General features: G+C 61.0%; 58 protein-coding genes and 1 tRNA gene (1 of these 59 cut by a window edge). 35 read left to right on the forward strand and 24 right to left on the reverse strand.

The features are described from left to right. The coding region (locus EGN72_RS19485; RefSeq protein ID WP_233587115.1) for a hypothetical protein at positions 1-345 on the forward strand (345 nt) is incomplete at its 5' end. Between the two features lie 42 nt (positions 346-387). Next, the gene (locus tag EGN72_RS10845) at positions 388-1269 is read left to right on the forward strand and encodes a lytic transglycosylase domain-containing protein (RefSeq protein WP_127047453.1); all 882 of its coding nucleotides are present in this window, start codon (positions 388-390) and stop codon (positions 1267-1269) included. 210 nt (positions 1270-1479) lie between these two features. Here the strand turns inward: EGN72_RS10845 and EGN72_RS10850 are convergent, their stop codons facing one another. Together EGN72_RS10850 and EGN72_RS10855 are read right to left on the reverse strand one after the other, a co-directional pair. After that, on the reverse strand, positions 1480-2109 hold the full coding sequence (locus tag EGN72_RS10850) for a 3-oxoacid CoA-transferase subunit B (protein ID WP_127047455.1): 630 nt from the start codon (positions 2107-2109) through the stop codon (positions 1480-1482). Positions 2110-2111: 2 nt separating this feature from the next. Then, positions 2112-2810 (reverse strand): CoA transferase subunit A, encoded by a 699-nt coding sequence (locus tag EGN72_RS10855; RefSeq protein ID WP_127047457.1) that lies wholly within the window; start codon positions 2808-2810, stop codon positions 2112-2114. A 162-nt stretch (positions 2811-2972) separates the two neighbouring features. On the opposite strand from EGN72_RS10855, the gene EGN72_RS10860 reads away from it, so the two are divergent. Beyond that, positions 2973-3049: transfer RNA gene (locus EGN72_RS10860), tRNA-Leu, on the forward strand. Between the two features lie 15 nt (positions 3050-3064). Here EGN72_RS10860 and uxuA read toward each other — a convergent pair. Further along, positions 3065-4264 (reverse strand): mannonate dehydratase, encoded by a 1200-nt coding sequence (uxuA, locus tag EGN72_RS10865; protein ID WP_127047459.1) that lies wholly within the window; start codon positions 4262-4264, stop codon positions 3065-3067. A 270-nt stretch (positions 4265-4534) separates the two neighbouring features. Here uxuA and EGN72_RS10870 point away from each other — a divergent pair, with 270 nt between their 5' ends. The 7 genes from EGN72_RS10870 to EGN72_RS10900 all read left to right on the forward strand — a co-directional run bounded on the left by EGN72_RS10870 (position 4535) and on the right by EGN72_RS10900 (position 12203). Continuing rightward, a complete protein-coding gene (locus EGN72_RS10870; protein WP_127047461.1) occupies positions 4535-5452 on the forward strand; it encodes a lipid A-modifier LpxR family protein in 918 nt (305 codons plus the stop codon). 104 nt (positions 5453-5556) lie between these two features. Next, the gene (locus tag EGN72_RS10875; protein WP_127047463.1) at positions 5557-6630 is read left to right on the forward strand and encodes a Hint domain-containing protein; all 1074 of its coding nucleotides are present in this window, start codon (positions 5557-5559) and stop codon (positions 6628-6630) included. 180 nt (positions 6631-6810) lie between these two features. Then, positions 6811-7431: a 30S ribosomal protein S4 gene (rpsD, locus tag EGN72_RS10880; protein ID WP_127047465.1), complete on the forward strand. Its 621-nt coding sequence runs from the start codon at positions 6811-6813 to the stop codon at positions 7429-7431. Positions 7432-7548: 117 nt separating this feature from the next. Next, positions 7549-9201, forward strand: coding sequence for a peptidoglycan-binding protein (locus tag EGN72_RS10885; protein ID WP_127047467.1), 1653 nt, complete (start codon positions 7549-7551; stop codon positions 9199-9201). A gap of 121 nt (positions 9202-9322) precedes the next feature. After that, a complete protein-coding gene (gene hisC, locus EGN72_RS10890) occupies positions 9323-10408 on the forward strand; it encodes a histidinol-phosphate transaminase (protein WP_127047469.1) in 1086 nt (361 codons plus the stop codon). Continuing rightward, positions 10408-11355: a prephenate/arogenate dehydrogenase family protein gene (locus tag EGN72_RS10895; protein WP_127047471.1), complete on the forward strand. Its 948-nt coding sequence runs from the start codon at positions 10408-10410 to the stop codon at positions 11353-11355. Before hisC ends, EGN72_RS10895 begins: the two co-directional genes overlap by 1 nt. After that, positions 11352-12203: an extensin family protein gene (locus EGN72_RS10900; protein ID WP_127047473.1), complete on the forward strand. Its 852-nt coding sequence runs from the start codon at positions 11352-11354 to the stop codon at positions 12201-12203. The genes EGN72_RS10895 and EGN72_RS10900 overlap by 4 nt, the downstream gene beginning before the upstream one ends. Before the next feature lie 128 nt (positions 12204-12331). Here EGN72_RS10900 and EGN72_RS10905 read toward each other — a convergent pair whose 3' ends face one another. Continuing rightward, complete coding sequence (locus tag EGN72_RS10905) at positions 12332-13318, reverse strand: DUF2125 domain-containing protein (RefSeq protein WP_127047475.1); 987 nt, start codon at positions 13316-13318, stop codon at positions 12332-12334. 66 nt (positions 13319-13384) lie between these two features. On the opposite strand from EGN72_RS10905, the gene EGN72_RS10910 reads away from it, so the two are divergent. The 5 genes from EGN72_RS10910 (at position 13385) to EGN72_RS10930 (ending at position 18760) form a co-directional block, all read left to right on the forward strand. Next, entirely contained in the window at positions 13385-13930 is a 546-nt protein-coding gene (locus tag EGN72_RS10910) for a gamma-glutamylcyclotransferase (RefSeq protein ID WP_127047477.1), read from the forward strand. 67 nt (positions 13931-13997) lie between these two features. Beyond that, positions 13998-15194, forward strand: coding sequence for a biopolymer transporter ExbB (locus EGN72_RS10915; RefSeq protein ID WP_127047479.1), 1197 nt, complete (start codon positions 13998-14000; stop codon positions 15192-15194). 3 nt (positions 15195-15197) lie between these two features. Further along, a complete protein-coding gene (locus tag EGN72_RS10920; protein WP_127047481.1) occupies positions 15198-17207 on the forward strand; it encodes a peptidoglycan -binding protein in 2010 nt (669 codons plus the stop codon). A gap of 39 nt (positions 17208-17246) precedes the next feature. Further along, positions 17247-18314: an agmatine/peptidylarginine deiminase gene (locus EGN72_RS10925; protein WP_127047483.1), complete on the forward strand. Its 1068-nt coding sequence runs from the start codon at positions 17247-17249 to the stop codon at positions 18312-18314. Beyond that, positions 18311-18760, forward strand: a complete 450-nt coding sequence (locus EGN72_RS10930) for a hypothetical protein (RefSeq protein ID WP_127047484.1) — start codon at positions 18311-18313, stop codon at positions 18758-18760. Before EGN72_RS10925 ends, EGN72_RS10930 begins: the two co-directional genes overlap by 4 nt. 122 nt (positions 18761-18882) lie before the next feature. Here the strand turns inward: EGN72_RS10930 and EGN72_RS10935 are convergent, their stop codons facing one another. From EGN72_RS10935 to gloB, 3 genes are all read right to left on the reverse strand, one after another. Further along, positions 18883-19839, reverse strand: coding sequence for a M23 family metallopeptidase (locus EGN72_RS10935; RefSeq protein WP_127047486.1), 957 nt, complete (start codon positions 19837-19839; stop codon positions 18883-18885). Beyond that, a complete protein-coding gene (gene clpA, locus EGN72_RS10940) occupies positions 19836-22157 on the reverse strand; it encodes an ATP-dependent Clp protease ATP-binding subunit ClpA (RefSeq protein ID WP_127047488.1) in 2322 nt (773 codons plus the stop codon). Before clpA ends, EGN72_RS10935 begins: the two co-directional genes overlap by 4 nt. 179 nt (positions 22158-22336) lie before the next feature. Further along, positions 22337-23110 (reverse strand): hydroxyacylglutathione hydrolase, encoded by a 774-nt coding sequence (gloB, locus tag EGN72_RS10945; protein ID WP_127047490.1) that lies wholly within the window; start codon positions 23108-23110, stop codon positions 22337-22339. A 62-nt stretch (positions 23111-23172) separates the two neighbouring features. Here gloB and EGN72_RS10950 point away from each other — a divergent pair, with 62 nt between their 5' ends. From EGN72_RS10950 to EGN72_RS10980, 7 genes are all read left to right on the forward strand, one after another. Further along, on the forward strand, positions 23173-23946 hold the full coding sequence (locus tag EGN72_RS10950) for a class I SAM-dependent methyltransferase (RefSeq protein WP_127047492.1): 774 nt from the start codon (positions 23173-23175) through the stop codon (positions 23944-23946). A 427-nt stretch (positions 23947-24373) separates the two neighbouring features. After that, the gene (locus tag EGN72_RS10955) at positions 24374-24934 is read left to right on the forward strand and encodes a F0F1 ATP synthase subunit delta (protein ID WP_127047963.1); all 561 of its coding nucleotides are present in this window, start codon (positions 24374-24376) and stop codon (positions 24932-24934) included. Continuing rightward, positions 24935-26473, forward strand: coding sequence for a F0F1 ATP synthase subunit alpha (gene atpA, locus EGN72_RS10960; RefSeq protein WP_127047494.1), 1539 nt, complete (start codon positions 24935-24937; stop codon positions 26471-26473). A gap of 12 nt (positions 26474-26485) precedes the next feature. Continuing rightward, complete coding sequence (locus tag EGN72_RS10965; protein ID WP_127047496.1) at positions 26486-27361, forward strand: F0F1 ATP synthase subunit gamma; 876 nt, start codon at positions 26486-26488, stop codon at positions 27359-27361. 21 nt (positions 27362-27382) lie between these two features. Beyond that, the gene (atpD, locus tag EGN72_RS10970) at positions 27383-28819 is read left to right on the forward strand and encodes a F0F1 ATP synthase subunit beta (protein WP_127047498.1); all 1437 of its coding nucleotides are present in this window, start codon (positions 27383-27385) and stop codon (positions 28817-28819) included. 9 nt (positions 28820-28828) lie between these two features. Further along, positions 28829-29227 (forward strand): F0F1 ATP synthase subunit epsilon, encoded by a 399-nt coding sequence (locus EGN72_RS10975; protein WP_127047500.1) that lies wholly within the window; start codon positions 28829-28831, stop codon positions 29225-29227. Between the two features lie 205 nt (positions 29228-29432). Beyond that, positions 29433-29783: an H-type lectin domain-containing protein gene (locus EGN72_RS10980; RefSeq protein WP_127047502.1), complete on the forward strand. Its 351-nt coding sequence runs from the start codon at positions 29433-29435 to the stop codon at positions 29781-29783. A gap of 33 nt (positions 29784-29816) precedes the next feature. Here EGN72_RS10980 and EGN72_RS10985 read toward each other — a convergent pair whose 3' ends face one another. Beyond that, positions 29817-30833 carry a ribose-phosphate pyrophosphokinase gene (locus EGN72_RS10985; RefSeq protein WP_127047504.1) on the reverse strand — a complete coding sequence of 339 codons (1017 nt, stop codon included), beginning with the start codon at positions 30831-30833 and terminating at the stop codon, positions 29817-29819. Positions 30834-30924: 91 nt separating this feature from the next. Here EGN72_RS10985 and EGN72_RS10990 point away from each other — a divergent pair, with 91 nt between their 5' ends. Both EGN72_RS10990 and EGN72_RS10995 read left to right on the forward strand, forming a co-directional pair. Next, a complete protein-coding gene (locus EGN72_RS10990; RefSeq protein ID WP_127047506.1) occupies positions 30925-31521 on the forward strand; it encodes a 2-hydroxychromene-2-carboxylate isomerase in 597 nt (198 codons plus the stop codon). Next, the gene (locus tag EGN72_RS10995; RefSeq protein WP_127047508.1) at positions 31521-32345 is read left to right on the forward strand and encodes an alpha/beta fold hydrolase; all 825 of its coding nucleotides are present in this window, start codon (positions 31521-31523) and stop codon (positions 32343-32345) included. Before EGN72_RS10990 ends, EGN72_RS10995 begins: the two co-directional genes overlap by 1 nt. Here EGN72_RS10995 and EGN72_RS11000 read toward each other — a convergent pair. From EGN72_RS11000 to EGN72_RS11030, 7 genes are all read right to left on the reverse strand, one after another. After that, positions 32342-33358 carry a low specificity L-threonine aldolase gene (locus EGN72_RS11000; protein WP_127047510.1) on the reverse strand — a complete coding sequence of 339 codons (1017 nt, stop codon included), beginning with the start codon at positions 33356-33358 and terminating at the stop codon, positions 32342-32344. The two genes, EGN72_RS10995 and EGN72_RS11000, sit on opposite strands and share 4 nt — an antisense overlap. Further along, on the reverse strand, positions 33358-33840 hold the full coding sequence (locus EGN72_RS11005; RefSeq protein ID WP_127047512.1) for a YcgN family cysteine cluster protein: 483 nt from the start codon (positions 33838-33840) through the stop codon (positions 33358-33360). The genes EGN72_RS11000 and EGN72_RS11005 overlap by 1 nt, the downstream gene beginning before the upstream one ends. Beyond that, a complete protein-coding gene (locus tag EGN72_RS11010; protein WP_127047514.1) occupies positions 33837-34763 on the reverse strand; it encodes a bifunctional riboflavin kinase/FAD synthetase in 927 nt (308 codons plus the stop codon). Before EGN72_RS11010 ends, EGN72_RS11005 begins: the two co-directional genes overlap by 4 nt. A gap of 27 nt (positions 34764-34790) precedes the next feature. Further along, entirely contained in the window at positions 34791-35234 is a 444-nt protein-coding gene (locus EGN72_RS11015) for a MaoC family dehydratase (protein WP_127047516.1), read from the reverse strand. Positions 35235-35356: 122 nt separating this feature from the next. After that, positions 35357-36250: a TIGR01459 family HAD-type hydrolase gene (locus EGN72_RS11020; protein WP_127047518.1), complete on the reverse strand. Its 894-nt coding sequence runs from the start codon at positions 36248-36250 to the stop codon at positions 35357-35359. Positions 36251-36335: 85 nt separating this feature from the next. Further along, complete coding sequence (locus EGN72_RS11025) at positions 36336-37256, reverse strand: manganese-dependent inorganic pyrophosphatase (RefSeq protein WP_127047520.1); 921 nt, start codon at positions 37254-37256, stop codon at positions 36336-36338. Positions 37257-37358: 102 nt separating this feature from the next. After that, entirely contained in the window at positions 37359-38351 is a 993-nt protein-coding gene (locus EGN72_RS11030; protein WP_127047522.1) for a TraB/GumN family protein, read from the reverse strand. A 143-nt stretch (positions 38352-38494) separates the two neighbouring features. Here EGN72_RS11030 and EGN72_RS11035 point away from each other — a divergent pair, with 143 nt between their 5' ends. The 4 genes from EGN72_RS11035 (at position 38495) to EGN72_RS11050 (ending at position 43386) form a co-directional block, all read left to right on the forward strand. Further along, on the forward strand, positions 38495-40072 hold the full coding sequence (locus tag EGN72_RS11035) for a hypothetical protein (protein ID WP_127047524.1): 1578 nt from the start codon (positions 38495-38497) through the stop codon (positions 40070-40072). 212 nt (positions 40073-40284) lie between these two features. Then, on the forward strand, positions 40285-40572 hold the full coding sequence (locus EGN72_RS11040; protein ID WP_127047526.1) for a co-chaperone GroES: 288 nt from the start codon (positions 40285-40287) through the stop codon (positions 40570-40572). Positions 40573-40658: 86 nt separating this feature from the next. Beyond that, on the forward strand, positions 40659-42308 hold the full coding sequence (gene groL / locus EGN72_RS11045; protein ID WP_127047528.1) for a chaperonin GroEL: 1650 nt from the start codon (positions 40659-40661) through the stop codon (positions 42306-42308). 238 nt (positions 42309-42546) lie between these two features. Then, the gene (locus EGN72_RS11050; protein ID WP_127047530.1) at positions 42547-43386 is read left to right on the forward strand and encodes a DMT family transporter; all 840 of its coding nucleotides are present in this window, start codon (positions 42547-42549) and stop codon (positions 43384-43386) included. 3 nt (positions 43387-43389) lie between these two features. Here EGN72_RS11050 and EGN72_RS11055 read toward each other — a convergent pair whose 3' ends face one another. Beyond that, a complete protein-coding gene (locus EGN72_RS11055) occupies positions 43390-44139 on the reverse strand; it encodes an alpha/beta fold hydrolase (protein ID WP_127047532.1) in 750 nt (249 codons plus the stop codon). Between the two features lie 80 nt (positions 44140-44219). Between EGN72_RS11055 and EGN72_RS11060 the strand changes: the two genes are divergently transcribed. The 4 genes from EGN72_RS11060 to EGN72_RS11075 all read left to right on the forward strand — a co-directional run bounded on the left by EGN72_RS11060 (position 44220) and on the right by EGN72_RS11075 (position 46642). Beyond that, positions 44220-44666, forward strand: coding sequence for an NUDIX domain-containing protein (locus EGN72_RS11060; RefSeq protein WP_127047534.1), 447 nt, complete (start codon positions 44220-44222; stop codon positions 44664-44666). Continuing rightward, positions 44663-45154, forward strand: a complete 492-nt coding sequence (locus EGN72_RS11065) for a GreA/GreB family elongation factor (RefSeq protein ID WP_127047536.1) — start codon at positions 44663-44665, stop codon at positions 45152-45154. Before EGN72_RS11060 ends, EGN72_RS11065 begins: the two co-directional genes overlap by 4 nt. Next, complete coding sequence (locus tag EGN72_RS11070) at positions 45151-45663, forward strand: GNAT family N-acetyltransferase (protein WP_127047538.1); 513 nt, start codon at positions 45151-45153, stop codon at positions 45661-45663. Before EGN72_RS11065 ends, EGN72_RS11070 begins: the two co-directional genes overlap by 4 nt. A 100-nt stretch (positions 45664-45763) precedes the next feature. Then, complete coding sequence (locus tag EGN72_RS11075) at positions 45764-46642, forward strand: caspase family protein (RefSeq protein ID WP_233587116.1); 879 nt, start codon at positions 45764-45766, stop codon at positions 46640-46642. 12 nt (positions 46643-46654) lie between these two features. Here the strand turns inward: EGN72_RS11075 and EGN72_RS11080 are convergent, their stop codons facing one another. The 3 genes from EGN72_RS11080 to EGN72_RS11090 form a co-directional block, all read right to left on the reverse strand. Next, positions 46655-47734: a 5-(carboxyamino)imidazole ribonucleotide synthase gene (locus EGN72_RS11080; protein WP_127047542.1), complete on the reverse strand. Its 1080-nt coding sequence runs from the start codon at positions 47732-47734 to the stop codon at positions 46655-46657. Continuing rightward, positions 47727-48212 carry a 5-(carboxyamino)imidazole ribonucleotide mutase gene (purE, locus tag EGN72_RS11085; protein ID WP_127047544.1) on the reverse strand — a complete coding sequence of 162 codons (486 nt, stop codon included), beginning with the start codon at positions 48210-48212 and terminating at the stop codon, positions 47727-47729. Before purE ends, EGN72_RS11080 begins: the two co-directional genes overlap by 8 nt. Positions 48213-48387: 175 nt before the next feature. Beyond that, positions 48388-48606, reverse strand: a complete 219-nt coding sequence (locus EGN72_RS11090; protein ID WP_127047546.1) for a YdcH family protein — start codon at positions 48604-48606, stop codon at positions 48388-48390. A gap of 201 nt (positions 48607-48807) precedes the next feature. Here EGN72_RS11090 and EGN72_RS11095 point away from each other — a divergent pair, with 201 nt between their 5' ends. Both EGN72_RS11095 and EGN72_RS11100 read left to right on the forward strand, forming a co-directional pair. After that, a complete protein-coding gene (locus EGN72_RS11095; RefSeq protein WP_127047548.1) occupies positions 48808-49221 on the forward strand; it encodes an Hsp20 family protein in 414 nt (137 codons plus the stop codon). 12 nt (positions 49222-49233) lie between these two features. Continuing rightward, entirely contained in the window at positions 49234-49461 is a 228-nt protein-coding gene (locus EGN72_RS11100) for a DUF1150 family protein (protein ID WP_127047550.1), read from the forward strand. A gap of 118 nt (positions 49462-49579) precedes the next feature. On the opposite strand, the gene trxB is transcribed toward EGN72_RS11100, so the two are convergent. Next, positions 49580-50521 carry a thioredoxin-disulfide reductase gene (gene trxB / locus EGN72_RS11105; protein ID WP_127047552.1) on the reverse strand — a complete coding sequence of 314 codons (942 nt, stop codon included), beginning with the start codon at positions 50519-50521 and terminating at the stop codon, positions 49580-49582. Positions 50522-50713: 192 nt separating this feature from the next. Between trxB and EGN72_RS11110 the strand changes: the two genes are divergently transcribed. After that, positions 50714-51214 (forward strand): Lrp/AsnC family transcriptional regulator, encoded by a 501-nt coding sequence (locus EGN72_RS11110; RefSeq protein WP_127047554.1) that lies wholly within the window; start codon positions 50714-50716, stop codon positions 51212-51214. 381 nt (positions 51215-51595) lie between these two features. On the opposite strand, the gene EGN72_RS19180 is transcribed toward EGN72_RS11110, so the two are convergent. The 4 genes from EGN72_RS19180 to lgt form a co-directional block, all read right to left on the reverse strand. Beyond that, on the reverse strand, positions 51596-51748 hold the full coding sequence (locus EGN72_RS19180; protein ID WP_158623179.1) for a hypothetical protein: 153 nt from the start codon (positions 51746-51748) through the stop codon (positions 51596-51598). Between the two features lie 286 nt (positions 51749-52034). Continuing rightward, on the reverse strand, positions 52035-52787 hold the full coding sequence (pgeF, locus tag EGN72_RS11115) for a peptidoglycan editing factor PgeF (RefSeq protein ID WP_127047556.1): 753 nt from the start codon (positions 52785-52787) through the stop codon (positions 52035-52037). Further along, complete coding sequence (locus EGN72_RS11120; protein WP_127047558.1) at positions 52784-53854, reverse strand: class I SAM-dependent methyltransferase; 1071 nt, start codon at positions 53852-53854, stop codon at positions 52784-52786. Before EGN72_RS11120 ends, pgeF begins: the two co-directional genes overlap by 4 nt. Then, positions 53841-54337, reverse strand: the 3' portion of a protein-coding gene (lgt, locus tag EGN72_RS11125; RefSeq protein ID WP_127047560.1) for a prolipoprotein diacylglyceryl transferase. The gene runs 388 nt beyond the window's last position; the window shows 497 of its 885 coding nt (coding positions 389-885); the start codon falls outside the window, past its right edge — the gene reads right to left on this strand; it ends in the stop codon at positions 53841-53843. Before lgt ends, EGN72_RS11120 begins: the two co-directional genes overlap by 14 nt.

The following is a 54337-nucleotide window of genomic DNA, read 5'->3' on the forward strand; positions in this document are numbered from 1 at the left end:
CTTCAGTTTCATAGCATGTTCCCTTTCGAGGAAGTTGAGCATCAGGTTTCAAAACCGTTTCGGATCGTCTCGGTCAGGCCTCTGTTCCGTCCCGATACCCGCTGCGGTATGACTTTGTTAAACACCCTGAATGTGGCAGGCGTTCGCAAGGAAACAGGCATTTTCAAGTGCGTCGCATTTTCTTCAATTCCGGGCAGACTGTGTCGCAAAGCCCCGCCTTTGCTGGGGTTTTGGACAGTGGATGTGCCAAGCAAGGGCCGCCTTCGCTGTGGCATTCCGGCCAATCTGGGCGTTCCGGCCACAATTTGGCAGGGAAAAACAGTGGTCAGATGGGGCGATTCCTGACATGCTGGGCGCAATAAACAAGAAAAGAGCAGTCAGCATATCATGCCGCATAAGGCGCATTTGAAAGCCATTGCCGCTTTGGCAATCGGAGGCTTGGCTTTTGTGGGCCTCGCTGTGGCGCAGACTGCGCCCTATCAAGAAGATTTTTCGGCCCGTCGCGTTGTGGTGCCGAAAAAGCAAAGCGGGCCGCGGATCACCGTGCAGATCGACCCGGCAGAGCAGGCAAAGCGGCTTGCGGTCGCCCCCAAACCCGCCGCGGCCCCCGCGCAAGACGAGGCAGACAGCGAAATCGCTTCGGCGGCGGGGCTGGCCCCTGTCACCCCGACTGCCGCCTATGGCTGGTATTGGGACAAGGTGCCGACAGCGCAAGGCGCCAAGGATGGTCGCTTCACGCTGGCCATGGCCAATCTGTCGCAAGGCCCGGCCGGGGCATCGGTGCGGGCGCCGCGCATGCAGCACCTTCAGGAAGTCGCCACCCGCTATGGCACCGAAATATTGAAAGCGACGATCGGCACCAGCGTCTCTCCGGCTTTGGTGCTGGCCGTGATCGGTGTGGAAAGCGCGGGCCAGCCCGAGGCGGTCAGCTCTGCCGGGGCGCAGGGGTTGATGCAGTTGATCCCGGCCACGGCGGAACGCTTTGGCGTCACGGATGCCACTGACCCGGCCCAGAATATCAAGGGCGGCGTTGCCTATCTGAACTGGCTGATGGGGGAGTTTGACAGCGACCCGCTGATGGTTCTGGCCGCGTATAATGCGGGCGAAGGGGCGGTGCGGGCCAATAATGGCGTGCCCCCCTATGCCGAAACGCGCGACTATGTGCCAAAGGTGCTGGCCGCCTGGCAGGTCGCCCAAGGCCTGTGCCTGACCCCGCCGGAACTGGTGACGGACCCTTGTGTTTTCAAGGTGATTTCTGCGGGCGGGTGATGGGCGCGCGCGCTGGACCCTAAAAAAAGCCGGGGGGGCAGCCCCCCCGGACCGAGCCAAAAGCCGGGGGGCAAGCCCCCCGGACCGAGCCAAAAGCCGGGGGGCCAGCCCCCCGGACCCCCCGGGATATTTTTGCCGAAAAGAAAGCGGGCGCGGTCAGGGTTGCTCTGTCCGCGCCCGCGAGGTTTTTGATGTCAGGTCGTGGTTGTGTCAGGCAACAATCGTGGCTTCGGTTGCGGCGCGCAACTCGGCTTCGGTGACGCCATCGGCGCATTCGACGATTTTCAGCCCGCCTTCGACCACGTCCAGCACGCCCAGATTGGTAATGATGCGGTCCACCACGGCCTTGCCGGTCAGGGGCAGGGTGCATTGTTTCAGCAGTTTGCTCTCGCCGTGCTTGCTGGTGTGGTCCATCACCACCACCACACGGCCCACGCCTGCGACCAGATCCATCGCGCCGCCCATGCCTTTGACCAGCTTGCCGGGGATCATCCAGTTCGCCAGATCGCCGTTTTCGGCCACTTCCATCGCGCCCAGAATCGCCATGGCGATCTTGCCGCCGCGGATCATCGCGAAGGATTGCGCGGAATCGAAGAAGGCCGTTTGTGGCAGTTCGGTGATGGTTTGCTTACCTGCGTTGATCAGATCGGCGTCTTCCTCCCCTTCAATCGGGAAGGGGCCCATGCCCAGCATGCCGTTTTCCGATTGCAGCGTCACCTCGATCCCTTCGGGGATATAGTTGCTGACCAGCGTCGGGATGCCGATGCCAAGGTTGACATACCAGCCGTCTTGCAGCTCCTGTGCCGCGCGTGCGGCCATTTGGTTGCGGTCCCATGCCATGATCAAGACGCCTTTCTGACGGTGCGCTGTTCGATACGTTTCTCATGCGCGCCTTGGATCAGGCGGTGCACATAGATGCCGGGCAGGTGGATCGTATCGGGGTCGAGGCTGCCCAGCGGCACGATTTCCTCCACCTCGGCGACGCAGATCTTGCCGCAGGTCGCCGCAGGCGGGTTGAAGTTGCGCGCGGTTTTGCGGAACACGAGGTTGCCCGAGGGGTCCGCCTTCCAGGCCTTGACGATGGACAGATCGGCCACGATGCCGCGTTCCATGATGTATTCCTGCCCGTCGAAAGTCATCACCGGCTTGCCTTCGGCAATCACCGTGCCCACGCCGGTTTTGGTGTAAAAGCCGGGGATGCCCGCGCCACCGGCCCGCATCCGTTCGGCCAAAGTGCCTTGCGGGTTGAATTCCAGCTCCAGCTCGCCCGACAGATATTGCCGCATGAATTCGGCATTTTCGCCGACATAGGATGAGATCATCTTTTTCACCTGCCGGGTTTCCAGCAGCATCCCAAGGCCGAACCCATCCACGCCCGCGTTATTGGATGCAACCGTCAGGTTCTTGGTGCCCGCATCGCGGATCGCCGCGATCAGCAGTTCCGGAATACCGCACAGCCCAAACCCGCCCGCCGCAATCAGCATCCCATCGAACAAAACGCCGTCCAAGGCCGATGACGCATCCTTGTAAATCTTCTTCACGCAAGTTCCCCCCGCATTGTGATGCCACAGTTTTGGCGAAGCCCGCAGCCCAAGTCAATTGCTGCGGCGCGGCGGAGCCGCTTTTCTGCCCGCCGCGCGCCGGGCTTGTGCATCTTGCCGGATTGATCGTCGCCGCCGGTGCTGTTAGAGCGGTTCGCGGTCGGGCCCATACTCCAATAGGTAGAGAGAGTGGACTTAAACTCCATCCAGTCTGGGTTCGAGTCCCAGTGGGCCCACCACCTTTTCGCAAAGCCCTAGCCGTGGGACAGTGCGGCAATCACCCCGCGCAGTTCCGCCAGCCCTTTCAGCCGCCCGATAGAGGGGTAGCCCGGTTGCGCCTGCCGCTTCAGGTCGTCCAGAATGTCTTGGCCATGATCGGGGCGGAAGGGGATAGAGGCATCCACGCGCCCTGCAGCTTTGCGGCGGGTTTCTTCGCGCAGGGCGGCCGCAATCACGGCGACCATATCGGTATCGCCGCCCAGATGCTCTGCCTCGTGGAAGGAACCGAAAACCCGGTCGGATTCACGTTTCACATTGCGGAGATGCAGGAATTGCACGCGGTCGCCCAAGCGGTCCATCATGCCGGGCAAGTCATTGTCGGGCCGCGCCCCAAGCGAGCCGGTGCATAGGGTGATGCCATTGGCAGGCAGGTCGACGGCTTGCATCAGCGCGGTGTAATCGGCCTCGGTCGACATCACGCGCGGCAGGCCCAGCAGCGGCACCGGCGGATCATCGGGGTGGCAGCACAGGCGCAGCCCCAATTCCTGCGCCACCGGGGCAACCTCGGTGATGAAATCCACCAGATGCGCGCGCAACTGATCTGCGCTGATCTGGTCATATTCCGCCAGATGGCGGCGCACATCCGCCAACGAGAAATTCTCGGCAGCACCGGGCAGGCCAAAGACGATATTGCGGGCCAGCGCATCGCGGGCGGCATCATCCATCTTGGCAAACCGCTCTGCGGCGGCGGCGCGCAAGGCGTCGTCATAATCCGCCTCTACCCCCGGCCGTTTCAGGATATGCAGATCGAAGGCGGCAAAATCCGTCAGGTCAAAGCGCATGCAGGTCGCGCCGGAAGGCAGGCGATAGGCAAGATCGGTGCGGGTCCAATCCAGCACCGGCATGAAATTGTAGCAAATCACCTCTACCCCGGCGGCGGCAAGGTTGCGCATGCTGGCCTTATAGGCGGTGATATGGTCGCGCCATGCGCCCTTTTGCTTCTTGATATCCTCTGACACGGGCAGGCTTTCCACCACATCCCAAGTCAGAGTGGAGGGGCCGCCATCGCGCATCGTGGCGATCTCGGCTTTGCGCTTTTTGATCTGTTCCAGTGACCAGACCTGACCGGTGGGCACATGATGCAGCGCAGTCACGATACCTGTCGCCCCGGCCTGACGCACATCATCAATCGAAACCATGTCCTTTGGCCCGAACCAACGCCATGTTTGCCGCATGCTGCTTATCCTTTTTACCGAGGGCTTTTCTGCGGGCTTTTCTGGCCGCTTCGCCCCTTTGCGCGCTTTGCCTTGATGTAGCAAACCTGCCGCTTGGTGACTAGTATGGAAGCGTGGACCGCGTGGATGATACGCCGGGAAACTGCGGCCTTCGGGGCACAGGCGCGGGGCAAGTTGCGCCGGGCTGCGGGCTTTGACTGGCCAAACGCGCCGCGCGCCGCTTAGATTGGCGATGCGAGTGGGGGCTCGACTGTTGGTTTGGAATATCTGATGCGTAAAGCCCTGACTGCGATTGCCGCTGCCCTTTTGTCCCTGCCGCTGCTGGCACAGCCCCTTGCGGCACAAGATCACAAGACCTTGGGCTTTGGCCGATTCTTCAACAATGATGCCTTGGGCGATGGCAAGGACCGTTGGCGCACAGGCTCTTACGCTTTGTCGATTGTTCGCGGGCAGGGCTGGGACGGGGTCTTGCCGAACCAGATCGGCGCGCTGCTGGAATACCGCCTGCGGACCGAGATCATCGCACCGGAAAACCTTGCCAAACCCGCCGCGATGGATCGCCGCTATGTCGGGGCCTTCTCGGCAGGGCTGCATTCGCATTTCGCGCGCGGCGCTGTGGATATGCGCGTCGGGCTGGATGTGGTCGCAACCGGGCCGCAAACCGGGGTGGGCAAGTTGCAGCGCCAGTTGCACAAGATATTCGGCATGGCGACGCCGGGCGATCTGTCGATGCAGATCCCCAATCACGTCTATCCGACCCTCTCGGCCGAACTGTCCCGCAGCTATGATCTGGGCCCCGCCCACCTGCGCCCCTTTGCCGAGGCACAGGCCGGTGTGGAAACCTATCTGCGGGTCGGGGGCGATATCAGCTTTGGCAGCTTTGGTCAGGGCAGTCTGATGCTGCGCGATCAGGTGACAGGCCACCGCTTTACCGGGGTGCAAGGCGATGCGGGCCAAGGGTTCAGCTTTACACTGGGCGGTGATGTGGCCCGCGTGTTCGACACCGCCTATCTGCCCGACGGGGGTTCCGTTACGTCAAGCGATGCGCGCGGGCGACTGCGCGCCGGTGTGAACTGGCGCGGCGAAAAATCCCAGATATTTTATGGCGTTACCCATCTTGGCTCCGAATTCAAAGAGCAGAAATCCGGCCAGACACTCGGCTCGCTCCGGCTCCATATTCGATTCTAGCAATACGATTCCCGCAAACTGTGGCTTTCCTGCTATAGCCAAGCGGAATCTCGCCTGTTAACCTTCGTTTATAAACTATAAAAAAACGAGCAGGCACACAGGCAATGGGAACGGGCTTCAAGGGCACGTTCGTCATCTCTTGGTCACAGACAGAAACAGACGGCCTGAAGGCCGCACCGTTGGACGTTCTTGCCGTTGGCGCCTCGTGGCGCTGGACGGGTGAGACAGTGCGCGTCGACGGGGCGCAGGACGTTTTGCTTCTGGAAGGGGCTTTGGGGGCAGCGGACATACGGAAAAAAGCGGCGCGCACCGTGCGCCGTCTGATCGGCGCGGCGCTTCCGGTGGGTGGGGACCCTGCGGCAGGCGTGGCCGATCATGATCTTGATGCGCCCGAACAGGGCTTCATCGTCACCAATGGCACCCACAGCTATACCGTCACCTTGATCGAGGTGCCCGACACCGGCGCGCGGCTGTTGATGTTCGTGGATGAAATCCCGCCCCGCGATGTCGATCTGTGGGTGGTGCGACTGGCGATTGACCGCACCGCACAGGCGGCAGGCGCGCGCGCGGCGGGCGGGGTGATCTGCTTTACCCCCGGCACCGCCATCCGCACCGCCGATGGGGCCAAGCGGATCGAAGATCTGCGCCCCGGCGACTGGATTTCCACCAAGGATAACGGCCAGCAGGAAATTCTGTGGACGGGCCACCGCCGCATGACAGGCGCGCGGCTGCACGCCATGCCGCATCTGCGCCCCATCCGCTTCCGTGCCGGCGCTTTGGGTCTTGGCCGCCCGGATGACGATTTGCTCGTCTCGCCCCAGCACCGGATGCTGGTCAACGGCCCCGCAGCACAGGCCTTGTTCAACACCAGCGAAGTTCTGGTCGCCGCCGAAGACCTGATCAATGATGTGTCGATCACCGTCGATCATACCCAGCGCGAAGTCACCTATATCCATATTCTGCTGGAACGGCATCAGGTGATCTGGGCGAACGGGCTGGAAACCGAAAGCTTCCACCCCTCCAACACCGCGCTGGATACGGTGGCCCCCGAACAACGGGCCAGCCTGCTGCACCTGCTGCCGGGGCTGGAGGTGAACCCGCATGTCTATGGCGATTATGCGCGGCGCAACCTGTCCGGCTCGGAAGCGGCGATCCTGATGCACAGTCTGGCCGCCTGATCGGTCAGCCCCTGTTGACACGGCCAATCGGGCCTGTATAAGCCCGCCAGTCCCCGGATGTATGTCCGGGGATTTTCATTGGTGTTGGTGGCCCCCGCAAGGGGAACCCTGTCACCCAAAGCCAGAAATGGCCGCGGGGAAGGACAACGCCCTTCAAAAACGTAAAGAAGGAGATCAGAGATGACCAAACGCACCTCTGCCAAGCACAAAATTGACCGCCGCATGGGCGAAAACATCTGGGGCCGTCCGAAATCCCCGGTGAACAAGCGTGAATACGGCCCCGGCCAGCACGGCCAGCGCCGCAAGAACAAACTGTCTGACTTCGGCACCCAGCTGCGCGCCAAGCAAAAGCTGAAGGGTTACTACGGCGACCTGACCGAAAAGCAGTTCCGCAAGATCTATACCGAAGCAGAACGCGTAAAGGGCGATACCGGCGAGATGCTGGTGGGCCTGCTGGAGCGTCGTCTGGACGCCATCGTTTACCGCGCGAAATTCGTGCCGACCGTGTTCGCGGCCCGTCAGTTCGTGAACCACGGCCATGTCACCGTGAACGGCCAGCGCGTGAACATCGCGTCCTACCGTTGCAAAGAAGGCGACGTGATCGCGGTTCGTGACCGTTCCAAGCAACTGGCCATCGTGCTGGAAGCTGTGGCCCTGGCCGAGCGTGACGTGCCCGACTACATTGAAGTCGATCACTCCAAGATGACCGCGACCTTCGTGCGCACCCCGACCTTGGGCGATGTGCCCTATCCGGTTCAGATGGAACCGAACCTCGTGGTCGAATATTACGCCAAGAACTGATCTGCCCCAAACGGGACAATCGAGAACGCCGCCCCCAACCGGGCGGCGTTTTTTCTTGCGTGCAGGGGAAATTGCATTACTTTTTTCGCCAGTTTTTTTTGAACTGAGAGATTAGCTATGCCCATTTCCATTTCAGCCCCTGTGGGGGACAAGAATCGTATCACCAAACCGGACCCGAAGAAGAAGGCCGAGAAATTCAAACCCGTTGCGAACAAGGCCGCAGATGTCGAATTGGTGCAGCTTATGCTGGTGGCCAATGGCTATGCGGTCAAGGTTGATGGCAAATGCGGCAGCGGTCTGATCTCGGCGATCAGATCTTTTCAGAAATCCGCGCTGGGCTTCAACAAACCGGACGGGATCGTTGATCCGGGCGGCAAGACATGGGCCAAAGGGCAGGGCGCGCTGGAGGCGAAGATAAAAGCCGATGCCGATGCCTTGGCCAAGCGCGTCGAAGTGGTCGCCGATGGCAAGCGGATAGCGGTAGAACAAGCGGAATTTGACAAGAAAGAAGAAGAATACCGCAAGAAATGTCTGGCCGAATTTACCGTGATGTATAATCGCGCCGATGTTTGGCGGAACATTCTCTATGACGCCGAGAAGATTGCCTCGGGCGCCGAAGGGCTAAGCATGGCTTTTGCCGAATTCACGGTGCGGTCGTTCAACGCGGTGGCGAAACCGCCCCTGAAAGAGGTGAACGCCGCCTGCGATGCCGCCCATGACCTGATGTGCCTTGTGCAACGCCGCAAGCCGGATTGGGCCAAGGTCAAAGCCCGCCTTCCCCGCGCGATCAAGCTGATCAATGCCGGCTCGAAAGCCTATGAAAAATGGTGCACCGCGCGTGACGGCACCGCTGGCATGATCGTGGGCAAGTTGGAAATGGTGCGCGAGGGGGCCTTTCTGGCCGTCGAACTTTACATGACGGCCCGCCTCTTGCCCAAATTCAAGAACCCGGCCGCCGCCCATGCCGCCGCGGCCGCCTCTACCGAGGCCCTGAAAGGCTCTGCGACCGAATTGGGCGAATATCTGGCAGGTTCCAATGTTACGCTCTCTGGCTCTGCGTGGAAAGTCATGTCCGCCTCCATCGTCACGGGGATCGCGGGGGCTGTTGGTGGCAAGATCAGCAGCGGTTTCGCCAAATCCGCGCATAAAACCTTCGCGGCACAATTGGCCCCGATGATGAAAACCCCGGCAGGCAAGAAGGTCGTCGATACGTTCCTGAACAAGTTTCTGGATAGCAAAGCGGCCCAAGCCCTTGTGGAAAACGCCGCCAAAGAAACGGTCGGCCTGTTCAAACCCGTTCTGGAAAAGGGGGCGGCCCCTTCCAAGCAAGAGGTGGAACAAGCCGTTCTGAAGGCGCTGATGGCCCCGGTTTTTGCTGCGGCCCCTTTGAAAGGCCTTGTGAAATTCGAATCCGCGGCCAACAGCCGAGTGGGGGCGCTGGTTTCCGAAAAGCTGACCCCCGCGATCAGCAAGAAGGTCGTAAAAGACCTCAGCAAGATCTATGATCCCAAAACCGTCGAATTCGTCGTGAAACAGATGCGCGATATCGACAAGGTTTTCATGACAGAACTGTCCCAAGCCGCGCGTGACAAAGCGGTCGAAACCTATGTGGTCTCGGCGGTCACAGCCAGTGACGGCACGGTCAACGAAAAGCAGCTTGACCGTCTGGGTGAGGCGGCGCTGCGCCGGGACCGCGAGCTGTCGGCGGGCATCGAGACGATCCTGCGCGAAAAGATCGAACGCGAGGTGAAGGCCAAAGCCAAGAAATAACCTGGCGCAATGTGACCGGCGCGGCGGATTTTACGACGCTGGTCCAAATCGCGGCATTCCGGCACTGGTCAGACCGCTCGCAAGCCGTTAACAAGGCGCAGCATCTCGGGGGAGCGCTGGTATGACGTCTGAAATTCGGCCACAGCCGGGCATCATGGATATCGCCTTGTATGAAGGCGGTGCAGCCACGGTGGCGGGCAAATCCAACACGATCAAGCTTTCGTCCAATGAAAACCCCTTTGGCCCCTCCGACAAGGCCAAAGAGGCGTTTTCGCGCTCGGTCCATCAGTTGCATCGCTACCCCTCCACCGATCACGCCGCCCTGCGCGCCGCGATTGCCGAGGTGCAGGGCCTTGATGCCGACCGGGTGATCTGCGGTGTCGGCAGCGATGAGATCATCCATTTCCTGTGTCAGGCCTATGCCGGGCCGGGGGATGAGGTGCTGTTCACCGAACACGGCTTTCTGATGTATCGCATTTCGGCCATGGCCGCAGGGGCCACCCCGGTCGAGGTCGCCGAACGCGACCGCACCACCGATATCGGCAACCTGCTGGCGGCCTGCACCGAACGCACCAAACTTGTGTTCATCGCCAACCCCAACAACCCGACCGGCACGATGATTTCCGCCGCCGAAGTGGCGCAACTGGCCGAAGGCCTGCCGCCACAGGCGATCCTTGTGCTGGATGGGGCCTATGCCGAATATGTCGATGGCTATGATGGCGGGCTGTCGCTGATCAACGCCCGCGACAATGTGGTGATGACGCGCACCTTCTCCAAAATCTATGGCCTGGGGGGGCTGCGCATTGGCTGGGGCTATGGCCCCAAGGCGATCATTGATGTGCTCAACCGGATTCGCGGCCCGTTCAACCTGTCCAATACGCAGCTAGAGGCCGCCGAGGCCGCGATGCGCGATCAGGATTATATCAGCCGTTGCCGCGCCGATAACGCCCGCATGCGCACATGGCTGGCCGAGGCGCTGGCCGAACTCGGCGTGCCCTCTGATACCTCGCTGGCCAATTTCGTGCTGGCCCGTTTCGCCGATGCCGCCGAGGCGGAAGCTTGCGATGCCTATCTGCGCGATCAAGGGCTGATCGTGCGCCGCGTGGTGGGCTATAAACTGCCGCATTGCCTGCGCATCACGGTGGGCGATGAAAGCGCGTGCCGCCGGGTGGCCCATGCTGTGGCGCAGTTCAAAGGCAAGCGCTGATGGCAGTGATCTATGAAAAAGTCGCCCTGATCGGGTTGGGCCTTATCGCATCCTCCATGGCCCATGCCATGCGGCAGCGCGGGTTGGCTGTCACCATCACCGGCCATGCCAAATCTGCCGCCAGCCGGGATGCCGCGATGGAACTGGGCTTTTGCGATGCGGTGTTCGAGACGGCAGCGCAGGCGGTGGAAGGTGCCGATCTGGTGGTGCTGGCCGTGCCCGTGGGCGCGATGGAGGCGATTGCCGCCGAAATCGGTCCGCATCTGAAACCCGGTGCCACTGTCACCGATGTCGGCTCGGTCAAACAGGCGGTGATTGCGGCCGTGGCCCCGCATATGCCCGATCATGTGCATTTCATCCCCAGCCACCCGCTGGCAGGCACCGAACATTCCGGCCCGCGCTCAGGCTTTGCCACGCTGTTTGAAAACCGCTGGTGGTTGCTGACCCCGCTGGACGGTGCCGAGGCCAGCGCCGTCACCCGCCTGCGCAACCTGTTCGAGGCGATGGGCGCCAATGTCGAAGAAATGGACGCCCCGCATCACGATCTTGTGCTGGCCGTCACCAGCCACACCCCGCACCTGATCGCCTATACGATGGTGGGCGTGGCCGATGATCTGCGCCGTGTCACCGATAGCGAAGTCATCAAATATTCCGCCGCAGGCTTTCGCGATTTCACCCGTATCGCGGCCTCTGATCCGACCATGTGGCGCGATGTGTTCCTGACCAACAAGGACGCCACGCTGGAAATTCTTGGCCGCTTCACCGAGGAACTCTTTGCCCTGCAACGCGCCATTCGCAAAGGCGATGGCGACCATCTGCACGCCTATTTCACCCGCACCCGCGCCATTCGCCGGGGTATCATTCAGGCCGGGCAAGATACGGCAGCACCCGATTTTGGCCGGGGCGGCCCCGCCGCAAAGCAGGTGCAAAACGAAGGTGCCGCATGAAACGCGCGCTTGCCCTTGCCTTGGCCCTTGGGGTTCCGGCCTTTGATGCCGTGATGGCCGAAACCTCTATCCGCCCCATGCCGCGCCCGGCGCTGGCGGCAACAGAGGCGCCCACCACCGCAGGCACGCCGACCACCGTGGTGCAGGATGCGGTGGCCGAGCTTGTGCAAAACGCCTCTTTCGCGGTGCCAGACAGCCCGGCACGCTCTATCCGTCCGATGCCGCGGCCTGAAATCCGGCAAGCCTCTGCCGCCGCGCCGCAAAAGAAAGGCGTGCTGGGCAAGCTGTTCGGCCCCAAGTCAAAGAAAGACACCGCCCCGCAACAAAGCCTCACGGGGTCTGTCTGCAACAGTCCGGGCATCCGTGGCACTGCCATTCCCACCATTCGCGGTGCGGCCAAGGGCTGCGGCGTCGAAAACCCGGTGCGGGTGACGGCGGTGGATGGTGTGAAACTCAGCACCCCCGCAACGCTGGATTGTGACACCGCGCGCGCCTTGCAGGACTGGGTCAGCGAGGCGCTGCAACCTTCCTTTGGGCGGGCCGAGGTGACGGGCCTGCGCGTTGCCGCCCATTACGCCTGCCGCACCCGCAACAACCGCCCCGGCGCGCGGATCAGCGAACATGGGCGCGGCAAGGCGATTGATATTGCGGGCATCCAATTCGCCGATGGCTCCGAACTCACGATTCTGGAGCATTACAAAGGCAGCAAGGGCAAACCCATCCGCGCCGCCCATAAAAGAGCCTGCGGCATCTTTGGCACCACCCTTGGCCCCGGTTCAGATGGCTATCATCAGGATCATTTGCATCTGGATACCGCGCAGCATCGCAACGGGCCTTATTGCAAATAAGCCGGGCGCGGGCTTGTGGCCAAAGCTTAATATTTTGTGAATTTTTCGGCATGTCTTGTTGAAAATCAACAGGTTAAGCGGCATTCCGCGCGCGATTCCCAGTGCGGAATCGCACCCCTACCGCAGCCCTATCGCAGCCTAGGGGCAGGGCCCACCACCAGCGGCCCGATCCGGGTCTGGCCCTCGCGAAACTGAAGCGGCAATTCAATCGCCGCATCCCCTGCCGCCCCCAAGGACAGCAACCGCGCCGCCTGATCCCACATCCCGCGATCCTTCACCGCGATCACCCCCATCGCCTCGGCCACATCCAGCGCGACTTCCCAGTTTTCCAGCCGCAGCGTGGCCTCGCCTTCGGCAAAGCCTGCGCTATCGGCCACCACGCTGCCTTTCGCGATCACGCTCATATCGCCCCAATCGACGCGCATATCCTTCAGGATCAGCTCTGTGATCTGCGGGCGGCTTTGCAGGGCCATCCGGTCCAGCGGGGCCGTGAACCCCGCCACCGCATCGACCCGCAGCAAACGCACCTGATCGGGCAAGGCCCCGGCCAGCACCGCCGTCAACCCGGCATCGGGTTGAATTCCCGCCACCTCCAGCCCGATTTCGTGCCTATCCGCGCGGCTCGCATCCTGCCGGGTCGCGAAATGGATCGAGGCGGCCCGCACATCCCAGCCTTTGTCGCCCAAGGCCACCACATCCTCACCCACCAGCACCAAGCGGTCCAGCGGCAGCGCGGGCAGGGGCTGCACCACCACGCTGGCCTGCAATTTCCCGGCTTGCAGGGTAATCGCCTCGCCCGGCAGGCTGATCCGCTGTTCGGGGGGGAAGGCCGCAATGACATGCCAAGGCTTGTAGCTCAGGCTTAGCACCTGAAAGAACGGGGCCTGCCATTGGATGCCGCTGTCCGGGTCGCCGATTTCGGGGGTGGTCACTGTCAGATCAAAACGATTGGGAAAGCCTTGCACCGCCAAGGCCTCATAGCGGGCGGTTTTGCCCGCCGCGTCCATATTGGCAAACCAGCCTGCGGCCCCGGCCTCAAACCCGCGCGCGCCGATGAACCAATAGCCGCACCACAGGCAGCCCAGCACCACAACCAAACCTGTCAACCAGCGCATCCTGCGGCCCTCTTTCCATTCCGTTCGATTTGCTGTCTACAAGGCCGAAAGGCAGAGGACCAGAGGATGCAAAAACCACTTTGGGTGTTTGGCTACGGATCGCTGATCTGGAACCCCGGTTTCCCCGTGGCCGAACAGCGGGTCGCCTGCTTGCACGGTTGGCATCGCAGCTTTTGTATGCGCTCCATCCATCATCGCGGCACCGAAGCCAACCCAGGCCTTGTGCTGGCGCTGGACCGGGCGGCGGGGGCCCTGTGCCACGGGGTTGCCTTTCGCGTGCAGGACGGGGCCGAAGCGGAAACGCTGGCCGCGCTGCGGGAACGCGAACTGATTTCTTCCGCCTATCTGGAGGATTGGCTGCCGCTGGAGATTGACGGGGCCGAGGTGACGACGCTTTGCTATGTCATCGACCCGGACCATGACCAGTATTGCGGGGGGCTGCCGCTTGCCGAACAGGCCCGTATCATCGAACAGGCCGTGGGCGGGCGGGGGCCGAACTGCGAATATCTGTTCAACACCGCCGACCATCTGGCGCAACTGGGCATCGCCGACCCCGATCTGGTCTGGCTTGCCGATCAGGTTCGCGCCTTGCGAGCCGATCACGCGAAATGATGGTTGGCAGGCGTGCCGCCGCGCCGTAAGTTAAGCCGATACAGTGCAGAAGGGTCATAAGCGCCGCATGGACAAGACCACAGCCGAGGCCGAGTTGTCATTCACCCATCCGATCCGTCAGATCGTTCTGATGCTGATCGTGATTGCCCTTGTCATCCTTGGCGCCACCGTGGCCTGGGGGCAGCTTTCAGGGGTGTTTCTTGCAAATATCTGGCTGAACGGCTTTATCGGGCTGGTTTTCATTTTCGGCGTGCTGGCCTGTTTCTGGCAGGTCTTTCAATTGATGCAATCGGTGCGCTGGATTCTGGATTTCGCGGGGCGCGATGGCCCGGTGGATACTGCCTTGGCCCCGCGCCTGCTGGCCCCTTTGGCGGCCTTGCTGCGCAGCCGGGGCGCGCGGATGCAAATCTCTGCCTCCTCCTCTCGCTCTATTCAGGACAGTGTGGCCACCCGCATCGACGAGGCCCGCGACATCACGCGCTATCTGGTCAATCTGTTGATCTTTCTTGGCCTTTTGGGCACGTTTTACGGGCTGGCCACCACGGTGCCTGCCGTAGTCGAAACCATCCGCAACCTTGCCCCGCAGGAGGGCGAAACCGGTATGCAGGTGTTTGACAAGCTGATGGGCGGGCTTGAGGCGCAGCTTGGCGGCATGGGCACGGCATTCTCATCCTCGCTTCTGGGCTTGGCCGGGTCGCTGGTGGTGGGGCTGCTGGAACTGTTTGCCAGCCACGGCCAGAACCGCTTTTACCGCGAGTTGGAGGAATGGCTGTCCACGATCACGCGGCTTGGCTTTTCCTCGGGCGATGGCGAGGGGGGCGACCTGTCGGGCTTGGGCGGGGTCATGGACCAGCTTGCCCGCCAGTTGGAAACGCTGCAAAACCTGTTCGTGCAGGCCGATGTGTCGCGCAGCCTTGCCGATGAACGGCTTGGCAATCTGGCCGAGGCGGTGAAGGACCTGTCGGCCAAGGTGCAATCGGGCGGGCATGTTCAGGAACAACTTGCCGGGATTGCGACCGCGCAAACCGCCTTGCTGACCCGCATCGCCGAGGCGCAAGAGGCGGCAACAGGCGCGCAAAAGGCCGAAGACAGTATCGACGCCGAAAGCCGAATGCGCCTGCGGTCGATCGACGTGCAATTGCTGCGTATTCTGGAAGAGATTTCCGCCGGACGGCAGGAAAGCGTGTCTGACCTGCGCGCCGATATTGCCGGGCTGACGAATGCGGTGCGGCAATTGTCACGCAACCCGACAAGCCGGGGTTGAGCCATGGCTCTCAGCCGCCGCTCCAGCCAAAAGATGAACGGCTCTATCTGGCCGGGCTTTGTGGATGCGATGACGGCGCTGTTGCTGGTGCTGATGTTCGTGCTGTCGATCTTCATGATCGTGCAATCGGTGCTGCGCGAAACCATCGACAGCCAAGACCATGAACTGGATGCCTTGACCGAACAGGTGGCCAGCCTTGCCGATGCCTTGGGGCTGGAGCGTAACCGCGCCGATGGCTTGGCGGTGGAGGTGGGGCGGCTGGGGGCTGATTTGACCGCAGCGCAGGCCGAAGGGGCGGCGCAAGCGGCGCTTGTGGCCACGCTGGGCGGGCAGTTGCAGGCGCGGCAGGCCGAGTTGGAGGCCGCGAGCGCGCGGATCGCCAGTTTTGAAGCGCAGGTGGCAAGCCTTTTGGCCGACCGCGATGCGGCGCGGGGGCAGGCCGCCACCTTGACCGCCGCTGTGACCGAATTGGAAGCCGCGCAGACCCGGTTGATCTCGGAGCAAGAGGCGCTGAACCTTGCGCTTGCCCGCGCCCGGTCCGAGGTGGATGCCCAGGCCGAAGCCGCCCGCCTTGCTGCTGCCCGGCGCGAGGCGCTGGATGCGCTGGTGGCGGATTTGCAGGCGCAGGTGGCCGCCGGAAAGGCGAGCCTTGCCGACACGCTGGCCCGGTTGACCGAGGCCGAGGGCAAGCTGGACAGCCGCGGCGCGGAACTGGTGGCCTTGGCCGCCAAGCTGGGGCAGGCGACTGCCGCACAGGCCGAAACGGCAACAGAGGCGGCGCAATTGCAGGCGGAGGTGGTGCGGCTGCAACAAGAATTGCTGTTGGCGCAGGCGGCAGGCCAGAACATCGAATCCCTGCAAGCCCGGATGGCCGAGCTTGAAGCGCAATTGACCGAGGCCGAAAAGAGCCGGCTGGCCGAACTTGCCGCCGCCGAAGCCTTGCGCCAGCGCCTGCAAGGGGTGGAAACCTCATTGACCGAGGAAGAAGCCGCGCGACTGGCCGAAGCCGCCGCAGCGCAGGCGCTGCGCGAGCGGCTGGCCGGGGTAGAGGCGGCGCTGAGCGAAGAGGAAAAAGCCCGCCTTGCCGATCAAGCTGCCGCCGAAGCGCTGCGGGCCAAACTCGCGGCATCCGAGACAGAATTGACGGCGATGACGCTGGCGCTGGAAGAACAGCGCAAACGGGCGGAGGAAACGCTGACCTTGCTGGCGGCGGCACAGGCGGCTGCCAACCAGAACGATGCCGATCTGACCGGCAAGGACGCCTTGCTTGCCACCGCCCGCGCGGCCTTGGCCGAAGAAGAGGCGCGAGGGGCGGAAAATGCCCGGCGGGTCGCGCTGTTGAATGAACAGATCGCCGCCTTGCGGGGACAGTTGGGCGCGCTGCAAGGGTTGCTCGATGCCTCACAGGAACGGGACGCCGCCTCGAATGTGCGGCTGGAGGCTTTGGGCACCCAGTTGAACACGGCGCTGGCGCAGGTGGCTGCCGAACAGAAAAAACGCGCCGAGTTGGAAGAGGCCGAACGTAAGCGGCTGGAAGCGGAAACCAAGAAACTGGAAAACTTCCGGTCGGAATTCTTTGGCCAGTTGCGCGAGGTTTTGGCGGGGCGCGACGGGGTGCGGATTGTGGGCGACCGCTTCGTGTTTTCCTCTGAGGTGCTGTTTCAACCCGGCTCTGCCGATCTGGCCCCCGAAGGGCGGCGCCAGATTGCGGGTGTGGTGGCCACGCTGCGCGAGGTCTCTGGCCAAATTCCCGCAGGGATTGATTGGATCATCCGGGTTGACGGGCATACCGACAATGTGCCGCTGTCGGGCGCGGGCGAATTCGCCGATAACTGGGAGTTGAGCCAGGCGCGCGCCCTGTCGGTGGTGCGCTTCATGCAGGATGATCTGGGCTTTCCGCCGGGTCGGATGGCGGCGACCGGCTTTGGGGAATGGCAACCTGTCGCGGCAGGCAATTCCGAAGCCGCCCGCGCGCAGAACCGCCGGATTGAGTTGAAGCTGACAGAGAGATAGGCTTTGCGCGTGTCGCAAGTTGGCTTGGGGAAGGGGAACATGCAAAGGCGGAATGTTCTGAAAGGCGCGGCAGCCGGGATGGTGATGGGAATGACGGGCGCACCTGTGCTGGCTGGGCAAACGGCCTTTGTGGTGCCACCCGAGGAGGCGAAGCATCAGCGCAGTTTCCTGCAATGGCCGGTCAGCACAAAGGTGCATCCTGACCCGGTGTTTCGCGACATGATCCAGCAAACCATTGCCGATATCGCCAATAGGATCAGTGCATTTGAACCCGTGACCCTGCTGATGGCCGCCGAACACCAAGCGGCGGCGCGCAAGAAACTGTCAGGCGCGGTGGAGATTTGGGATATTGCAACCGATGATCTGTGGTGCCGCGATGCGGGGCCGCTTTTTGCCAAATGCGCCGATGGCAGTCTGGTTATCAGCCATATTCAGTTCAACGGCTGGGGTGGCAAGCAGGTGCATGGCAATGATGGCAAGATCGCCGCCGCCATCGCCGCGCGCCTAGGGGTAGAGGTGATCGCCTCGGGCCTTGTGGGCGAGGCAGGCGGGGTAGAGCATGATGGGCATGGTTTGCTGGTGGCGCATGAAAGCTCTTGGGTGAATGGCAATCGCAATCCGGGTCTAAGCCGGGATGAGATTGGCGCGCGGCTTTTGGCAGCTTTCGGGGCAGAGCGGATTATCTGGACGCCGGGGGTGAAGGGGCTGGATATTACCGATTATCACATCGACAGCCTTGCGCGGTTTACCGGACCGGGGCGGATGCTGATCAACCTGCCAGACGACCCGGACCCGGATGACCCGTTTCACGCCGCAGCGCTGGAAACCCGTGACAGGCTGGAGGCAGCCGGGGTGGGGCTGGAGGTGATCCCCGAACCCGCAGTGCGGCGGGTAGAGGCGGAGGATTTCGTGGCATCCTATGCGAATTATTACGTTTGCAATGATGCGGTGATTGCGGCCGAATTTGGGGATGCGGCGGCGGATGCACTGGCGCGGGAGGCATTGCTTCGGGCCTATCCGGGGCGTGAGGTGGTGATGTTGAACGTGGACCCATTGGGTGAGACTGGCGGCGGCATCCATTGCGCAACCCAGCAGATGCCCGCATGAGCTGGTTTGCCCGCCATAGCGCAGCCCTTGAGGCGGGGGCCACGCTGGTGACGGCCCTTGTGGCGGTGGTGGCCCTGCTCGGGGTGAAATGGCAGTTGGATGAGGCCGACCGGCTGAGTGCCTTGCAATCGGCGCGCGAAGCGTATCGCGGGCATTTGGTGTTGGCTGTCGGCGCGCCTGACTTTGCCGCGCCCGCCGATGGCTGTGCCGTGCTTGCCTCAGCGAAAGGGGGGGCGTATCGCGCATTTGTCGATCATCTGCTCTATGCGGCGGAGCAGATGCTGTCAGTCGAGGCGGGGTGGGAGCCTACGTTTTTGGCGGAAATTGCCGGGCATCAGGATTATTTTTGCTCGGTTGAGGGCCCTGTGGGCGACAGTGATGCGGTGGCGGCCGTGATTTCGCAGTTTCGCAGCAGCGGGTGCCCGGCCAAGCCGACCTGCCAGTAAGGGCTTGTTACATTGAAAAACCCGCTGTGGCGGGTTTTGCTGTATATTTGGCGCCCGGATTTTCGCGCGGCGGGTTTGGGGTAAATGGTGAATTGGATATTTGAGCCGGACAGAAAGCAGGGTCAGGGCAAGACCTTCAGGGTGAGGGATCCGTGGCCAAGTTCGGTTGTGCCGCGCCGATAGGTCAGTTGGCCTTGGTATATCCCGGAGGGCCAGTTGAGGCCGCGCAGGCGTTTGCCGATTGCGGGCATGGCGCGGGCTTGGGTTTTGTCGAATCTGATCGTTTCTGACAGGATTTCACCTTTTGGTCCGGTGAGGGTGAGTCTGAGCCTGTCGCCGGGGCGGGTGCCAAAGACATGGGCCCAAAGCACGAGGGCTGGGGAGTGTGCGCCGAGCGTGGGATTTTGGGCGGTGCCGGCTTTCACCGCCTCAAAGTCGGGGATTGCAGTGGCAAAGCCTGCGTCGACAAGACCGCCGGGCTGCATCGGGACGGGGGGCGACCACAGGCTGGGGGAGGTGGTGCCGCAGCTTGCGGTATCGCCGGGGGAAAACGGGTCAACCACCGCGCCGTTGTGGCGCAATGACAGGTGCAGATGTGGAAATTCGGTGTTGCCCGACAGGCCGATCTGGCCAAGCGCTGTGCCCGCAGTAACTGTGTCGCCGGGCTTGACGCGGAGGGAGCCTTGTTTGAGGTGGCAATATTGGGTTTCCCAGCCGTCCGCATGGGTGATCACCACCGCATTGCCGCAATCGCGATCGGTGATGTCGGGCGCGTTCGGGGCATTGGCCGCGATATCGGCCATGCCGTCGCGGGTGGTGCGAACCGTGCCGGGGGCTGCGGCCAGAACGGTGACACCGCGCGCCATATCCGCAAGCGTTGGCAGGGCAAAATCGGTGCCTTTATGGTCGTCATAACTGAGCGGGCCGCAGGTGAAATCTCGGGCGGCGGGGGTTGGATCACGGTCGGTGAATTGCTGGATGAAGCAGGTATCGCCAAGCCTGCAATCCAGCGGGAAGGCCAAAGAAAAGGCCCCCGCTTGCGCAGGGGCCAGAAGCAATGTGAGGGCGAGTGCCTTCATTCCGCCGTGAGCAGCGGGGTTTTGCGCCCGGTGATGCGGGGTTTGCCCGGCTCCTCGAAGGTGAGTTCGATGTCACCGTCCTTGGTGCCGACCTTGACGACGCCACCTTTCATCAGCTTGCCAAAGAGGAGTTCTTCTGCCAGCGGCTTTTTGATGTGTTCCTGAATCACGCGGCCCAGCGGACGCGCGCCCATCTTGTCATCATAGCCCTTTTCGCCCAGCCAGTTCGCCGCCTCTTCCGTCAGTTCGATATGGACATTGCGGTCCATCAACTGCGCTTCGAGTTGCAGCACGAATTTCTCAACCACCTGGCGGATGATTTCGCGGCCCAAGGGGGCGAAGCTGATCACCGCGTCAAGGCGGTTGCGGAATTCCGGCGTGAAGGTCCGTTCAATGGCGGCGGTATCTTCGCCGGTGCGACGGTCGCGGCCAAACCCAATGGCGGATTTGGACATTTCCTGCGCGCCTGCGTTGGAGGTCATGATCAGGATTACATTGCGGAAATCCACCGTCCGGCCGTTATGGTCGGTCAGCTTGCCGTGATCCATCACCTGCAACAGGATGTTGTAGACATCCGGATGCGCCTTTTCCATTTCGTCCAGCAGCAGCACGCAATGCGGATGCTGGTCGACGCCATCGGTCAACATGCCGCCCTGATCAAACCCGACATAGCCGGGCGGGGCACCGATCAGGCGGGAAACGGCGTGTTTCTCCATGTATTCCGACATATCAAAGCGCAGCAGTTCCACACCCAAAGTATTGGCCAGTTGCTTGGCCACTTCGGTTTTGCCCACACCCGTTGGCCCTGCGAACAGGTAGTTGCCGATGGGTTTTTCCGGCTCCCGCAGCCCTGCACGGGCGAGTTTGATGGCCGAAGACAGCGCCTCGATCGCCTTGTCTTGCCCGAACACCACGCGCTTGAGCGATTTTTCCAGATCGCGCAGCACTTCGGCATCGTCCTTGGAGACGTTCTTGGGCGGGATGCGGGCGATTTTGGCGACGACCGCCTCAATCTCCTTCACGCCGATGGTCTTGCGGCGCTTGGATTCGCTGACCAGATGCTGCGCGGCACCAGCCTCGTCGATCACATCAATCGCTGAATCCGGCAGTTTGCGGTCATTGATGTAACGCGCAGCCAGTTCCACAGCCGATTTGATCGCATCGGCGGTATAGCGCAGGTCGTGATGCTCCTCGAAATGCGGTTTCAACCCCATCAGGATCTTGATCGCATCCGGAACCGAAGGTTCATTCACGTCAATCTTCTGAAAACGGCGCGACAGGGCGCGGTCTTTTTCAAAGTGCTGGCGGAATTCCTTGTAGGTGGTGGAGCCCATGGTGCGCAGCTTGCCGCCCTGAAGCGCAGGCTTCAGCAGGTTGGAGGCATCCATCGCCCCGCCCGAGGTGGCACCTGCACCGATCACGGTGTGAATCTCGTCGATGAACAGGATGGCGTCGGGATGTTCCTCCATCTCTTTCACCACGGCTTTCAAGCGCTCCTCAAAGTCGCCGCGATAGCGGGTACCGGCCAGAAGTGCGCCCATATCAAGGCTGTAGATCGTGGCTTTGGACAAAATCTCTGGCGTTTCGCCATTGATGATTTTCCAAGCCAGACCTTCGGCGATGGCGGTTTTGCCAACACCGGGATCACCCACCAGCAGCGGGTTGTTCTTGCGACGGCGGCAAAGCACCTGAATGCAGCGCTCTACTTCGGATTCGCGGCCGATCAGCGGGTCGACATCGCCTTTCAGCGCTTTGACGTTCAGATCGACGCAATATTTCGACAGCGCGGATTCCTTGGCATCGCCCGCTTCGCCCTTGGGCGTTTCATGCTGATGCTCTTCCGCGCCGGTGATCGGGCGGGCCTCGCCGAAGGCGGGGTCTTTGGCGACGCCATGGGCGATGAAATTCACCGCGTCATAGCGGGTCATATCCTGTTCTTGCAGGAAATAGGCGGCGTTGGATTCGCGTTCGGCAAAGATGGCGACCAGCACATTGGCCCCGGTAACCTCATTGCGGCCCGAAGATTGCACATGAATCGCCGCCCGCTGGATGACGCGCTGGAAGGCGGCTGTGGGCACGGCCTCAGAGCCTTCGACATCGGTGACGAGGGTGGACAGATCATCGTCGATGAAATCGACCAGCGTTTTGCGCAGTTCTTTCAGATCGACCGAGCAGGCCTGCATCACGCGCGATGCGTCGGGTTCATCAATCAGGGCCAGAAGCAAATGTTCCAGCGTGGCAAGTTCGTGGCGCCGCGCATTGGCAAGTGCCAAAGCGCCATGGATTGCCTGTTCAAGCGTCGTGGAAAATGATGGCACGGTTCTGTGCTCCTCGTGTTCTGCTGGCCTTTCGGGCGATTACCCTGACGACCATGGCCTCATACCCTTAAGGTTCGGTTTTATTCTGGCGGCTTCAAGTCTTTTTTCCGAATATTTGAGCTTTCTGTCGCTTCTACGGAAAAAAGTGATGAGATGTGAGCGTTGCGGGGCGCGGACGGTCAGAATTTGTCCTTTCGCGCCCGGATTTCAGTGAAAACATCGACATCAGGGGCGTTTGGCATCCCAATCGCCGCTTTCACATCGGGGTTTCCAGCACGGAGGAACGGATTGGTTTTACGTTCTTGCGCCAGATCGGACGGAACGGTTGGCTTGCCTGTTGCACGCAGATCGGCCACCCGCCCTGACAACAAGATAAGCTGCGGATTTTCCGGTTCAAGGGATAAAGCGAAGGCGAGATTGCTGGCGGTATATTCGTGGCCGGAATACAGCTTTGTGTCATCGGGCAGGGCGGCGCATTTTGACAGGCTGGCCCACATCTGCGCGGGGGTGCCCTCAAACAGGCGGCCGCAGCCCATCACCATCAGGCTGTCGCCTGAAAACAGCGCCTGAGCGCCGGGGATGTGAAAGGCAATATGGCCAAGCGTGTGTCCAGACACATCAAAGACATGCACCGCCTCGCCGCAGATCGTGACGCTGTCGCCGTCTTTGAGCGGGTGATCGAGGGGGGGGAGGCGGTGGGCATCTTCTGCCGCGCCCCAGATGCGGGGTTTAGCGGGCAGGGCTTCCAGCAGGTCGGGCAGGCCGTCGACATGATCCCAGTGGTGATGGGTAAGCAAGATGTCCGTCAGCACCCAGCCGCGCGCAGACAAGGCGGCAAGGATCGGGCCGGCTTCGGGCACATCGACCAGCGCGGTTTGCCCGGAAGCCGCGTCATGCAGCAGGAAAGCATAGTTGTCGGACAGGCAAGGGATGGTCAGAATTTCAAGCGCCATGGTGTTTTGCCTTTCTTTGGGTAATGTTAGGGCAACTTCGCCCGAAAAAGGCCCCGTCTGCAATGCATCTTGATGTGCTCGACCTTCGTAACTTTTACTACCGGACCAAGCTGGGCCGGGTGGCGCAGCGTGCGATCCGGGATACGGTGGTGCGGTTGTGGCCGGACGCAAGCGGGCAAACCGTTGCGGGTTTTGGCTTTGCTGCGCCGTTGATGCGGCCCTATTTGCAGGATGCGCGTCGGGTGGTGGCCTTGATGCCCGCGCCGCAAGGGGTGATGCCCTGGCCTGCGGGCATGGCGAATGTGTCACTGCTGTGTGAGGAAACCGAGTGGCCGCTGCAAACCGGGATCGTGGATCGCTTGCTGATGCTGCACGGGTTGGAAACATCCGAACAGCCGTCGGCGGTGCTGGAGGAGGCAAGCCGCGTTTTGGGGCCGGGTGGGCGGGCCTTGTTCATTGTTCCCTCGCGGTCGGGATTGTGGGCGCGGCGGGATGGCACGCCCTTTGGCTATGGCCGTCCCTATTCGATGGGGCAATTGGAATCGCAACTCAAACGGCATGATTTCACGGTGGAGCGCAGCGTCTCGGCCCTCTATGCGCCGCCGTCAGGCCATCCGTTCTGGCTGCGCACGGCAGAGTTTTTTGAGCGTAATGGCCGCAGATTTGCGCCGTTTCTGGCTGGCGGCGTGCTGATGGTCGAGGTGTCCAAACAGCAGCGCGCCCCGGTGCAAGGCGGGCTTGGGGCCGTGGTGCGTCGCCCTTTGCGGGTTTTGGAAGGCATGGGGCAGGGCACCCCGGAACCCGCGCTGCGCGACGGGCCGTATCTGCATCGCTGAAAGCGGGTGGTGACGCCGCGGCACAAGCGCAGAATCGCAAGGCCCGCGCCGTGGGGATGTGCCATTGGCTGACCGCTAGATGCTGCAACGCAGCGCAAAGCCCCCACAACCGGGAAAAAGAATCACGAAAATTGTGATGATTGCCCCGCCGTTATTCTGCTTGCAGCAACAGATTTGCTGACGCAGGCTGCGGTTCAGCGGCCAAAATCGCCTTTAAACGCGGCCAAGGCCCGAAAATTCAGTCTGCCTTGCCAGCGCTGCGACATGTTAGCGCTTTTCACATGCAGTTTACCTTTTGTTGATGGTTGCGGCACAAATCCGCCTCTGCTACACCGCATCAAAATTCAGACGCATGCACTTGTATGCGCCATGCGATGCCCTTGTGTCGTTCAACACGATCCAAGGGCCTAATTTCGGAAGGGATGACGTGTCAGAACCAGCTTCGATCTCCTCCGGCATTGCTGCACGCTACGCCACCGCTCTGTTCGAGCTGGCGAAGGAAGGCAAAGGCCTTAAGGCGCTGGAGGGCGACATTGACGCTCTCGATGCCGCTTTGAACAGCTCTGCCGACCTGAAAGCCTTGATTGCCTCGCCGGTTTACACCCGCGAAGATCAGGGCAGCGCAATTGCCGCGATTGCCGCGAAAATGGGGCTTTCTGCCCTGACAGCCAACACATTGGCGCTGATGGCGTCCAAGCGCCGCCTGTTTGTGTTGCCGCATCTGACAAAGATTGTGCAGGAAATGATCAGCGTTGAAAAAGGCGAGGTGACCGCTGAGGTGACGTCTGCCGCCAAGCTGAGCGCTGCACAGGCCAAAGAACTCGCCGCTACACTGAAAGCCAGTGTCGGTAAGGACGTGAAACTGAAAACCGCTGTCGATGAATCCCTCATCGGTGGTCTTATCGTCAAGCTGGGCTCGACCATGATCGACACGTCGGTCAAGGCCAAGCTCGCGGCGCTCCAGAATGCAATGAAAGAGGTCGGATAAATGGGTATCCAAGCAGCTGAAATTTCTGCGATCCTCAAGGACCAGATCAAAAACTTTGGCAAAGACGCCGAAGTTGCCGAAGTCGGCCGGGTTCTGAGTGTCGGGGATGGTATCGCCCGCGTGCATGGGTTGGACAAAGTCCAGGCCGGTGAGATGGTCGAATTCCCCGGCGGGATTCGCGGTATGGCGTTGAACCTTGAAGTGGACAACGTCGGCGTCGTTATCTTCGGCGACGACCGGTCCATCAAGGAAGGCGACACCGTCAAGCGCACCAAGTCCATCGTGGACGTTCCGGTCGGTGACGAACTGCTGGGCCGCGTTGTTGACGGCCTTGGCAACCCGATCGACGGCAAAGGCCCGATCAAGACCAAGCAGCGTTCCATCGCGGACGTTAAGGCCCCCGGCATCATTCCGCGCCAGTCGGTGCATGAGCCGATGGCAACCGGCCTGAAGTCGGTAGACGCGATGATCCCGGTTGGCCGTGGCCAGCGTGAATTGATCATTGGTGACCGTCAGACCGGCAAAACCGCGATTGCGCTCGACACCATTCTGAACCAGGCGTCCTATAACAAGGCCGCTGGCGATGACGAAAGCAAGAAGCTGTATTGCGTTTACGTTGCGATCGGGCAAAAGCGTTCGACCGTTGCGCAATTGGTGAAGAAGCTGGAAGAAACCGGTGCGATTGCCTATACCACCGTTGTGGCCGCAACCGCTTCCGATCCGGCCCCGATGCAGTTCCTGGCACCCTATGCCGCGACCGCGATCGCCGAATATTTCCGCGACAATGGCCGTCATGCGCTGATCATCTATGATGATTTGTCCAAGCAGGCTGTGTCCTACCGTCAGATGTCGCTGTTGCTGCGTCGTCCTCCGGGGCGCGAAGCCTATCCGGGCGACGTTTTCTACCTGCACTCGCGTCTGCTGGAGCGTTCGGCCAAGCTGAACGCCGAACACGGCTCGGGGTCGCTGACCGCTTTGCCGGTGATCGAGACGCAAGGCGGCGACGTTTCGGCCTTTATTCCGACCAACGTGATCTCGATCACAGATGGTCAGATCTTCTTGGAAACCGAACTGTTCTATCAGGGCATCCGCCCCGCTGTGAACACCGGTCTGTCGGTGTCGCGCGTTGGTTCGTCGGCACAGACGGATGCGATGAAATCGGTGGCTGGTCCGGTGAAACTGGAACTGGCGCAGTATCGCGAAATGGCGGCCTTTGCGCAGTTCGGTTCTGACCTTGATGCCTCGACCCAGCAGTTGCTGAACCGCGGCGCGCGTCTGACCGAGTTGATGAAGCAGCCGCAGTATTCGCCGCTGACCAACGCTGAAATCGTTTGCGTGATCTTCGCGGGCACCAAGGGTTACCTTGACAAGATCGCCGTGAAAGATGTCGGTCGCTATGAGGCGGGCTTGCTGAAGCACCTGCGTTCCAACCATGCGGATCTGTTGGCGGATATCACCAACAACGACCGCAAGGTGAAGGGCGAGCTTGAAGACAAGATCAAAGCCGCGTTGAACGCATACGCCAAAGATTTCGCCTAAAGGGGTAGGTCAATGCCGAGCCTAAAGGACTTAAAAAACAAGATCACGAGTATCAAGAATACTCGGAAGATCACCAAAGCCATGCAGATGGTTGCCGCGGCGAAACTTCGCCGCGCGCAGGAAGCTGCGGAAGCCGGGCGGCCCTATGCCGAACGGATGAACGCAGTGATGGCAGGGCTTTCGGCATCTGTCGGCACGTCCACCAGCGCGCCCCGGCTTTTGGCCGGGACGGGCGAGGACAAGGTGCATCTGCTGGTTGTGATGACGGCTGAACGCGGCCTTTGCGGCGGTTTCAACTCCTCTATCGTGCGGCTGGCACGGGTGAAGGCGAATGAACTGCTGGCACAGGGCAAGACGGTCAAGATTCTGACCGTCGGCAAGAAAGGCCGGGAGCAGTTGAAGCGCGATCTGGCGGCGCATATGATCGGTCACGTTGACCTGTCGGATGTGAAGCGGGTGGGCTATGCCCAAGCGCAGGCGATTGCACGCGACATCCTGACACGCTTTGATGCGGGTGAGTTTGACGTGGCAACGCTGTTCTACAACCGCTTCCAATCGGTGATCAGCCAGATCCCGACCGCACAGCAAGTCATTCCCGCGAAATATGACGCGGCGGATGCAGGCGATGCGGTTGCACTTTACGATTACGAGCCGTCGGAAGAAGGCATCCTTGCCGATCTTTTGCCGCGCGGTGTGGCGACACAAGTCTTCACCGCTTTGCTTGAAAACGGGGCCTCGGAACAGGGTGCCCGGATGAGTGCAATGGACAACGCGACCCGCAACGCAGGCGATATGATCGACAAATACACGACGATCTACAACCGCTCGCGTCAGGCTGCGATCACCAAAGAACTTATCGAAATCATCTCGGGCGCTGAGGCGCTCTGACCCGCTTAACGGAGATTTGACATGGCGAAAGCACCAACAAAGGCCGCTGGCAAGATCACGCAGGTGATCGGCGCTGTCGTGGACGTGCAGTTCGAGGGTGACCTGCCGGCCATTCTGAACGCACTTGAAACCGACAACAACGGCAAGAAACTGATCCTCGAAGTGGCTCAGCACCTTGGCGAAAGCACCGTCCGCACGATCGCTATGGATGCGACCGAAGGCTTGGTGCGTGGCGAAGCCGTGCGTGACACGGGCGCGCCGATTTCGGTTCCGGTGGGCATGGGCACACTTGGCCGCATCATGAACGTCACCGGCGACCCGGTTGACGAAAAAGGGCCGGTGAAGGTTAAAGAAACCCGTTCGATTCACGGCGAAGCGCCCAGCTTCTCGGAACAGTCGACCGAAACTGAAATTCTGGTTACCGGCATCAAGGTGATCGACCTGTTGGCCCCCTATACCAAGGGCGGCAAAATCGGTCTGTTCGGCGGTGCGGGCGTTGGCAAGACCGTTCTGATCATGGAATTGATCAACAACATCGCCAAAGTGCACTCGGGCGTGTCGGTGTTTGCGGGCGTGGGTGAACGCACCCGTGAAGGCAACGACCTTTACCACGAGATGATCGAATCCGGCGTTATCGTTCCCGACGATCTGGAGAAGTCCAAGATCGCACTGGTTTACGGCCAGATGAACGAGCCTCCGGGAGCGCGTATGCGCGTGGCTTTGTCCGGTCTGACGCTGGCCGAACAGTTCCGCGACGAAACCGGTTCGGACGTTTTGTTCTTTGTGGACAACATCTTCCGCTTTACCCAAGCGGGTTCGGAAGTGTCGGCTCTGCTGGGTCGTATTCCTTCGGCCGTGGGCTATCAGCCGACGCTGGCAACCGACATGGGTGCCATGCAGGAACGCATCACCTCGACCAAGAACGGCTCCATCACCTCGGTGCAGGCCGTTTACGTTCCGGCCGATGACCTTACCGACCCCGCGCCTGCAACCTCGTTCGCCCACTTGGACGCAACGACCGTTCTGGACCGTTCGATCTCGGAAAAAGGGATTTACCCGGCTGTGGACCCGCTGGGTTCGACCTCGCGTCTGTTGGACCCGCTGATCATCGGCGAAGAGCATTACAAGGTTGCGACCGATGTCCAGCAGGTGCTTCAGCGTTACAAGTCGCTGCAAGACATCATCGCCATCCTTGGGATGGACGAATTGTCCGAAGATGACAAGCTGACCGTGGCCCGCGCCCGCAAGATCGAGCGTTTCCTGAGCCAGCCGTTTGACGTTGCAAAGGTCTTTACCGGTGCAGACGGCAAGCAGGTGCCTTTGGAAGAGACCATCAAGTCGTTCAAAGCTGTTGTGGCCGGTGAATATGACCACCTGCCGGAAGCTGCCTTCTACATGGTTGGCGGCATTGACGAAGTGATCGCCAAAGCGCAGCGTCTTGCCGCTGCTGCGGCATAAGGGGGCAACATGGCCGCGACTGTGCAATTCGACCTGGTGTCACCGGAAAAGCGGCTTGCCTCGTTTCAAGCGGTTGAGGTGCAGATCCCGGGGACCGATGGCGATATGACGGCGATGGCGGGGCATGCCTCGACCATCACCACCCTGCGCCCCGGTATTCTGAAGGCCGTTGGCTCTGACCAGACGCAGGCTTTTGCTGTGACCGGCGGTTTCGCCGAAATCACGGCAGGCGGTGTGTCGGTTCTGGCAGAGCAGGCTGTTGCGGTGGCGGACCTGTCCGGCACCGTGCTGGACCAGATGATCGAGCAAGCGCGTGAGCTGGCATCGGTCGCCTTGCCCGAAGACAAGGATGCTGCGGAAAAGCTGGTGCAAGACATGATGGCCCTGCGCCAGCACGTGAACCACTGATCTGACGACATTATTTCAAAAGGCCCCGACGCGTTCGGGGCCTTTTGTCATTTTATCCGTTCAAAATTTTGCCGTTATTGGTGTTTACAAGAAAACCCATATCGCAGATCGCGGGGGGCGCAGGATTATCGCTTGCCCTTGATCAATTATTATTCACTTCCTTCAAGGATGCGATATAGACCGTGCGGAAACAGGACCTTTGGCGATGAAACGATTTTCAGCCCATATGCTGGGCATTCAGCAAGGCTCACGCGTGTTGTTCTCGGATTTTGCCGATGATGGAGTCATGTGGACAGGGCAGGGCCCGCGCGAAAGCCGCCATATCGTGAAATTCAAGGAAAGATTCATCGGGGAGCCAACTGTGACAGTGTCGATCTCGATGTGGGACATGGACCAGAAATCGAATTCCCGCGCCGATATTTCCAGCGAGGAAGTGACCAGCGAGGGGTTTCATCTGGTGTTCAAGACATGGGGCGACACGCGGGTTGCGCGGATCAGGGCCGATTGGCTTGCCATCGGTCAGGTCGCGGATGAGGATGACTGGCAGCTTTATTGACGGCGGCAGGCGATGCCCGCCGCCCAAACGCGTTTAGCTGCGATACATGCCTTCGTAAATCGGGCTGAGCGTTTCCGTTTCAAACAGCGATGATACCGAGGTGCCGTTCCAGATATTCAGGATCGCTTGGGCAAACATCGGCGCGGTCGGCACGATGCGGATGTTCGGACAGTTTTTCACGGCATCGGTCGGGGCGATGGAATCAGTGATAACCAAGGATTTCATGACCGAATTGGTCACGCGGTCCACCGCCGGGCCCGACATCACGCCATGGGTGATATAGGCGTGAACCTCTGACGCGCCATTGTCCAGCAGCACTTCGGCAGCTTTGCACAAGGTGCCCGCCGTATCGCACATATCGTCAACGATGATACATTTCTTGCCCACGACATCGCCGATCACAGTCATTTCGGCCACTTCACCGGGCTTTTCGCGGCGTTTGTCGACGATGGACAGCGGCGCATTGATCCGCTTGGCCAATTCGCGCGCCCGTGCCACGCCGCCCACATCGGGGGAGACGACCATCATGTCATTCAGGCTGCCCTTGAATTGCTGCAAGATATCCAGCGCAAAGATGGGCGAGGCATAAAGGTTATCCACCGGAATATCGAAAAAGCCCTGAATCTGTGCGGCGTGCAAGTCCAGCGTCAGGATACGCTCAATCCCGGCCTCGACCATCATATTGGCCACCAGCTTGGCGGAAATCGGGGTGCGGGCTTTGGTGCGGCGATCCTGCCGGGCATAGCCGAAATAGGGGATCACAGCGGTGATGCGCGCGGCCGAGGACCGGCGCAGTGCATCCGTCATGATAAGAAGTTCCATCAGGTTGTCATTCGCCGGGTTCGAGGTGGGCTGGATGATGAACATATCCTCGCCGCGCACATTCTCGAACACTTCCACGAAAATCTCGCCATCGTTGAACCGTTCCACCCGCGCATCGACCAGCCCGACCGACATGCCACGGTGCAACGACATCCGCCGCGCGATCGAGGTGGCAAGCGGCATATTGGCATTGCCGGAAATCAGTTTGGGTTCATTGATGGTGGCCATGGATACGTCCTTTGAGGGATTCGGGCAGCGTTGACACCGCTTACCATCGGGCTAGGGTCTTGCAAACCTTGTGGATTGGAGAAGCGGCGAAATGGCCCAAATTGACTACTACTTTGCGACGATTTCGCCCTATACCTACCTTGCAGGGATGCGATTGGAGGCGATTGCGAAACGCTATGGCGCAAGCATCACCTACAAGCCTTTGGACATTGTCGGCCTGTTCGGGCGCACTGGGGGGCAGGCCCCGAAGGACCGGCACGAAAGCCGTCAGGCTTATCGGTTGATCGACATGCAGCGGCAGGCGGCAAAGCTTGGCATGCCGCTGAACCCGCGCCCGATGTTTTTCCCGACCAATCCTGCCCCCTCGTCCTATGCCGTGATCGCGGCGCAGGCGGCGGGGGGCGGCGATGTCGGCGTTTTGGTGCATGGGCTGACCCGTGCCTGCTGGGCCGAGGAAAAGAACATCGCCGAGGATGATGTGATCCGCGCGGCGCTGGTGGCTGCGGGGTTTGACCCGGCTTTGGCCGACCGGGGCTTGCTGGCCGGGGCCGAAACCTATGCCGCAAATCTGGAAGAAGCCGTATCGCGCGGCGTGTTCGGTGCGCCCTTCTATATCACGGGCGAGCAGAAATTCTGGGGTCAGGATCGGCTGGAGGATCTGGACCTGCATCTGGCAGGCAAGCTTTGATGCCCGAGGCGGTGTTGGGCGGCATCCAAACCCATTGGCGTGTGTTGGGCGAGGGGGCGGCGCAGGCTTTGGCGCTGCATTGTTCGCTGGCCCATTCCGGCGCTTGGGCGGGCTTGGCCAAGGAATTGCCGGGGCTGACCATCACCGCGCCGGACCTGCTGGGGCATGGCCGCAGCGCCGATTGGGATGGCCGCCGCGATTTCCATGCCGAGGCAACGCGGCAGGCGATGGCGCTGTTGGCGCAGATGCCTGCGGGGCCGGTGCATCTGATCGGGCATAGTTTCGGGGCAACCGTGGCGCTGCGCATCGCGCTGCAAGACCCTGACCGCATCGCCAGCCTGAGCCTGTTTGAGCCGGTGCTGTTCTGTGCCGCGCGTGCCGCTGATCCGGCGGCCTATGCGGCGCATCTGGCCAGCCATGCGGCCTTTGACCAAGCCTATCGCGCAGGGGATATGCCCGCCGCCGCTGCTGCGTTTCAGGCGATCTGGGGCAATGGCCAAGCATTGGACAGCCTGCCCCCCGGCCCGCGCGCCTATATCATCGACCGCATTCGCCTGATCCACGCGCAAAACGCGGCCTTGATGGATGATGCCGGTGGCTTGCTGGGTTTTGGTGGGTTAGAGGCCTTGGGTCTTCCGGTGCTGCTGGCCCAAGGGGCCATGTCGCCGCCAGTGATAGAGGCGATCAACACCGAACTGGCACGGCGTTTGCCACAGGTGCGCCGTGCAGTGGTGACAGGGGCCGGGCATATGCTGCCCATCACCCATGCCGCGGACGCTGCGGCGCTGGTGTCCGAATTTATGGCGGAACTGGCGCTGGCTTAGCCGCGAAATGCGGCCAGCAAAGCGTCGACATCCGCCTCTGTCGTGTTCCAAGCGGTGACAAGGCGGCAGAGCCCGCCGCCCATGTTGTAATACACCGCGCCTGCCGCCTTGGCGCGCGCATGTGCGGCCTCGGGCAATGTGGCAAAGGCGATATTGGCCTGCACCGGATGCAGCAGTTCCGCGCCGTCGATGGCGGCCAGCCCGTCCGCCAGCTTTGCGGCCATCGCATTGGCATGGGCGGCCATGGTCAACCAGCGCCCACCGTCAAACCACGCCTCCATCTGGGCCGCGACATAGCGCATCTTTGAGGTCAGATGGCCTGCGCGTTTGCGGCGCAGCTCCAGCTCCCATGATTTTGCGGCGTCAAACAATACCACCGCTTCGGCGGCCAGAAGCCCGTTCTTGGTGCCGCCCAAAGACAGCACATCGACGCCCGCGCGCCATGTCATATCGGCGGGGCTGGCGTTGCTGGTGGCCAGCGCATTGGCAAAGCGCGCGCCATCCAGATGGGTCGGCAGGCCCTTGGCCTTTGCCATAGCGGCCAGCGCTGTGATTTCGTCGACGGTGTAAACCGTTCCGGCCTCGGTCACATTGGTCAGGCTGAGGCACGCAGGTTGCACCGAATGGACAGAGCCACCCAGCGTGCCCAAAGCCGCCTCCAGCCCTGCGGGCGTGATCTTGCCGTGCGCGCCGTCGATCAGGTGCAGCTTAGCCCCGCCTGCAAAGAATTCCGGCGCGCCACATTCATCCTCGGCGATATGGGCGTGGCGGTGGCACAGGACCGCACCATAGGGGGGCGTATACAGCGCCAGAGACAGCGCGTTCGCGGCTGTGCCAGTCGTCACCAGATGCACCTCGGCCTGCGGGGCCTCAAAGATTTCGCGGATTTGGGCGCGCAGGCGGGCCATGGGCGCATCGGCACCATAGGACAGCACAGCGCCCGCATTGGCGCGCAGCAGCGCCTCCATGATCGGTTGCGGCACAGGCGCGCCATTGTCCGAGGCGAAAAACATCAGGGCCGCTCCTCGATGATGTAGTTTTCCCAATCGTCTTCCTTGACATCGGTTTCCGGCACCGTCCACCCCCGGACCGAGGCCCCTTCGATATGCACAGCCTCCGGGTCGCCCGACACCAGCGGATGCCAATCATACAGCGGCTTGCCCTCATGGATCAGGCGATAGGCGCAGGTTGTGGGCAGCCAATAGGCTATCTTTTCCAGCTTTTTCGGCGTCAGTTGCACACATTCCGGCACATAGGTGTGACGGGTGGCATAGTTGGAACAGCGGCAGGTATCGCCATCCAGCAAGCGGCAGGCAACGCGGGTAAAGGCCACCTCGCCGTTATCTTCATATTCGATCTTGTTCAGGCAGCATTTGCCGCAGCCGTCACACAGCGCTTCCCATTCCGCGCCGGACATTTTTTTCAGCGGCACGGTTTCCCAAAAGCGGGGGCGCAGGCCGGTTGGGGCGGCGATGGGGGGCAGTTTGTCTGTCATCTGGCGGTCGTCAGGATATGGCGGGCGGTGGTGCAATCGGCATCCATCTGCGTAATCAGGGCCTCCAGCCCGTCAAACTTTTCCTCGCCCCGCAGCCAAGAGACGAAGGCGATAGACAAGTGCTGGCCGTAAAGATCGCCCGTGAAATCAAAGAGGAAGGTTTCCAGATTGGGGCGGTTTTCGCCAAACATCGGGCGGGTGCCAAGATTGGCCGCACCCAGATACTGGCCCTTTTGCGGCCCGGTCAGCACATCGGCAAACACGGCATAGACGCCCATGCGCGGCAGGTGAAGCCCGCTGACATCCATATTCGCGGTCGGATAGCCCAATTGGCGGCCGCGCTTTTCGCCGTGAATCACCTCGCCCTCGATCCTATGCCAATGGCCCAGCATGGTGCGCGCGGTGTCCATATCGCCTTGGCTTAGCGCCTCGCGGATACGGGTGGAGGAAATATCAACCCCATCGGCCTGAATAAGATCGGCCAGATGCACGGTAATGCCGTGTTGGGCGCAGAGGCGTTGCAGGTCGGCGGCACTGCCTGCGCGGCCCTTGCCAAAGCAGAAATCCGCCCCAACCGTGACATGGGAAACGCCAAGCCCCTGCGCCAGAACATCTGAAACGAAGGCATCCGGGCTAAGGCTGGCCAGCGTTTCATCGAAGGGAAGTTCGAACAGGGTTTGCACGCCAAGCTTGGCTAAACGGTTGGCGCGCGCCTCGGCGTTCATCAGGCGAAAAGGGGGCGCGTCGGGGGCGAAATAGCTGCGCGGATGCGGTTCAAACGTCACCACGCCCAAAGGGCCATGGGCGGCGGCGTGATCAATCACATGCCGATGGCCGCGATGCACACCGTCAAAATTGCCCATCGCGACGGATGCGCCTTGGCTGGCCTGTGCAACCCCTTGCCAATGCTGGTAAATCTTCATGCCCGTCCTTACGGGCCATGCCCGATGTCAATCAAACTTGCGGCTTGGCGCCAGAACCAGCGCTTCACCCTTCAGCACAACGGTATCGCCCACTGCGCAATGGGTTTCAAGGGTCACGCGGCGGCGGCCCAGATCAATCGCCGTGACTTTGACTTCGGCATAAACCCGGTCGCCGGGGCGCACGGGGGCCATGAATTTCAGGCTTTGTCCCAGATAAACCGCACCGTGGCCGGGAAGCTGCTCGCCAATCACGGCTGAAATCAGGCCAGCGGTCAGCATGCCATGTGCAATGCGGCCTTCGAAGATCGTGTCTTGGGCATAGGCATCATCCAGATGCACCGGGTTCCGGTCGGTCGACACTTCGGCAAACAGCTCGATATCGCGGTCGGTCACGGTTTTATACAGATGGCGCGACATGCCGATTTCGATGTCTTCGATGCAAATGGTGCCGCGTGGCTGATTGTCGAGCATGCTTCGCCCTCCCGGTGATGATTCACTGGTCGGTTCATAGCAAATGCTGCGCTGCAGCGCAATCGGCTTGGTAATTTATTTCCGCAGATTGCGTGAAAATCGCAATTATGTTGCGCGACGAATTAGCGCAGGAAGCCCATCACATAGGTCGGGTTGCGCTGTTCCGCCTCCAGCCAAGTGGTCAGCATGCCCACGTCCAGCGCATCGGCAGGGCCGAACTGGCCCGCGTTCAGCCCTTCGGTCAGGAACAGACTGTCGAGGTTTTCCTGCATGCCGCCCAGAACATCGGTGTTGATCCCATCACCGACACACAGGATTTCGCTATCTGCTACGTCACCTGCAAGTGCTGCCAGGCGCCGGCGGGCAAGGTCATAGATGGGCGGATGCGGTTTGCCGAAATATAGCACTTCGCCGCCCATATCCTCATAGAGGGCGGCCAAGGCCCCGGCGCAGTAAATCCGCTTGTCGCCATAGTCGACGACGATATCGGGATTGGCGCAGAGCATTTTCAGCCCGTTGGTTTTTGCCAGCAGGAATTGCGGACGGTAATCATCCGGGGTTTCATCAAATTCTTCGTTGGGGCCGGTGCAGATGATCCCCTCGGCTTCGGCCAAGGGCACCAGCGTAACCGGGTTCTGGGTGGCAAGTTCGGCCAGCGCCGGGTCGGCGAATTCTTCAAAGAAAGGCTGATCCTTGGGCATCGGGCCGATGTGATGCACCTTTTTCCCGGCAGCGCCCTGAAAAAACGCATATTGGGTGGCATCGCCCGAGGTGATCACCTCGTCATAGGCATCGCGCGGAACGCCGATGCGGTCCAGTTGTGTCAGCACGCTGGGCTTTGGCCGCGGCGCGTTAGAGACAAGCACCACCACGCCCCCCTGCGCCCGAAACGCCTGAAGCGCTGCGACCGCTTCAGGAAAGGGTTTGTAGCCATCATGCACGCAGCCCCACAGATCGCAAAACAGCGCGCGGTAGCGTGGGGCGATATCGGCGAAACGGGCGATGAGTTGCGTCATGACAAGGCTTTCAGCGAGAGGGCAGGGGGCTGCGATTTTCCGGCGCAACGGCGGATATTGCGCCGGAAAACCGCAGCGATGCAGATCAGAGTTTCAGCGCGGGGATGATTTGCTTCTTACGGCTCATCACGCCCGGCAGCACCACGGTATCGCCGCTGACCGTCACCCCGAAGGAGGCTTCGGCCATTTGCTTTACCAGATCGTTGGGCACCAGCAGGGTGGCTTCTTCTTTCAGAATGTCGACCACGAACAGCAGCACCTGATCGGCGCCATCCTCTGCCGCCACATCGACCATAGAGGCCATGAGGCTGGCCTTGCGGTCCAGCACCACTTTGGGCGCGGTGGTTTCCAGCACCGAGACACGCAATTCCTTGCCCGCGACGCTGTATTCCTTGCTGTCCATGCGCAGCAATTCGGCATCGGAAAAGGCCGAAACATCGGATTTCGCGGCGAAAAGTTCGGCGGCAAATTCGGGGATGGAGACGCCCAGATCCGCCGCCAGCTTTTCTGCCACCGCGCGGTCATGCGGGGTGGTGGTGGGCGAGCGGAATTCCAGCGTGTCAGACAGGATGCAGGACAGCATTGCGCCCTTGATGTTGCGCGGGGCGCGGGCCACAGCCTCGCCCATCAGGTCATGCATGATGGTCGCCGTGCAAGCCAAGGGGCGGATGGTGATATCAATCGGGGATTTGGTCTTGATGCCGCCAACCAGCAGGTGATGGTCAATGATCCCCACCACATTCGCCTCATTGATCGAGGGCGGCAGCTCTGCCGGGTTATTGGTGTCGACGATCCAGCAGGTATCGGCCGCGCTGACATCGCTGATGATGTCTGGCTTTGGCAGGTTCCAATGCGTTAACACAAAGGCCGCCTCGGTATTGGGTTCGCCCAGCAGCACAGGCTTGGCCGGGGTGCCTGTGACTTCGGAAAGATACCATGCCCAGATGATGGGAGAGCCGGTGCTGTCAGTGTCGGGGGATTTGTGGCCGAATACGAGAGTGGTCATAGCACGAAACCTGCGGTTTGATGGATTTGCCGCCTTATAGGTGGCATGTGGCCGATTGTCACGCTTGCGCATAGGCTTGGCCCTGCGGCGTTTTCTTGCGCGTCAGTCCGTCAGCGGCACCACCTCAAAGCCGCGGTCTTGCAGCAGAGCCAGAACGCCCTCGGTTCCCGACAGATGCAGCGCGCCAAAGGCGGCAAAGGCGGGGCCGTTTTGCAAGGCGGCCTCAATCTCAGTGATCCAGGCGCGGTTGCGATCAGACATCAGCGCCTGTTCGGCCTTGGCGAAATCCTCATCCACCTGCGCGGGGGTGTTGCCGGGGATGTCATAGGCAAGGCGGCGGGAAAACTCCCAGATCAGGCGGCTTTCCCCGGCAAAGAAAGCCTCGGCCGTGGTGGTCAGGAAATCATCGGATTGCTGTTCCACCACCAGCGCGTTGCGGATCATGGTCAATTGCTCGTCCATCGTCAGCCCGTCAAACAGTTTCAAGGCGGTGTCAAAGGGTTCCAGTGCCTCGATGGCGATGCCTTGTTCGGTTGCGGCGGCGATCAGGCGCTTGTCCAGCCCGGCCCCGGTTGCGGCGGTTTGCAAGGCGCAAGGCGGGATCGACAGCATCATCGACACAAACCACGGCCGCAGCATTTCGGCCAGCGAAGACGGGATGGCGCGCTGCAACAAGGCATCGGCCAGCGCATCCCATTCCGCAGGAGCCAAAGCCGCCTTCAGGCCAGAGCCTTGCGGCGCAATCATGGCAGAGGAGTCGGTCATCAAGACCTGTTGCAGGGCTTTTTCCTCTTCGGGGCCCGCCTCTACCAATAGCGTCTTGGCCGTGGCCAGCAGCGGCAAAAGCCGGGCCTGATAGGCATCATGGCGCGGATCATCAAGGTGGAAGGTGCCCGTCAGGATCAGCGTTTCATCGCCGCGCGTGGCCCGCCACAGGTTGCCGGTGGCAAAGGGCGCGGCATGGGCTGCGTCATACAGGGCGGTGCGCTCGGCCTCAGGAAGGGCGGCGATCAGGTTCTCGCCCACACATTGCGCGGCGGCGGGTGCCAAGCACAACAGACAAGCGAAAATATACAGGAAGAAACGCGTGAACATTCGAAGCCTTTGTCAGCAGATTTTTGCGAAGGCTGCCACGGCACCGGCCCCGCGCCAAGGGGGCAAAGCCCCTTTTGTTTGGAGTTTTGGGCGCGCTGGTCCAAGCTAGCCGGTATTTTTTAAAGCGAATCAGGAGAAATATTATGTCAGAGGTGCTGAAAGGGGCCGTCGGTTTGGCGGTGAAGGGCGGGCCGAAGGTCAAAAATGACAAGGACGATATCTTGCTTGTTCGCCGCATTCTGCGCGCAAATGGCTATGCGGTTGAGGAAACCGGGGGCATTAGCAAACCCGATATTTTGAAGGCTCTGGTGGCTGCGGCGAAGAAGGCAAACATTGATCAGGCAAGCGCTTATATTGCGCCGAACAGCCCGCTGATGAAAGCGTTGAAGCCGAAATATGAGCAGGCCAAGAAACGCGGTGATGTGGGCGGCACCACTGAAAAAGTGATGATGCAGAAGGTAAAGCACGGCTCGCAAGAGCTTCTGTTTCTGCCGCGGGATTACTTGACAGCCAAAGAAAAGCTGTTCCGAAGCCTGGAGCGCTATAGCAACCAGTTGGTGAAGTCGCAGAACCTGAATATGAAGGCCTATCTGCAATACAGCAGCGCCTGGGCGAATAACAATGGCATGTTAGAGGCTTTTGCGCAGGTCGTCACGATCAAGGCGGGCCGGGTAAAGCCCCCCAACAAAGCCTTGGCCGAAGCGGCGAATAAGGCGGTGTTGGCACTGGCCACGACGATGGGCGCGCGCAATATCGGCAAGCTTGAAGCGGATCTGAAACAGGCCGAGCGAAGTGTGAACGCCTTTTCAGCCGATATCGACCGATTCCTGAAGGATTTTACCGGCGCGGCAGGCGGCGTTGCGATGAGCCTGAGCGTGACATCGGCTGTCGGTTTCGCAATCGTCGGTGGTATGGCCGCCCCGGCCCTGTTTGCTGCAACGACGCTGACGGCGGCGCAGGCGACTGTTGCCTCTGCGGGGTCTGTCGCGGTTGTGGCAAGCCTGTCCAGTGATCTGGGCAAAGTGACGGCAAAACAGAAAATCACACTTTATGAAGCGGTCAACAATGCCACGATTGACGGTTTGGTCGCTATAGCCACTGCGGGTATCGCCAGCAAATTGCCACCGAATTTCACCAAGGGCATTGCGGAAAAACTGGCCCCAAGGCTGGCGCATTCCATCGCGGGCGTTTCGGGGCAACAACTTACCCCCTATCTGACGCGATTTTTGACGGGGGCCGGGGATGAGGCCTGCAAAGCCGCGATCGGGCAAAGTATGGAAACCTTTGGCAAGGTCATCAAAACAGGCGGTAAGGCACCTTCTAAAAAGGATTTCGAAGAGTCCGTTGGCAAAGTTTTGCTGTCGGGGTTTGGCGGTGGACTGATGAAGGATTTGTCCAGTTTCAATGAAAACTGGACCAAACAGGCGACAAAAGACATCGAGGGAAAGCTGGTCCCCGATCTTTTGAAGAAGCTGGTGAAGGGGAATGATCTGAACGCCCAGCAAAAGGCCGAAATTGCAAAGGAAATGTCGGACAAGTTCAGTGAGGAAGTGATCAAGACTGGTCTGACGGCCTATTTGAAGATCGGGACCGGCAAGGAAAACCCAAAACAAATGACGGCAATCGCCGCGAAATCGGCCCTTGATAATCCCGCGCTCAAAAAGAAACTGGCTGCCGCGCTGGAGGCAGAGATCAAGAAGAAAAAAGCCAAGAAGAAATAGCGTCAGGCTGCGCCCCGGAATTGCAAGGCCCCGCTTGCGACCTCGCACCCCTTGGCCAGCCGCGCCGGGGGGACGGTCTGGGTGCCTGGTGCAAAAACCAGTGATCCCGGACCTTGACATGATCCGGGCGGATACGTATCTCTCCCTCGTTAGCACTCACTTCGGTTGAGTGCTAATCGAAATCAACCTGGAACCTAAGGGAGTGTTCACAGATGGCATTTAAACCGCTGCATGACCGTGTACTGGTTCGCCGCATCGAAGGCGAAGACAAAACCAAGGGCGGCCTGATCATCCCCGACACCGCAAAAGAAAAGCCCGCTGAAGGCGAAGTGATCGCGCTGGGCGAAGGCGCCCGCAAAGACAGCGGCGAGCTGATTGCACCGTCGGTGAAAGTTGGCGATCGTGTGCTGTTTGGCAAGTGGTCGGGAACGGAAGTGACCTTGGAAGGCAAAGAGCTTCTGATCATGAAAGAAAGCGACATCATGGGGATCATCGGCTGAGGCCGGTGGCGGAGTGGCGCGCTGACGCCCACCCCGCGCATGATGTTTTAATCAACTGAAATTCAAGACAAACTGGAGCAAGCAAAATGGCTGCTAAGGACGTCAAATTTGATACCGATGCCCGCGATCGTATGTTGCGCGGCGTAAACATCCTTGCCAATGCGGTAAAGGTGACCTTGGGCCCGAAAGGCCGTAACGTCGTGATCGAAAAATCCTTCGGTTCGCCGCGCATCACCAAGGACGGTGTGTCGGTTGCCAAGGAAATCGAACTGTCGGACAAGTTCGAAAACATGGGCGCGCAGATGGTCAAGGAAGTTGCTTCCCGGACCAATGACGAGGCCGGCGACGGCACCACCACTGCAACCGTTCTGGCACAGGCCATCATCACCGAAGGTCTGAAGTCGGTTGCTGCTGGCATGAACCCGATGGACCTGAAGCGCGGTATTGATCTGGCAACCGCCAAAGTGGTTGAGGCGATCAAAGCAGCGGCGCGTCCGGTTTCCGACAGCGCCGAAGTTGCGCAGGTTGGCACCATCTCGGCCAATGGCGAAGCAGAAATCGGTCGTCAGATCGCGGATGCGATGCAGAAAGTCGGCAACGAGGGCGTGATCACCGTCGAAGAAAACAAGGGTCTGGAAACGGAAACCGAAGTTGTCGAAGGCATGCAGTTCGACCGCGGCTACCTGTCGCCCTATTTCGTCACCAACCCGGACAAGATGATTGCCGATCTGGAAGACGTGATGATCCTGCTGCACGAGAAGAAACTGTCTTCCTTGCAGCCGATGGTCCCGCTGCTGGAGCAAGTGATCCAGAGCCAGAAGCCGCTGCTGATCATTTCCGAAGATGTTGAAGGCGAAGCGCTGGCAACTTTGGTGGTCAACAAGCTGCGCGGCGGTCTGAAAATCGCTGCGGTGAAGGCACCGGGCTTTGGCGATCGTCGCAAGGCGATGCTGCAAGACATCGCGATCCTGACCGGTGGTCAGGTGATTTCCGATGATCTGGGCATGAAGCTGGAAAACGTCGGGATGGACATGCTTGGCCGCGCCAAGAAAGTCACCATCACCAAGGACACCACCACCATCGTTGATGGCGCTGGCGAGAAGGCCGAGATCGAAGCCCGCGTGGCCCAGATCCGCACCCAGATCGAAGAAACCACGTCCGACTACGACAAGGAAAAACTGCAAGAGCGTGTGGCCAAGCTGGCTGGCGGCGTTGCCGTTATCCGCGTTGGCGGCATGACCGAAGTCGAAGTGAAAGAGCGTAAGGACCGCGTTGATGACGCGCTGAACGCGACTCGTGCGGCCGTGCAAGAAGGTGTTGTTGTTGGCGGTGGCGTTGCGCTGGTTCAGGCTGGCAAGTCGCTGATCGGCATGGAAGGGGCGAACCCCGACCAGACCAACGGTATCAACATCGTTCGCAAGGCGCTGGAAGCACCGCTGCGTCAGATCGCCCAGAACGCGGGTGTTGACGGTTCGGTTGTGGCTGGCAAGGTGCGCGAGTCCAATGATCCGAAGTTCGGCTACAACGCCCAGACCGATGAATATGGCGACATGTTCAAGTTTGGCGTGATCGACCCGGCCAAAGTGGTGCGCACCGCGCTGCAAGACGCCGCTTCGGTTGCATCCTTGCTGATCACCACCGAAGCCATGATCGCTGACAAGCCGGAGCCGAAAGGCGCTGCTGGCGGCGGCATGCCGGATATGGGTGGCATGGGCGGTATGGGCGGCATGATGTAATTTCATGCTTTGCATGGAATAATCATCGCCCCAACCGTTGGGACGACAGGAAAGGGCACCTATCGCAGGTGCCCTTTTTTCTATGGGCGCGCTGCGGACAGGCTGTGAGTCAGGTATTTTTGCCAAGATGAAGCCGCACGGTTCCGCTTTTTGAAAACCGGCGATAGGCTGGGCACCAACACAAAAAGCAGGGGTTCGATGCCCCTGCTTTTTGTTCCCTGTAAAACGGAGAGGCCCTTTGCGGTTATTTTGGCTGACGGCGCTGGCGATGCTGGCTTTTGCAGGGAATTCGCTGCTGAACCGGATGGCGGTGGGGCAGGCGGGTATGGGCCCGGTGGATTTCGCGCTGCTGCGACTTTGTGCCGGGGCCTTGGCCTTGGCGATGCTGCTGGTCTTTCGGCGGCGCGGATTTTGGCCCGGCTGGGCAGGGCGCGGGGCAGGGGTTCTGGGGCTTTTGCTGTATCTGTTCGGGTTTTCGCTTGCCTATGTCGATCTGGCGGCGGGGATCGGGGCTTTGGTGCTGTTCGGGATGGTGCAGATCACCATGTTCGCCGGGGCGCTGGTTGCGGGCGAGGCCGTGCCCTTGCGGCGCTGGTTGGGCGCGGGGCTAGCCTTTGGCGGGCTTGTGGTTCTGGTCGCGCCGGGGGGCAATGCGGTGGCGCTGTGGCCGATGGGGTTGATGGCGGCGGCGGGTGTGGGGTGGGGTGTCTATTCCCTTGCTGGGCGAGGGGCGCGTGACCCGTTGGCGGCGACGGCGGCCAATTTCATTCTTGCGGTGCCTGCCGCTGTTGTGGCCGGGGTCTGGCTGTTGGACATCGCCAGTTGGACCGGGTTGGGCGTGGCCCTTGCAGTGATCTCGGGCGCGGTGACATCCGGGCTGGGCTATGCGCTGTGGTATGCGGTTGTGCCGCAGCTTGGTGCCGCGCGGGCCGGGGTGGCGCAGCTTTCGGTGCCGGTGATTGCGGCCTTGGCAGGGGCAGTTTTGCTGGCCGAACCAGTGGGGTTGCGGTTTGCGCTGGCCTGTCTTTTGGTTTTGGGCGGTGTCGGGCTGGCGAGTTTCAGCGCCCGCCGGGGCTAGGCATCAGGGCTGCACCCGGGTGGTGCCAAGGCTGATATTGACCGCATCGACCAGCGGCAGGTTTTCATCGAACCGGCCTTGGCGCAGGAACAGTGTGGTTTGTGCGATGACCTGCGGGTTCAGCATCATGAAAGTATGTGTCACGGGCAGGGTGATATGGGCAGTCATGCCGTCCAGCTTGGTGCTGTCGACCGACACCTTACCATCATCCGGCCCCTCGATCAGGGCCGAGGCTGCCGGGTTCAGGCTGCGATTGCCCGCGATGATGCCCAAGGGATAGTCCGGCACCGGCAATTGATTGGGCAAAGAGGCCGCATCAGTGCCCAATTGCCCGCCTGCCGGGCCGTTGATCCATTGGAACAGCGACAGATCGCCCAGAATATCCACCAGTTCCGACCCGTGGTTCGGCGGGGCCAGCATGACCACACGGCCCATCTGCTCGGGGCGGTAACGTGCAAGGTAGACGCGGGTCAGGATGCCGCCCATTGAATGGGTGACAAAATGCACCTTCGCTTTTTGGCAGGCGGCCACGGCGGGGATCACGTTTTCCTCGACCAAAGTGCCAATCGGCGCATCGGTGGAGGGATAGCCTTGATTGATGACGGTAAATCCTTGCGCCGTCAGCGAGGCTTCCATCGCCAGCAGTGAATTTTCGCCGCGGGCCAGCCCATGCAGCAGCACAACGCAATCGGCCTGCGCCAGCGCGGGCAGCGGCAGCAGGGTGGTGGCAAGGGCAAGCAAGAGATGTTTCATGCTGCTATAGCTAGGCGCTGTTTCACGCTTTGAAAAGGTTGATACTGGACAAAGCGCGCAGACAGCGCCAGCTTGGTGGCATGAAACCGCGTTCCCCACGACTGGCCGTCAGAGCGTTAATCCTGCATCAGGATCGGCTGCTGATGGTTAACGCATTTCGCGGCAATGTTTCGGACTTGTGGTGTGCGCCGGGGGGTGGGGTGCATCTGGGCCAAAGCCTGCATGAAAACCTGATCCGCGAAGTGCATGAGGAAACCGGGTTAAGCGTGGCCGTAGGGGAGCCTGTGTTGGTGAATGAGTTTCACGCGCCCGAGCATGGGTTTCATCAGGTTGATCTGTATTTCCGCTGCGCCATCACCGGCGGCGTTCTGGATGACACATGGCGCGACCCAGAAGGTGTGGTGACAAAGCGCCGCTTTTTCAGCCGTGCGGAAATGGCAAGTATCCGTTTCAAACCCGATACGCTGCCCGAAGCGGCATGGGGCGGGGCCATGCTTTATGATCCGTTGGAGCTGCTGGTCCGATGAGCCGCGCCTTCGTCAAGGAGGATGGGCCAGACAACACCCCCTTGCTCGATCTGCCGATCAGCCCGCACCCCAATTACGTCACGCCGCGCGGTTTGGCGCTGTTGCGGGCGGCCTTGTCGCAGGCGCAGGTGCGGCTGGCCCAGTTGCGCGCGCGCGTGGACAGGTTGGACCGTTTGCCCGAAGCTGCCGCCGAACGGGATATCCGCTATCTGGAAGCGCGGCTGAAATCGGCTTTGCTGCTGACGCCCGAAGGCCGCGATTGCGCCGAGGTTGCCTTTGGCCATGCCGTCCGCGTTGTCGATGCGGCAGGGGCCGAAAGCTGCTTTACCATTGTGGGCGAGGATGAAGCCGATGCCGCGGCGGGACTTATCGCGCCGCATTCCCCTTTGGCACGGGCCTTGATCGGCGCGCGACCCGGTGATCTTGTGGTCTGGCACCGCCCGTCAGGGGATATGGAACTGGAGGTTGTGGGGATCGCTTGGCCATGACGCCGCCGCTTCGCTTTCGCGCCTTGGTGCAGGCCCGCGACCTGCCCGCCGTGCTGGACCTGATGATGCGCGCCAGTGACTACGTGTTGCTGGAGGATGGCCAGCCGCCCACCACCGCCGCAGCCACCAGTTTTTTCACCGATTGCGTGCCAGGGGGCGACCCGGCGCAATCGGTGAAGCTGGGGGTTATGCAGGATCAGCGCTTGGTCGGCATTGCCGATATGGGCTTTGGCTATCCGAAGGCCATGGATGCCTATATCGGCTTGCTGCTGCTGGACCCATCGGTGCGGGGCCAAGGGATCGGGCAGCAAACCGTGGCGCAGCTTATGGCTATGGCGCGCACGCGCGGCGCAACGCGGATGCTGATCACCGTGCTGGAGGCGAATCCAAGGGGGCATGCTTTCTGGCAGCAGATGGGCTTTGCGGATGAGCAGCGCTTCCCTCCAGCCGAAGGCGACCCGATGCGCCACAACCGCCAACGCATGACGCGGCCCTTGCTACCCGGATAAGCTGCCGGATATCGCGCGAAGGGTGGCTTTGTGCTAGCATCACCGGATTGGCCGAGATGTTGGCCGGGCGGAGCGGAATGATCAAATGCGCCTCAGACAGATGCTGGTCTTTTTTGGCATTGCGCGCTTTTGCGGTTTGGCACTGCTTTGTGCGGTTTTGATGGCCCCTGCCACAGCCGTTGCGGGGCAAGGGCGCGTGGCGCTGGTGATTGGCAACCAAGCCTATCAACATCTGCCCCGCCTGACGACATCCCGCAAGGATGCACAGGCGGTGGCCGATGCGCTGCGCAGGCTGGGATTTGCGGTGACGCTGCTGACAGATGCAAGCAGCCAAGCCTTCCAACATGCTGTCACAAGTTTTGCCCAACAGGCGAGATCAGCGGAAACCGTGGTGTTTTACTATGCGGGGCACGGGGTTCAAATCGATGGCAGGAACCATCTTTTGCCCGTCACGGCCCGCCTTGATCTGGTTAGCAGCGGCACCGAGGAAAGCTGGAAACTGGATAGCGTCGTTGCGCAATTACAAGCCAGCAATGCGCAGGTTTTGCTGTTCCTCGATGCCTGCCGCGCCATCCCGATGGCAGGGAACTCTGGGGCGCAGGCAGGTCTGGCCCAGATGCAAACCCGTGCGGGCACCTTCATTTCCTTTGCCGCCCGGCCCGGTGCTGTCTCTTTTGATCCGGTGCGGGCAACGGGTCACAGCCTCTATACAGCGGCTTTGTTGCGATATGTGGAACAGCCGGGGCTAAGCGTCTCGGATGTGATGATCAAGCTGCGCAACGATGTCGAGGCGGCGAGCGATGGCCAGCAATCGCCTTGGGATCAATCATCCTTGCGGGCACAGGTCTATTTGCACCCCGCCGCCGCAAGGTCCACCATGCCAAGCTTTGCGGTGCAAAACAGCGATGCCGCCACGCCCCCACAGCCCGAAGCAACACCCAATTGCACCTTCGTGCTGGTCGCACTCGTCTGTCGTTGACCGCTTGGCGGTCTATTGCGGGATGCCGCGCGTGATCCGGTTCACATGGCCCATCTTGCGGCCGGGCCGCGCCTCTGGCTTGCCATACATATGCACGGCAGTCGCTTTTTCGGCCAAAAGCGCGGGCAGGCGGGCGATATCGTCGCCGATCAGGTTTTCCATCGTGACATCGGCAAAGCGGCTGCCATCGCCCAAAGGCAGGCCCGCGACAGCGCGGATATGCTGCTCAAACTGATCCACAACACAGCCGTTCTGGGTCCAATGCCCGGAGTTGTGGACGCGCGGCGCAATTTCATTGACGATCAAACCGCGCGGCGTCACGAACAGCTCCACCCCCATCACACCAACATAATCCAGCGCATTCAGAATGCGCGCTGCCAATAAAACGGCATCCGTGCGCTGCGCAGGCGTCAGCTTGGCGGGAATGGTGGTGCTGTGCAATATTCCGTTGCGATGCACATTCTCGCCCGGATCATAGGCAGCAACCGCCCCATCCAGACCGCGCGCCGCGATGACCGAAACCTCATGGCTGAAGTCGATAAACCCTTCCAGCACCGCCTCCGCGCCCCGCATCTCTGCCAGCGCCGCAGGGGCATCGTCCGGCTGCTTGAGCCGCGCTTGCCCCTTGCCGTCATAGCCCAGACGCGTGGTCTTCAAAATTGCAGGCGCGCCGATCTCGGCCAAAGCCGCCTCCAGATCCGCCGCCGTTGAAACCGGTGCAAACGGGGCCGTGGCCAAACCCAACCCATTCAGAAACCGCTTTTCCGCAATGCGATCCTGACTGACGGCCAAAGCCTTGCGGTTGGGGCGAATGGGGCGCAGCGCCTCCAGAATATCCAGCGCCGCTGTCGGGATGTTCTCAAACTCATAGGTGATCACATCAACGGCCTGCGCAAACGCGGTCAGCGCGGCGGTGTCATCATAGCTGGCCGTGGTCAGCGCATGGGCGACATCGGCGGCGGGCGGGTTTGCACCCGGCTCAAAAATATGGGTGCGATAGCCCAGCCGCGAGGCTGCAACCGAAAGCATGCGGCCCAGTTGACCACCTCCCAGAATACCAATCACCGAACCTGCGGGCAGCGGGTTATTCATCGCGCGGCTCCTCCGGGATAGAGGCAGACAGCGCCGCGCGCCACGCATCCAGCCGCGCCGCCAATTCCACATCGTTCAAAGCCAGAATGCCCGCCGCCATCAATCCCGCATTGGCGGCACCTGCCGCACCAATCGCCATGGTGGCCACCGGAAAACCGCGCGGCATCTGCAAAATGGAATACAGGCTATCCACCCCCGACAGCGCCTTGGTCTGCACCGGCACACCAATCACCGGCACCCGCGTCTTTGATGCCATCATGCCCGGCAAATGCGCAGCGCCACCGGCCCCGGCAATAATCACCTTCAACCCGCGGTCCACCGCCGTCTTGCCATAGTCCCACAACCGGTCAGGCGTGCGATGGGCCGAAACGATCTTGGCCTCATAGGGCACCGCCAGCGCGTCCAGCATCTCGGCCGCCTCTTTCATCGTCGGCCAGTCTGACTGGCTTCCCATGATGATTCCCACTTCAACGGCCATGCTGCCCCCCGTTCAAAACAAGCCGGGACTATACTGATGGGGCCATCAAGGGCAAGGCAGAATGGCCCGCGCCCGGCGACCAGCGCTTTCTTTTCGGCCCAAATATCCTCGGGGGGAATTCGCCGTAAGGCGAAGGGGGGCAGACAGCCCCCGCGACCCGTCCACCAGTGCAGCGTCAGGCAATGATGTCGGGGATCAACTCATCCTCGATCTTCACAATCCGCTCTTTCAATTGCAGCTTTTGTTTTTTCAACCGCCGCAGCATCAGCTGATCGGGGTTCACGCTCGCCTCAACCGCTTGAATGGCTTCGTCCAGATCGCGATGCTCCCGCTGCAAAACGGCAAGCCGGATCCGCAGCATTTCATCCAGGTTCAATTTCGTCGAGGCATTCATAGGCGCTTGATCACTGAGTCGGTTGTTCCGTCCAACCCACACTATAGCCGCTTTTCCGTAAATGTGTGCGAAAACGATCTGAAATTGCCCAGCTTTCGCCCTCTTGCAGGCGCAGGGCAAGCGCCCCATATTCAATGCAAGCGGGTGCCTGCGTTTTGGGCCTGCAAATGCGAACTGTCGCTTTATCGAAGGACAAGTCGAATGACGAAATTGAGCTTTGGGGCGCATCCCCATCTTCTGGGCTTTGAACAGCTGGAACGGCTGGTAGAGCGGACGGCAAAAACCGCCGCCGAGGGCTATCCGCCCTTCAACATCGAAGCGGTCTCGGAAAATGAATATCGCATCACTTTGGCCGTGGCCGGGTTTCGCGACGAAGATCTGAACATCACGGTCGAAAATCGCCAACTGGTCGTGCGTGGCCGTCAGGCCGAGGATGAAGGCGAGCGCCTTTTCCTGCATCGCGGCATCGCGGCACGGGCGTTTCAACGCTCTTTCGTGCTGGCCGAAGGGGTAGAGGTTGCGCGCGCCGCGTTGGAACACGGGCTGCTGCATATCGACCTGCGCCGCTCGGTTCCCGATGTGATCGTGCAGACCATCCCGATTGACCGCAGATAAGGAGGGCCGAAGATGGACACGCCTTTTGAAAATATGCCGACCGCGGCGGAGCGGATTGTCTATGTCCGCGCCGTGTCGGTCGCGGATTTGCCGCAGGATGTGCAAGACCAAGCCGAAGGGTTGAAGACGATCTATGCCGTGCATCGCGGCGATGGGGCACGCCTTGCCTTGGTCGCCGACAAGCGCCTCGCCTTTGCCTTGGCGCGCGAACATGATCTGGCCCCGGTCAGCGTTCACTGACCGCAAATGCCACCTTATAAAACCAAAGGCCGGGCTGCCAAAGCGCCCGGCCTTTTTGGTCTCGCGCCCCTTTGCCTGCGCAGATCATCGCGCAGGCAAAGGGGGAACAGATCCCGCTTTATTCCTGCTCAGCCAAGAACCGTTCCGCATCCAGCGCGGCCATGCACCCCATCCCGGCCGATGTAACCGCTTGGCGATAGACATGGTCGGTCAGATCGCCCGCCGCGAAAACGCCGGGGATGGAGGTCTGGGTAGAGCCGGGCTTTACCTTCACATAGGCCCCATTGTGCAATTCCAACTGGTCCTTCACCAGTTCCGAGGCCGGGGCATGGCCGATGGCCACGAAAAAGCCCGCGCAAGGAATATCGGTCGTCTCGCCGGTTTCCACATGCTTGGCGCGCACAGCCGTGACGCCGCGCGGGGTTTCATCGCCCAGAACCTCCTCGACCGAGTGGTTCCACAACACCTCCACCTTGGGATGTTTGAACAGCCGGTCCTGCATGATCTTTTCGGCGCGCAGGCTGTCGCGGCGGTGGATCAGCGTCACCTTGGTGGCGAAATTGGTCAGGAACAGTGCCTCTTCCACCGCTGTATTGCCGCCGCCGATCACCACGACTTCCTTGCCGCGATAAAAGAACCCGTCGCAGGTGGCACAGGCTGAAACACCAAAACCCTTGAATTTCTCCTCGGAGGGCAGGCCAAGCCATTTTGCCTGTGCGCCCGTGGCCAGAATAACCGCATCGGCGGTGAAGGTGGTGCCGCTGTCGGCTTTGGCGGTGAAGGGGCGCTTGGACAGATCAAGGCTGGAGATGTAATCCGAAATCACCTCGGCCCCCATCGCCTTGGCATGTTCTTCCATCCGCACCATCAGATCGGGGCCTTGCACATGGGTGTCGCCGGGCCAGTTTTCCACCTCGGTCGTGATGGTCAATTGCCCACCCGGTTGCAGGCCCTGCACCAGAATGGGGTTGGTCATTGCCCGCGCGGCATAGACGGCGGCGGTATAGCCTGCCGGCCCAGAGCCAATGATCAGGATTTTGCTGTGACGAGTCTCGGCCATGATGCCCCCAAGAAAATGTTCAGCCCTTCATATATGCGCTGGAGGCGGGGGCGAAAACCCCAAAGGCTGCCGCAGGGTGGCGCGGGCGTGTCGATGACAAAATCTTGCGCGGTGTTGAAATAATATTGCGCAAACCGGGTGAAAAACATAAGGTCCGGCACGAAACACCGCAATTTAAGGGAAAGACAGGTTATGGCTGGCTCGAAACTGGATCCGATCGACCGGCAAATTCTGGCGGAATTGCAGGCCGATGGGCGGATGACCAATGTGGAATTGGCAAAACGCGTCGGCATTTCCGCACCGCCCTGCCTGCGCCGGGTGCGCACGCTGGAGGAGGCGGGGTTCATCAAGGGCTATCACGCCGATATCGACGCCCGCGAAATGGGGTTCGAAGTGCAGGTTTTCGCCATGGTGCGCTTGCATTCCCAAGCTGAAAGCGATCTGTCCGCTTTTGAGGCGCGTTGCCGGGCTTGGCCGCTTGTGCGTGAGTGTCACATGCTGAACGGCGAGATTGATTTTATCCTGAAATGCGTGGCCCCCGATCTGTCGACCTTCCAAAGCTTTCTGACGGGTGATCTGCTGAAGGCAGACAATGTGGCCAGCGTGAAAACCAGCCTTGTGATCCGTGGGGCCAAGGATGAGCCGGGTGTGCCTTTTGACGTGTTGGAAGAGCGGCTGACCCGCAACGCCTGACGCCTTCCATGGGTCGGCTGTGCCAAGCGGTGCTTGAAACACAAAAATGGCGGCCCTGTTGCGATATGCCAGAGGAGCATATCAGGGCCGCCGTTTTTGAAACCTGGTCTTCTTGACACGTTGGGTGCCCTAGGCCCGATCGCCCTTTGGTCTTACCTCGCTTACGGTCCGAACTTCCCAATCGCGGCGCGTTTCACCGCGTCACAAGGGAAAGATGGCTGAATTGCGGCGCTCTGTCAAAGATTTTCCTTAATACAACGCCTTACGTCACCAATCCCGCAGCGGGCCGAGCGATTGTTTCGGAATTTTCAGAGAATACGGCAGAATAAAGATGCAAAAAGGGGGCCTGCGCCCCCTTTCGTGATTCGTCTGTGCGCTGGTTCAGCGGGCAGCGATGGCACGCTGTGCGTTCTGCGGTGCCGGTGCCGGTTTGAAGGCCGCAGGCTTGCGACGATTACCGCGCTGGAAAGGCAGGGCGGGCTGAGCCTCTAGGCTGGTGGCGATGACGGATTTGAGCCAGCGGCGTTTGGTCATGGTGTGCTCCTGCAAGTCTTGGTGGCGCGATGCGCTGTGTTGCTTTCGTTAGGATCACTATCGCCGCGCATTGGGGCAGGTCTTTGGCGCTGATTTGCTTTTTCTGAAAATTTTGCGGGCTGCTTTGGGGCGAAATATGGCAAATCCGCCGCATCGGAAAACGCCTGTGAAATAAGGGGTTTTTGCAGGCTCGGGCGACAATGCGGTGGATTTGCCGTTTATTGTTTCCCGATTTAAGGCAAATTCGCGGCAGTTTTTGCCAAGATGCCGCCCAATTCCGGCCCGGTTACAACCGGATGACCGAAATCAATCGCCCATAATCGGCCTCGCCGCGATGGGTGGTGCGGCGATAGGAAAAGAATCGCTCCTCATCGGCATAGGTGCAGTGCCGCGTCCATTCGGCATGGCCGATACCCGCCGCGCGCAGCCGCGCAAGGCCAAAGGCGGGCAGGTCAAACATCGCGCGATCCCCGGTGCCCCCTGCGAAAAAGCGGGCGTGGTCGGGGTCGTCGTCCAGAAAGCTTTCCAGAAATTCGGGGCCGACCTCATAGGCGGCTTGCGAAATACAGGGGCCAATGACGGCGGTGGTGCGCGCGCGGTCGGCGCCGAGCGCTTCCATCGCGGCCAGCGTCGCCTCCAGCACGCCATCTTTCACGCCGCGCCAGCCAGCATGGGCCGCACCGATCACCCCGGCTTGCGGGTCGGCAAACAGCACGGGCTGGCAATCAGCGGTCAGAATGCCCAAGGCAAGGCCGGGCGTGGCCGTCACCATCGCATCGGCGCGCGGGCGGTCGGTAAGCGGTTCGGTCAGCGTGACAACATCGGCCGAATGCACCTGATGCACGGTTTGCAGATGGTTGGGCGGCACATCCATCGCCGCTGCCACCCGCGCCCGGTTGATCGCCACCGCTTCTGACAGGTCCGAACTGCCCGGCCCGCAATTCAAGCCCTGAAATATCCCCGAAGAGGCCCCGCCCTTGCGGGTGAAAAACCCGTGGCTCAGGGGTGCAAGCGCGTCAGATGTCAGAATTTCGATCATATTTGGTCAAACCCCGGCGGCGCTGGGCTATGGGCGGGATGAAGGGCCAGCGCCTTGAACAAGCTTCCCATTTCCTCGGCCCGGGTCAAGCGTTGTGTGGCGGCTAGATGGTTTTCCAATGCCGCCCCGGACAGATTTCGCGCCAAACGCTCTGCCCGCGCGCCAATGCCAAGCCGGGCAAGCAAGGCGGCCTGATCCGTCAGGCCCGTGGCCCGTGCGGGTTTGGCGGCATGGGCCAGTGCCTCAAAATCGACATGGGCTGTCAGATCGGCCAGACCGGGGGCCTCAAACGGGTTGGCAAAGGCGTGGCCACGCAGCGCTTGCAGCGTATCACCTTTGGAACGCCAGTTGCCGTAATCAATGATCACTGCTGCCCCGCCCATAGCGGCAATCTGCCCACCAATCCGCGCCATGATGGCCCCCGCCTCGGGACGTAACTCGACCACCTCGCCGGGCTTCACATCTTCACTCCGATGCGCAAGTGCTGGCAGGTCTGTCGGGGCGGCATAGCCTTTGACCAGCCGGCCCTCCGCACTGCCCACGATGGTTTCGCACCAGCCTTGACTATGGCGGGTGAACTGGCGGATCGGCAAGGCGTCGAAAAACTCATTCGCGATCTGGAAAAGCGGCAGATCTTGCGGCACGGCGTCCAGCCCCTCCGCCCAGGTCACCGCATGATCCGCCAGTGTCGCCTGTTGCACGCGCCGCAGGCTGGGCGAGGCTTCGACCAGATGCACCTGCGCGGCTGTATGAAAGCCGGGCACGCCCCGTGTCGCGCGCAACAGGTCCGCCATCAGCGTGCCGCGCCCGGGGCCAAGCTCTGCCAGCACAAAGCGGTCCGGCGCGCCTTGGTCCACCCATGCCTGCGCAAGGCACAGGCCCAGCAATTCGCCGAACATCTGGCTGATCTCTGGCGCGGTGATGAAATCGCCGGCCCGCCCGAAAGGGTCGCGCGTGGTGTAATACCCATGCGCCGGGTGCAGCAGGCATTCGGCCATATACTCGGCCAGCGTCAGCGGCCCTTGCGCTGCAATACGCGCCAGCAAGATCGCTTCAAGCGCGGACATGGCGGGCCTGCCAGATCAGAAAAAGCCCCACCGCAATCATCGGCAGCGACAAGGCCTGCCCCATTGTCACGCCGTAACCTGCGATATGAAAGGCCAACCCCAGCGGGTTCCCCTCGCTGACAAATTGCGCATCGGGTTGGCGGAAAAACTCCACGAAAAACCGCGCCGCACCATAGCCTGCCAAAAACACCCCCGTCACCTGTCCCGGCCATTTCAACGCGCCGCGCCGATAGACCAACCACAGCAACACGGCCCCAAGCAGCAGCCCTTCCAGCCCCGCCTCATACAATTGGCTGGGATGGCGGGCGCAGATGCCAAATACATCCGGGCAATCCTGCGCCGCATCGCCGGGAAAGGCCACGCCCCAAGGCAGATCGGTCGGGCGGCCCCACAGCTCGGCATTGATGAAATTTGCAATCCGCCCCAGCAGCAACCCCGGCGGGGCAGCAAGCGCCAGCAAATCCGCCGCCGGACGCAAAGCAA

Origin of the sequence: Pseudorhodobacter sp. E13 (assembly GCF_003991405.1) — a bacterium.
Taxonomy (GTDB): Bacteria; Pseudomonadota; Alphaproteobacteria; order Rhodobacterales; family Rhodobacteraceae; genus Pseudorhodobacter.

What these genes read in the sequence shown, in the direction of transcription:
- EGN72_RS10950 (WP_127047492.1), top strand. Translation starts at nt 23,173, where the DNA reads ATGCATCTTGATGTGCTCGACCTTCGTAACTTTTACTACCGGACCAAG.
- EGN72_RS10925 (WP_127047483.1), top strand. Translation starts at nt 17,247, where the DNA reads ATGCAAAGGCGGAATGTTCTGAAAGGCGCGGCAGCCGGGATGGTGATG.
- EGN72_RS10985 (WP_127047504.1), bottom strand. Translation starts at nt 30,833, where the DNA reads ATGGCCACCATCAATGAACCCAAACTGATTTCCGGCAATGCCAATATG.
- EGN72_RS10910 (WP_127047477.1), top strand. Translation starts at nt 13,385, where the DNA reads ATGCAAAAACCACTTTGGGTGTTTGGCTACGGATCGCTGATCTGGAAC.
- EGN72_RS11030 (WP_127047522.1), bottom strand. Translation starts at nt 38,351, where the DNA reads ATGTTCACGCGTTTCTTCCTGTATATTTTCGCTTGTCTGTTGTGCTTG.
- EGN72_RS11005 (WP_127047512.1), bottom strand. Translation starts at nt 33,840, where the DNA reads ATGACAGACAAACTGCCCCCCATCGCCGCCCCAACCGGCCTGCGCCCC.
- EGN72_RS10965 (WP_127047496.1), top strand. Translation starts at nt 26,486, where the DNA reads ATGCCGAGCCTAAAGGACTTAAAAAACAAGATCACGAGTATCAAGAAT.
- EGN72_RS11080 (WP_127047542.1), bottom strand. Translation starts at nt 47,734, where the DNA reads ATGAATAACCCGCTGCCCGCAGGTTCGGTGATTGGTATTCTGGGAGGT.
- EGN72_RS11090 (WP_127047546.1), bottom strand. Translation starts at nt 48,606, where the DNA reads ATGAATGCCTCGACGAAATTGAACCTGGATGAAATGCTGCGGATCCGG.
- trxB (WP_127047552.1), bottom strand. Translation starts at nt 50,521, where the DNA reads ATGGCCGAGACTCGTCACAGCAAAATCCTGATCATTGGCTCTGGGCCG.
- EGN72_RS11015 (WP_127047516.1), bottom strand. Translation starts at nt 35,234, where the DNA reads ATGCTCGACAATCAGCCACGCGGCACCATTTGCATCGAAGACATCGAA.
- EGN72_RS11070 (WP_127047538.1), top strand. Translation starts at nt 45,151, where the DNA reads ATGACGCCGCCGCTTCGCTTTCGCGCCTTGGTGCAGGCCCGCGACCTG.
- EGN72_RS10975 (WP_127047500.1), top strand. Translation starts at nt 28,829, where the DNA reads ATGGCCGCGACTGTGCAATTCGACCTGGTGTCACCGGAAAAGCGGCTT.
- EGN72_RS10915 (WP_127047479.1), top strand. Translation starts at nt 13,998, where the DNA reads ATGGACAAGACCACAGCCGAGGCCGAGTTGTCATTCACCCATCCGATC.
- rpsD (WP_127047465.1), top strand. Translation starts at nt 6,811, where the DNA reads ATGACCAAACGCACCTCTGCCAAGCACAAAATTGACCGCCGCATGGGC.
- EGN72_RS10930 (WP_127047484.1), top strand. Translation starts at nt 18,311, where the DNA reads ATGAGCTGGTTTGCCCGCCATAGCGCAGCCCTTGAGGCGGGGGCCACG.
- EGN72_RS11100 (WP_127047550.1), top strand. Translation starts at nt 49,234, where the DNA reads ATGGACACGCCTTTTGAAAATATGCCGACCGCGGCGGAGCGGATTGTC.
- atpD (WP_127047498.1), top strand. Translation starts at nt 27,383, where the DNA reads ATGGCGAAAGCACCAACAAAGGCCGCTGGCAAGATCACGCAGGTGATC.
- EGN72_RS10920 (WP_127047481.1), top strand. Translation starts at nt 15,198, where the DNA reads ATGGCTCTCAGCCGCCGCTCCAGCCAAAAGATGAACGGCTCTATCTGG.
- EGN72_RS10980 (WP_127047502.1), top strand. Translation starts at nt 29,433, where the DNA reads ATGAAACGATTTTCAGCCCATATGCTGGGCATTCAGCAAGGCTCACGC.
- purE (WP_127047544.1), bottom strand. Translation starts at nt 48,212, where the DNA reads ATGGCCGTTGAAGTGGGAATCATCATGGGAAGCCAGTCAGACTGGCCG.
- EGN72_RS19180 (WP_158623179.1), bottom strand. Translation starts at nt 51,748, where the DNA reads ATGACCAAACGCCGCTGGCTCAAATCCGTCATCGCCACCAGCCTAGAG.
- atpA (WP_127047494.1), top strand. Translation starts at nt 24,935, where the DNA reads ATGGGTATCCAAGCAGCTGAAATTTCTGCGATCCTCAAGGACCAGATC.
- EGN72_RS10995 (WP_127047508.1), top strand. Translation starts at nt 31,521, where the DNA reads ATGCCCGAGGCGGTGTTGGGCGGCATCCAAACCCATTGGCGTGTGTTG.
- EGN72_RS11010 (WP_127047514.1), bottom strand. Translation starts at nt 34,763, where the DNA reads ATGAAGATTTACCAGCATTGGCAAGGGGTTGCACAGGCCAGCCAAGGC.
- EGN72_RS11035 (WP_127047524.1), top strand. Translation starts at nt 38,495, where the DNA reads ATGTCAGAGGTGCTGAAAGGGGCCGTCGGTTTGGCGGTGAAGGGCGGG.
- EGN72_RS11120 (WP_127047558.1), bottom strand. Translation starts at nt 53,854, where the DNA reads ATGTCCGCGCTTGAAGCGATCTTGCTGGCGCGTATTGCAGCGCAAGGG.
- EGN72_RS11000 (WP_127047510.1), bottom strand. Translation starts at nt 33,358, where the DNA reads ATGTTTTTCGCCTCGGACAATGGCGCGCCTGTGCCGCAACCGATCATG.
- EGN72_RS10885 (WP_127047467.1), top strand. Translation starts at nt 7,549, where the DNA reads ATGCCCATTTCCATTTCAGCCCCTGTGGGGGACAAGAATCGTATCACC.
- EGN72_RS10905 (WP_127047475.1), bottom strand. Translation starts at nt 13,318, where the DNA reads ATGCGCTGGTTGACAGGTTTGGTTGTGGTGCTGGGCTGCCTGTGGTGC.
- groL (WP_127047528.1), top strand. Translation starts at nt 40,659, where the DNA reads ATGGCTGCTAAGGACGTCAAATTTGATACCGATGCCCGCGATCGTATG.
- EGN72_RS11075 (WP_233587116.1), top strand. Translation starts at nt 45,764, where the DNA reads ATGCTGGTCTTTTTTGGCATTGCGCGCTTTTGCGGTTTGGCACTGCTT.
- pgeF (WP_127047556.1), bottom strand. Translation starts at nt 52,787, where the DNA reads ATGATCGAAATTCTGACATCTGACGCGCTTGCACCCCTGAGCCACGGG.
- EGN72_RS11025 (WP_127047520.1), bottom strand. Translation starts at nt 37,256, where the DNA reads ATGACCACTCTCGTATTCGGCCACAAATCCCCCGACACTGACAGCACC.
- EGN72_RS11060 (WP_127047534.1), top strand. Translation starts at nt 44,220, where the DNA reads ATGAAACCGCGTTCCCCACGACTGGCCGTCAGAGCGTTAATCCTGCAT.
- EGN72_RS10990 (WP_127047506.1), top strand. Translation starts at nt 30,925, where the DNA reads ATGGCCCAAATTGACTACTACTTTGCGACGATTTCGCCCTATACCTAC.
- EGN72_RS11095 (WP_127047548.1), top strand. Translation starts at nt 48,808, where the DNA reads ATGACGAAATTGAGCTTTGGGGCGCATCCCCATCTTCTGGGCTTTGAA.
- EGN72_RS11065 (WP_127047536.1), top strand. Translation starts at nt 44,663, where the DNA reads ATGAGCCGCGCCTTCGTCAAGGAGGATGGGCCAGACAACACCCCCTTG.
- hisC (WP_127047469.1), top strand. Translation starts at nt 9,323, where the DNA reads ATGACGTCTGAAATTCGGCCACAGCCGGGCATCATGGATATCGCCTTG.
- gloB (WP_127047490.1), bottom strand. Translation starts at nt 23,110, where the DNA reads ATGGCGCTTGAAATTCTGACCATCCCTTGCCTGTCCGACAACTATGCT.
- EGN72_RS10875 (WP_127047463.1), top strand. Translation starts at nt 5,557, where the DNA reads ATGGGAACGGGCTTCAAGGGCACGTTCGTCATCTCTTGGTCACAGACA.
- uxuA (WP_127047459.1), bottom strand. Translation starts at nt 4,264, where the DNA reads ATGCGGCAAACATGGCGTTGGTTCGGGCCAAAGGACATGGTTTCGATT.
- EGN72_RS10895 (WP_127047471.1), top strand. Translation starts at nt 10,408, where the DNA reads ATGGCAGTGATCTATGAAAAAGTCGCCCTGATCGGGTTGGGCCTTATC.
- EGN72_RS11040 (WP_127047526.1), top strand. Translation starts at nt 40,285, where the DNA reads ATGGCATTTAAACCGCTGCATGACCGTGTACTGGTTCGCCGCATCGAA.
- EGN72_RS11020 (WP_127047518.1), bottom strand. Translation starts at nt 36,250, where the DNA reads ATGACGCAACTCATCGCCCGTTTCGCCGATATCGCCCCACGCTACCGC.
- EGN72_RS10935 (WP_127047486.1), bottom strand. Translation starts at nt 19,839, where the DNA reads ATGAAGGCACTCGCCCTCACATTGCTTCTGGCCCCTGCGCAAGCGGGG.
- EGN72_RS10850 (WP_127047455.1), bottom strand. Translation starts at nt 2,109, where the DNA reads ATGGCATGGGACCGCAACCAAATGGCCGCACGCGCGGCACAGGAGCTG.
- EGN72_RS10870 (WP_127047461.1), top strand. Translation starts at nt 4,535, where the DNA reads ATGCGTAAAGCCCTGACTGCGATTGCCGCTGCCCTTTTGTCCCTGCCG.
- EGN72_RS11055 (WP_127047532.1), bottom strand. Translation starts at nt 44,139, where the DNA reads ATGAAACATCTCTTGCTTGCCCTTGCCACCACCCTGCTGCCGCTGCCC.
- EGN72_RS10900 (WP_127047473.1), top strand. Translation starts at nt 11,352, where the DNA reads ATGAAACGCGCGCTTGCCCTTGCCTTGGCCCTTGGGGTTCCGGCCTTT.
- EGN72_RS11110 (WP_127047554.1), top strand. Translation starts at nt 50,714, where the DNA reads ATGGCTGGCTCGAAACTGGATCCGATCGACCGGCAAATTCTGGCGGAA.
- EGN72_RS10845 (WP_127047453.1), top strand. Translation starts at nt 388, where the DNA reads ATGCCGCATAAGGCGCATTTGAAAGCCATTGCCGCTTTGGCAATCGGA.